Below are 56,846 nucleotides of genomic sequence, written 5' to 3' on the forward strand. Positions count from 1 at the left end.
CGTGCTGCACCTACATCGGCACCGACGGCGCCGGCCACTTCGTCAAGATGGTCCACAACGGCATCGAGTACTCCGACATGCAGGGCATCGGCGAGGCCTTCGCCCTGCTGCGCGCCGCCGGCCTGACCGTCCCGGAGATCTCCGACATCTTCCGCGAGTGGAACACCGGTGAACTGGACTCCTACCTGATCGAGATCACCTCCGAGGTGCTCGACCAGGTCGACGCCAAGACCGGCCAGCCGCTGATCGACGTCATCGTCGACGCCGCCGGCCAGAAGGGCACCGGCTCCTGGACCGCACAGATCGCCCTCGAGCTCGGCGTGGACCTGAACGCCATCGCCGAGTCCGTCTTCGCCCGCTCGGTCTCCTCCGCCCCCGAGCTGCGCAAGGCCCTCCAGCCGCTGCTGCAGGGTCCGGACCAGACCATCAAGGTCGAGGACCGGGACGCCTTCGTCGAGGACGTCCGCCAGGCGCTGTGGGCCTCGAAGGTCGTCGCCTACTCGCAGGGCCTGGACCTGATCCGGGTCGGCGCGCAGGAGTACGGCTGGGACATCGATGTCGCCGCGGTCGCCAAGATCTGGCGGGCCGGCTGCATCATCCGGGCCAAGCTGCTGGACCGCATCTCCAACGAGTACGCCGCCAACAGCCTGACCAACCTGCTGGAGGCCCCCTCGCTGGTGGAGGACATGGGCAACGTGCAGGCCGGGTGGCGCCGTACGCTCACCCGGGCGATCGAGGCCGGCGTCGCGGCGCCGGTGTTCTCCTCGGCCCTGGCCTACTACGACAGCGCCCGCTCGCCGCGCCTGCCCGCGTTCCTGATCCAGGGCCAGCGTGACTTCTTCGGCGCGCACACCTACAAGCGGATCGACGAGGACGGCACCTTCCACACCGAGTGGTCCGCCGACCGGTCCGAGACCAAGATCAGCTGATCCCGGTCACGACCCCGCAGCACTGACGCCGCACCACTGACCCCGCTGCACAGACAGGGGGCCGGCCCCTTCCGGGACCGGCCCCCTGTTCTCTGCTTTCGGGCCATCACGACCCGCGGTGGGCGGCTGGGGTCAGCCGACCTTCTCCGCAACGTTCTCCCCGTCGAGGCGGAGCACGCCGTAGCTGTATCCCTTTCGTCGGTAGACCACGCTCGCGACGCCGGCGTCGGCGTCCTGGAAGAGGAAGAAATCGTGGCCGACCAGTTCCATCTGGTCGAGTGCCTGTGCCAGGGTCATCGGGGTCGTCGGGTGCGACTTCTCGCGCACCACCAGGGGTCCGTCACCGGTGACCTCGATACCGGCCACGTTGTGCGTCTCGGACTCTCCGCCCTCGTCGGCCGGCGCCAGCGACAGCTCCGGCAGCTCCGCGGCGGCCTCGTGCAGGGCGGTGGGACGGTGGCGTCCGTGGTGCACCTTGCGACGGTCGGAGGCCCGGCGCAGCTGGGCGCGCAACCGGTCCATCGCCATCTCGAAGGACGCGAACCTGTCCGCGTCGGACGCCTCGGCGCGTACGACGGGCCCTCTCGAGAGGAGGGTGATCTCCGTTCGGTAGGTCTGGTTGGGCTGCTTCTCGGTTCCGTACGCCGAGAGCTGGACGTCCACCCGGATCACGCGATCCCGCAGGCGTTCGATCTTCCCGATCTTGTCCAGCACGTGCAGCCTGTAATCCTCGGGCACCTTGGTGTGCCGGCCAGTGACGTTCACGTCCATGGCAACCTCCAATTTCCACAACGGCCGACTGCCCGTCTGCTGACAGGCTCCGGATCGGCCCCTGACATGTGAAAGACACCGCGTATCCCCTCGCTGGTTGCCAGGACCCGTGGGTCCTGCCGTCCGGATGCTCGGGATACCGGTGCCATGCACCCACGCTACCCGTGACCCCGATCCCCCACCAGCGCGTTGCCCCAAGTCATATGTTTCGACAGCTTCCTGACATGATCACGACCATCCCGAAACCGAAACGCAACACATCGGTCCGACCGCTCACGGGGCTGTAACACGAGGACCGGTCCGCGGAAACAGACGCCGGATTGACTATCGGCATGACCAACGTGATCGATACCGGCGACACCGCCTGGGTGCTGATGAGCGCTGCGCTCGTGTTGCTGATGACCGTACCCGGACTGGCCCTGTTCTACGGCGGCATGACCCGTACGAAGAACACCCTGAACATGATGATGATGTCCTTCTCGGCGCTGGCGGTTGTAGCGGTGCTGTGGGTCCTCTTCGGCTACTCGATGAGCTTCGGCAACTCGATCGGGGGCGCCGGGCTCCTCGGCAATCCCCTCGAGTTCCTCGGCCTGCGCGGGCTGATGTCACAGTCGGCGGTCTCGGGCACGGTGCCCAGCCTCGCCTTCGTGGTCTTCCAGGCGGCGTTCGCCGTGATCGCGCCGGCACTGATCTCCGGTGCTGTCGCCGACCGGATGAAGTTCAGCGCCTGGCTGGTGTTCATGGTCGCGTGGGTGGTGCTGGTCTACTTCCCCGTGGCGCACTGGGTGTTCGCCTTCAGCTCCTCCGACGGCTCGGTGGTCGGCGGCTGGATCGCCAACCAGCTGAAGGCGATCGACTTCGCGGGTGGCACCGCCATCCACATCAATGCCGGCGCCGCGGGCCTGGCCCTCGCACTGGTGCTGGGACGCCGCCAGGGCTTCGGCAAGGTGCCGATGCGACCGAACAACCTGGTCTCGGTGATGACCGGCTCCGCCCTGCTCTTCTTCGGCTGGTTCGGCTTCAACGCCGGTTCGGCTCTGGGCGCCAACTGGATCGCCTCCACCGCCTTCGTCAACACCCTCGGCGCGGCTGCAGCAGCCGTGATCGGTTGGCTCATCGTGGAGCGTGTCCGCGACGGACACGCGACCACCCTGGGTGCCGCCTCGGGTCTGGTCGCCGGACTCGTCGGCATCACGCCGGCGGCCCACTCGGTCTCCCCGATCGGCGCGCTCGCCATCGGTGTGCTCGCGGGGGCCATCTGTGCCCTCGCCGTACCGCTGAAGTTCCGCTTCGGCTACGACGACTCGCTCGACGTCGTCGGTGTCCATCTCGTCGGTGGTCTGGTCGGCACCCTGCTGATCGGCCTGTTGGCGGCCCCGAGCTCGCCGGCCGGTGTCGCCGGTCTCTTCTACGGCGGCGGACTGGGCCAGCTCGGACGCCAGGCCGTCGGATCGTTCGCGGTGCTGGTCTACTCCTTCGTCGTCGCGCTCGTCATCGCCCTGGCCATCAAGGCCACCATGGGCCTGCGCGTCAGCGATGACATCGAACGGGCCGGCCTCGACATCGCCATCCACGCCGAGCAGGCGTACGATCTCACCGCCGCGACGAGCGGGACGACCCTCCCGCACGGCTCGAACCTCCCCAGCGCCGGCATCATCTCCAAGGAGCACAAGGCATGAAGCTCGTCACCGCCATCATCAAGCCCCACCGCCTCGACGACGTCAAGGAAGCCCTGCTCGCGATCGGGATCACCGGAATGACGGTCTCCGAGGTCGCCGGCTACGGTCGCCAGCGCGGCCACAGCGAGGTCTACCGCGGCGCCGAGTACGTCGTCGACTTCGTCCCGAAGATCCGCCTCGAGGTGCTCGTGGACGACGCCGATGTCGAGCGCGTCCTCGAGACCGTCACCACCCAGGCCAGCACCGGCAAGATCGGTGACGGCAAGGCCTGGATCACCCCGGTCGACGAGGTGGTCCGGGTCCGGACCGGCGAACGAGGCGTCGACGCCCTGTGACCATGGTCACCACCACCTCCTCCATCCGCGCCGACAGGCTCCGGATCGCCGGCGCCCCGCAGCCTTCGGGCCGGGGCGCCGGCGCCCTGTCCCGGGCCCACGTCACCGCGCTGACGGAGCACTGGCTGCACGACCTGTGGGTCGCGGCCACCACTGGGCATGCCGACCCGATCCAGACCGGACCGGGGATCGCGCTGGCCTGCGCTGGGAGCCTGGCCCGGCGCGAGTCCGGACCGCTCAGTGACCTCGACCTCGAGCTGCTGCTCGACGAGCGCTGCACCCTCGAGCCCGAGCAGGTGTCGCTGCTGGCCGAGCGCCTGTGGTACCCGCTGTGGGACAGCCGTCTCGGCCTGGACCACGCGGTGCGCACGGTCGAGGAGTCGAGGAGCACCGCCCGGGCCGACCTGGCCACCGCCGCGGCTGCGCTGGACGTCCGCTGCATCGCCGGCGACGACCGGGTGGTCAGCCGGTTGCGGTCGGTGCTGGCCGCCGACTGGCGTACGGATGCCCGGCGCCGGCTGCCGGAGCTCGAGGAGTCGATCCGGGAACGCCACGCCCGCAACGGTGACGTCGACCAGACCCTCGATCCCGACCTGAAGGAGGGCGAGGGCGGGCTGCGCGACATGACCCTGCTGCGTGCCCTCGCCGCCTCGTGGCTGGCCGACTACGCCCACGACCAGGCGGACCTCGCCCACCACGTCCTGCTCGACACCCGGGACGCCCTGCAGGTCGCCACCGGGCGGCCGCGCAACAAGCTGGTCCTGGAGGAGCACGACGCGGTCGCCGCCAGGCTCGGCGTCGACACCGAGGAGATGCTGCGGCGGGTCTCGCAGGCCGGCCGCACGGTGGCCCGGGAACTCCAGCAGACCATGCGACGGGCGCTGCGTGCCCGCGCGCCGAGGGTCGGACCCTCCGTCCGACGCCCCGACCTGCGCCCGCTGGGCGACGGTGCGTACGTACACGAGGGCGAGGTGGTGCTCGGCCGCGGGGCCGACCTCGACGATCCGCTGCTGCCGCTCGCGCTGGCCCGGCACGCGGCGACCCTCGACCTGCCGCTCTCCCCCGTCACCGCCCGCAACCTGGCCACCCAGGTGCCCGACCTGCCCCGTCCCTGGCCGGCGGAGGCACGGGCCGCCCTGGTCGCCCTGCTGGCCAGCGGACGGCCCCTGCTCGTCGTCTGGGACACCCTGGACGATGCCGGCCTGATCGGCCGCTGGATCCCGGCCTGGGAGGCCATCAGGTCGCGCCACCAGCGCAACTCGGTGCACCGCTGGACCGTCGACCGGCACTCGCTGGAGTGCGTCGCCATCGCCTCCGAGCTGGTCGACCGGGTCGCGCGCCCCGATCTGCTGCTGCTGGCCGCGCTGCTGCACGACGTCGGCAAGGTGGCAGGGGCCGGTGACCACAGCATCGTGGGGGCGGAGATCGCCGCGACGACACTGGCGGACCTCGGCGCCGATCCCGAGACGACCGCGACCGTGGTGCGGCTCGTCCGCGAGCACCTGGCCCTTTCCCTGCTCGCGGCCCGTGCCGACAGCAGCGACCCCGCGGCCGTGGCACAGTTGTGCGCCGCCGTCGACGAGGACCCGGACCAGCTCGACCTGCTCGCCGCCCTCACCGAAGCCGACTCCCGGGCCACCGGGGCCGGGGTCTGGAGTGTCTGGCGGGCCGAGCGTTCCCAGCTGTTCGTCACCGCTGCCCGTCGCCGGCTGGCGCGCTGAGGGTCCGGTCCGCCTGCCGCGGCGTCGCGGCGACCGTGGCGGCGCCCAGCACGCGTACGCCGCACTGCCGCAGCACCCGGGCCAGCTCGGCCATCGTCGCGCCCGTGGTGATCACGTCGTCCACCAGTACGGTGGCTGCGCCCAGGTCCGCGCGCCCGGGGCGTACGACCAGGTGTCCCCGCAGGTTGGCCAGGCGCGCCTCCGCCCCCAGGCCGGCCTGGTCCTCGGTGCGGCGGGCCATCGTGACCGTACGACGGCTGCTGACCTGCAGCCCGGTGGCAGCACCCACCCGGCAGGCTGCCAGCGCGGCGACCCTGGCCGTCACGTCACTGCCCCGCTTGAGCACGGCCGACCGTCGGGACGGGGCGGGCACCAGTACGACGGCGCCGGGCCGCCACAGCCCGTCCTCCAGGCAGCGGTGCAGCAGGGCCAGCACCGACAGTGCAAGGCGGTCGGCGAGCAGCCCGGCGAGCGCCCATGCCGAGGCCTCCTTGTAGCGGTGGACGATGCCGCGGACCGGTCCGGCGTAGGGAGCCGAGGCCACCGTCATGGGAAGCCCCTGCGGGGTGGGCCGGGGCCGTACGATCCTGGGGCCGTAGGCCTCGAACCAGACCCGGCAAGCGGGGCAGACCAGGGCCCCGGGCCGGCCGCACCCGGCGCAGGTGCGCCCGAGCAGCAGGTCCGCCGCCGCATCCGCGATCGATCCCCCCATGGGGCGAGGGTGGGCCGTGCCACCCCGATCGCGGCAGCCCGGCTGTCCAGGTGTGGAGAACCCCGGCGGTCCGGGCCGGTCGGTGGACGGAGAGGCGGACGGTCAGCCCGGATAGGCGGCAGCGGTGACGTTGCGGGAGACCTGCGGCCAGGTGAAGTCGTCCTCGTAGCGCCAGGCCCGGCCCTGGTCGCCGACGATGACCATCCGGGTCGTCCCGGGGTTGGCGAGCGTGGCGATCCCGGTCGCCTGCCAGCGGTCCGCCTGGCCGATCTGTGCCACGGTGATCGCGTTCGGGTCCAGCCGGTAGGGGCTCGGCTGGGTCGCCTCCTCCGTGGTCGCCAGCACCACGAGTTGTCCCGGACCGATCCAGCCGACGTCGCTGATCCCGGTCAGTTCGGTCTGGGCGGTGGTGACCAAGGGCACGACCCGGAGGCCGTCGACGTGGATCCTGCCGTCCTGGCGGCCGATCCGGGCCTGGGCGAGGTGACTGCGGCCCCCACTCTCGATCACCAGTGCCAGCCGGACACCGTCCGGGGAGAGCCGGAAGGCGGTGATCCGGTCGGCCGGCGGGATGTCGGCCGACACCTCGCGCACCTGGCCGTCGACGACGACCTGGATCCGCTGTTCCCCCGGCGCGCCGGAAACCAGCCACAGCTCCCCGGTACGGGCATACTGGGGACGCAGGAGCTGCCTGAAGCCGGAGAAGTCGAAGGTGCTGTCGCCGGTGGCCAGGTCGACCCCGGTGACCCTGGTCGCCCCAGCGGTGACCACCGCGACGGCGTCACCAGCCGCGGTGACGGCGAGTCCCTCGGGCCCCTGACCCGCCTGCCCGAAGATCCCGGCGATGGGGGCGGCGGGAGCTGTCGGATCGCCCTGGTCGATGCGCACCACGCGCCCCTCGGACACGGCGAACAAGTGGTTGTCCAGGACGGAGGGCACTGCGGACAGGGTGGGCAGCGCGCCGATCGGGACGACCCCGCCCTGGTCCGCCAGGTCGCCGACCGGGTAGTCCGTGCCGTCGTGCAGGAAACGTACGCCCTTCACGGTCGGTAGCTGTCCCAGGGTCCAGGTGACCTGGCCGACGAGCAGCCGACGCTGCTGCTGGTCCAGGGCGCCGATCTCCCCCGCGAGGTCCACCTTCGCCACGCCCGACCCGTCGACCGAGACGGGGGCATTGAGGCGGCCACCCCCGGGCAGTGCACTGTGCACCACCGGTGCGATCCAGTCACCGGGCCCGGCCATCAGGGCGTCCACCAGCGTGGTGGCGGACACCCGGCCCTGGGCCATGGAGACGGGGTCGGGGACGAGGAACTGGCCACCGGGCTCGGGCCAGTAGAGGTTGAGGTGCTGGAAGAAGTTCTCGAAGACGAACTGGGACACCAGCAGGCCCTGCGGCGGCCGGGCGATCCGCCACTGGCCGTCGGCCCCGCGTTGCAGGCCGAAGTCGGTACTGATCTTGTCGGTCACCGGCGTGTAGGCGTTGCGCGTGTCGATCCGCCCGACGACGGGGGCGTCGAGGACGACCGCGCCGTTGGACTCGGTCGGGGCGTGTCCGTCGGCATACACCGTTACGCCGGAGGCCGGCTGCCAGGTCTCCCGTACGGCGGGTGCCAGGTAGAGCCGGGCGGTGGAGTAGTCGGGCTCGTAGGCGGCCATCGCCTGCAGGAACCCCTCCACGACCTGGCGCGGGGAGGCATCGGTGACCGGGGGCTGGGGGGCGATCTCGACCTGGGAGCTGGGGCGCGTGGTGGTCTGGTCGGCCCGGATGACCGGACCGGTCCGCGGGATCGCGACACAGCCGGCCAGGGTGAGTGTGAGGGCCAGCGCGGCGACGACGCGCAGCAGCCGGACCCGGGTGGTCACGCCGCACCGTCGCCGGCAGGACCCTCGGACGGCAGGCGGCCGCCGCCCAGGGCCTGGGCCTCGAGGATGTCGCGTGGCACCACGGGCAGCGGCGGTACCTCGACCACCCCGCCGGGGGTCCGGGGGATGGTCAGGCGGAACTGCGCGCCCTGGCCGGGGCGCCCCCAGGCGTTCAGCGTGCCGCCGTGCAAGCGGGCGTCCTCCATCGAGATGGCCAGGCCGAGGCCCGTCCCGCCCACCGTGCGGGCCCGGGAGGGGTCGCCGCGCCAGAACCGGTGGAAGACCATCCGGGCCTGCTCGGCCTCGAAACCGACGCCGTGGTCGCGGACGGTGATGGCGGCCGCCCGCTCGTCGCCGAGCACGGTGATGTCGATCGGCCGGGACTCGCCGTGCTCGATGGCGTTCGTGATGAGGTTGCGCATGATCCGCTGGATCCGGCGCGAGTCCGCCTCCACGTACGTGGGGCCCTCGGCATGAACCAGGATCGGGGTGTCCTTGCTCTCGGCGAGCGCGTGCTGGGCCTCGACCTCGGCCTCGACCACCTCGACGAGGTCGATCGTGGCGGTGGTGAGCACCGCGGCCCCGGCGTCGAAGCGGCTGATCTCCAGCAGGTCGTCCAGCAGCGAGGCGAAGCGGTCGAGCTCGTTGTGCAGCAGCTCGGTCGAGCGCCGCGTCGCGGGGTCGAAGTCGTCGCGGGCCTCGTAGATGAAGTCGCCGGCCATCCGCACGGTGGTCAGGGGGGTACGCAACTCGTGGGAGACATCGGAGACGAACTGCTGCTGGACCTGGGAGAGGTTCTCCAGCTGGCTGATCCGGGTCTGCAGCTCGGAGGCCATATTGTTCATCGAGGCGGCCAGGCGGGCGACGTCGTCGCTGCCACGGACCACCATCCGGTCGGCCATGTTGCCGGAGGCCAATGCCTCGGCGGCCTCCCGGGCGGCCCGGACCGGTATGACGACCTGCCGGGCGATTGAGGCGGAGATCAGCCCCAGCGCGACGACCAGGATGGCCCAGGTGGTGATCACCGCGCCGCGGAGCACCTGCAGGGTCTCCTGCTCCTGGGACATCGGGAAGACCAGGTAGACGGGGAACCTGCCCGCGCCGGGGGCGTTGAGGGCGGAGCCGACCACCCAGCCGGCCTCGGTCCGTCCGTCGGTGTAGACGATCTGGGTGGAGGCGGCCCAGATGCCGGTTGCGCTGCCGACCTGCGTCGCCAGGGACGCCGGCACCGACTCCGGTTCCATCGAGCCGGAGCGGAAGCTGGAGACCGAGCCCTGGACCAGGACGTGGTACTGGCCACCGACCGCCCCGCGCTGGTCGAGGTCGATGGCGATCTTGCTGAGTATCTCGTTGACGTTTCCGGCGGCCAGGTCGCCGGTGTACATCTGGGCCTGGGCGCTGTCGAAGGCGATCTCGGCCTCGGCCATCGCGGCCCGTCGCTTGCCGCTCACCACGCCGTCGGCCGCCTGCTGCATGAGCAGGAACCCGGCCAGCACCAGCACGACGGTGGTTGCAAGCACGGTGGTGACGACCACCCGCAGTGGCAGCGAGCCGCGCCACACCGCCTGCGGGTGGCGGAAGAAGCGAGCAAGGGCGTCGCCCATCGGCCGCCACCAGTGGCGGCGCCGGCCGGCGACCACCCCGGCGACGCTCATCGGGTCAGCCCACCTGCTGGTCGACGGCGCCCGCCTTGTAGCCGACCCCTCGGACCGTCACCACGATCTGCGGGTGCTCCGGGTCCTTCTCGATCTTGGAGCGCAGGCGTTGGACGTGGACGTTGACCAGGCGGGTATCGGCCGCATGGCGGTAGCCCCAGACCTGCTCCAGCAGCACCTCGCGGCTGAACACCTGGCGGGGCTTGCGCGCCAGGGCGAGCAGCAAGTCAAACTCGAGCGGGGTCAGGGCGATCTCGGTGGTGCCCCGGCGGACCGAGTGCGCCTCGACGCTGATCACCAGGTCACCGATGGCCAGGGTCTCCTGGGCGGACTCGGCGGGCAGCCGGCGCAACCGGGTGCGCACCCGCGCGATCAACTCCTTGGCCTTGAACGGCTTGGCGATGTAGTCGTCGGCGCCGGCCTCGAGGCCCGCGACCACGTCGGTGGTGTCGCTCTTCGCGGTCAGCATCACCACCGGGACGTCCGACTCGGCACGGATCTCGCGGCAGATCTGGACGCCGTCCTTGCCGGGCAGCATCACGTCGAGCAGCACCAGGTCGGGCTGGACCTCCCGCAGCAGGTCCATCGCCGTGTCTCCACGGCCGCACCAAGCGGTCTCGAACCCCTCCTGCTGGAGCACGAGCTGCAGCATCTCCGCCAGCGCGGCGTCGTCGTCCACCACGAGGATCATGGCCCGCGAGGCGGGTCGGGCACCGTTCGGCACAGTGTTGTACTCCTTGTCTGGCTCGGCCTGCCCATCCTAGCCGTCCGTCCGGGCTCCGCCCCCTCCTGACCAACCGGGGCGGCGCCACGAGCTCAGTTCAGGTGGGGGGAGTCGGTCCAGGTCGCGTACAACGCGAGCTCACCGCCCTGGCGCCGCAGCACCTCGCGCCACAGGTTCCAGGGCGACTTGCCGAAGATGTCGGTGTACGTGGAGGGCAGGACGTACCACAGCCCCCGGCCGATCTCGGTCTCCAGCTGCCAGGGGGACCACCCTGCGTACCCGGCGAAGATCCGGATGTCGTCGTACGCCCCGCGGACCAGCTCGACGGGGGTGTCCAGGTGCAGCAGGCCGATCCGGTCCGAGACCTGCCGCCAGCCCGGAGGCTCCTCCTCGATGTCCGAGACACTTGCCAGGCAGACGGCCCCCTCGGGCAGTACCGGGCCGCCACGGTAGAGCACGCGGGGAACGCTGACGATGTCGGCCCAGTCGGGCAGGACGCGCTCCAGGGCCAGGTCGGCGCGCTTGTTCAGCACCACTCCCAGCGCACCGTCGTCATCGGCATCGATCAGGTAGATCACCGTCTGCTCGAAGAAGCCGCCGTCGCGCACATCGACGGAGGAGACCAGCAGGTCTCCTCGTTGCGGTCGCAGAACCTCCACGGACCCATTGTGGCCCCGCTCAGAAGGACTCGGCCGCACCTTCAAGCTGTTCGGCGATCTCCACGTAGAACTCGCGCACTGCCGGTGCCCCGAGCACCGGGCCACCGGCGAGGAGGCCATCGGCGCCCAGCAGGACCGCCCCCGGGGTTCCCCGGACCTCGAGCGCCGCCGCGGCCGCACCGTCCTGGTCGACCAGGGCGGTTTCCACCCAGACGGGAGTCCCCGGCGAGTCGATCCAGTTGCTGTGCACGACCGGGCGCACGGTGATCGGCAGGTCCCGCTCCCGCCAGCGGGGCAGGTCCCGGGCGATGCCGAGGCAGGAGCCGCAGCCCGGGGACAGGAAGACGAGCAGCTGCGCCCCGCCGGCGACGATGCCGCGGAGGTTGACGCTGTGGCCGTCCGGATCGAGCATCTCCACGTCCGGGATCTCGGACCGGACGTACTCCTCCAGGTCGTCCTCCCCCTCCGGCAGGGCTGGGAGCGGGGCCGGGCCGGCCTCGGCGCCGGCCGGGGCAGCCGTGGTGGACGAGGTCGCCAGGTAGGTCACCGCGACGGCGAGCAGGGCACCTGCGAGCCATCCCCAGACAGTCGCGTCGGCCAGCCGGCCCAGCACCGAGCCGCCGAGGGCAGCGTCGACGAGTGCCACTGCGGCGGCCAGGGCGAGGACGACGTTGCGGGCCAGGGTGCGGCCCGAGACCGGTGCGCTGTCATCGGCACCGAAGCACCCGCACGAGACGGGCTCCGGGGCCCGGAGCGCCACGACGACCAGGACGAGGTAGGCCGCGACCAGGGCCGCGCCACCGACGACGAACAGCAGGTTCCACGGAGCCGGGACCAGGATCATGCCCAGGCCCAGCACCAGCTCCGCCACGGGATGCCACCGACGGACGAAGGCGGAGTTGATCCACTCCGGCAGGCCGGCCCCGGCGAAGGCCGTGTCGTCGAGGTCGGGGTGGCGCCACTTGCCGACGGCGGCCACGACGAGCGTGACCGCGACCACCAGATGGGCGAGGACGAGGGAATCGAGCACGCAGTGATCCTACGGTGCGGGCCCGACGGAACGATCAGCGCGATGGAACGCCCACTACGTGGGAACGCTCGGCACCGGGGAGGCTTGGACCCGGCGAAACGCGAACAGGCGCCCCGCGGATGCGGGACGCCTGTTCGTCAACAAGGGGTGGAGATGCGGGGAATCGAACCCCGGTCCATGAAAGGCAGCTCAGACATTCTCCGGGCGCATCTGGCTAGGCGTTCTACTCGGCTCCCACCCTCACGCCAGCAAGTGGTGGACGAGCCCAGTCACAGTAAATGTCCCCATCACGCCCTGTGACGCAAGGCGATAGGTGAGTTTCCTTGATTAGGCCAGGCACCGGGTCGGAAACACTCCCGGGCTGACCCTTCGATCACTGCTCAGGCAGCGAGAGCGAAGTCAGTGCGCTTATTGTTGGCACTTATTGGTTTCCAGGGGGCATTAACGAGTTGACCCTGGATCCTCGGCCCGCTTCTCCTGGGACAACACTCCCATGTCGAAACCGATCATCCCCTGTTGAGTTGTGCGCGGTGCCGATACCCCTGAGGGACCGGTTGACCACGCCGACACCCAGTGTAACGCATCGGACCAGGCGTCCATTCCCGCTCGGCTCAGGCGTCAGCGGCCCAGCCGCTTGGGCTCCGGCTTGGACAGGATCCGGAACGGCACGAGCTTCAGCACCGGGTTCTCCCACGGCTCCCCGGTCGCGGCCTTGACGCCCCCGACGACGGTGAGCACGAACCAGGTCAGCGCCACGATCCCCGCCACGAAGCCCAACGGGTCCGCAATGGCGGCAAGGATGCCGCCGGCGATCATGCCGCCGGTGCTGATCAGGGTGAAGTCGAACGCGCTCGCGGCCTGGCGCTTGGCCTCCGATCCCTCGGGAGCGACGACGTAGCCGATCAGCGGACCGAAGATCCAGGTGAAGAGGGCCGAGAAGTGGCTGAACGCACCGATGCCACGCCCGGCGACGTCCTGGGTGCGAGCCCCGACCAGCGGGGCGTACGCCGGATGGATCCCGAGGGCCTGTGACGGCTGGGAGGGCTGTACCAGTCCGTAGAAGGCCAGGTTGAGGTCCTTGCGGGTGCGGGCCGTGAAGACCTGGTCGAGCCGCTGGTCCAGCTCGCTCTCGGTGAGCCGGCCGTCGGCGTAGGCACGCTGCAGCCAGTCCACGGCACGGTCCCGTTGCTCGTCCGAGACGAGGAGGTTGAGACTGGGGTGTTCGTACGCCGGGTTCATGCCTTCAACCATGCCACCAGCCACACAACGGACCAATCGGGCTCAGCCCTGACTCCGCCCCTGAAGAACACCCGGGAAACCGGATCACCAGGAGCCGCCGCCACCGCCGCCACCACCGCCGCCGGCGAAGCCACCGCCGCCGCCGAAGGCGCTTCCCCCGCTGCCGAAGCCGGTACCCGAGCCCGACAGGTCCACCGGCGGGGGTCCCACTGTCGTGCCGACCGCGTCGGCGAACCCGACCCAGGAGAACGTCTGCAGGTAGAACGGCCCGACGAACCAGTCAGGGTGGACCTCTGGCAGCCGGCCGGCTTCGACGAGCTGCTCACAGACCCTGGCCCACCGGTCCGCCAGCCCGAAGCTGATCGCCCACGGCAGGTACTTCGAGAAGATGTCCTCCCCCTCCTCGAAGCGGATCTGGTCGGCCTCGGCCGTCGCGAGGTATTCGCGGAACCCCTCGCCCTGGTCGGTGAGGGCGCGTCCCAGGGCCGTACGCTGCCCGCGCTGGAGCAGGCGCCGGACCACCAGTACCGCGATCACGATCGGGACCAGCGGCAGCAGCAGGACCATGTTGCCCAGGATGCCGGTGCTCATCAGGAACGAGCTCAGCACCACCAGGCCGAAGATGCCCCGGCTGAAGCCGGGGACATGGATCCGGCGACCACCCGCCGGGACGTGGGTGAACCAGCCGTAGGACTCCACCTCGCGTCGCAGCGAGGCGACCATGGAGTCGTGCGCGGCCGTCAGCTCCCCCGCGGTGCCGAGCTGGACGGACCGGCCGGGACGTCCACCCGGGAAGAGGGTGTCGACGAGCACCGCCTCGTGCTGGGACCGGACGGCGAGCGGATCGACCAGGGTGACCACGTACCCGCTCTCCGCATCCCCGGAGAGCTTCAGCACGCCGTGCACGGCCATGTCGACGAGGGTGGCCGCGGTCTCCCGCGGTTCCAGCTTGCCGTCCATCAGCAGTCCCGCCTCTGCCACCGAGATGGGCGGCGGGCTGAACGAGACCGGGACCTGGATGCCACGGGGCGACGGGCCGACCCGCCCCTCCTGGCCACGTGGGGGAACGACGCCCGGTGGGAGGTCGACGTAGCGCTTGTCCCGTCGCGAGCGAACCAGGAGGGCGCCGCCGACCGCGGCCACCAGCGCACTCGCCCCGGTCAGGCCGGCGGCGGTGGTGACCTGGCGCTGCTGCTGTGCCTGGGCGCTGGGAACGATGATCGGCTTGTTGTCACTGATCAGGCCGGACCTGATCTTCGCAGAGACGGTGAGCCCTTCACCCGGCTGGACGGTCCGCTGCCTGACCTGCACGACCCCATCGGTGAGGGTGGAGCTGTCGCAGCGGGTCGTGCTCTTCGGCGGGCCCACGTAGCAGGCCACGTCCGTGGCGCCCTGGGGGACCGTGACGCTGACGGCGACGTCATTGAGGGGCGCCTGCCACTCGAAGCCGGTGGCATCCCAGTAGAACTCGTCGTACGCACTCTGGCTGCGCAGTGCCCCGCGCATGGTGTAGTTGAGCACGTACGTCGCGGTGGGGGCACTGATCGTCCGGTTGGGGTCGCCGATGCGGATCCGCAGGTACTCGGTCCGTGGCTGGCTTGCCGTGACCGGGGAGGTGCTGTACTGGGCCGGCGCGTCCGGGCTCGAGACCCTGATGTTGCTGTACTCGTACGAGACGTCCTTGCTGGTGTCGTTGCTCTCCGGCTCGCGGGTGACGAGGTAGCGGTCGATGCCGTGCCGGCCCGAGGAGGTCCCGAAGCGGTAGACGAGGCGCTCGGTGACGTCGACGGTGCCGTCGGTGCGGACCACGTAGTCGATCGCGAAGGAGTCGACCTGGTCGCCGGCGGCATGTGCCGGCGTGGCGAGGCCGGGGGCAACCACGGCCAGCAGGACGAACAGGGCGGCGAGCACCCCGCCGAGGCGACCGGAGCAGCGGCGCTTCATCGACGGCCCTTGCGACGGGCGGACAGTACGCGTTCGGTCTCGCGGCGGGCATCGCGCTCGGCCAGGGACTGGCGCTTGTCCCATTCCTTCTTGCCGGTGGCCACACCGACCTCGACCTTGGCGTAGCCGTCCTTGAAGTAGATCTTCAGGGGGATCAGGGTGGTGCCCGAGCCGTTGAGGTCGCGTTCGAGCCGGTCGATCTCCTTGCGGTTCAGCAGCAACTTGCGGGTGCGCCGTGCCGAGTGGTTGGTCCAGGTGCCGTGGCTGTACTCGGGGATGTTGGCCTGGCGCAGCCAGACCTCGCCGTCGTCGACGGTCGCGAAGGAGTCGACGATCGACGCGCGGCCCTCCCGCAGCGACTTGACCTCGGTGCCCTGGAGCACGATGCCGGCCTCGTACGTCTGGTGGATCGTGTAGTCGTGCCGCGCCTTCTTGTTCTGCGCCACGAGTTTCGTGCCGGTCTCCTTCGCCATGGCGCCATCATCCCAGAGACCACAAACGGCGCGCCGGTCGGTCCGGCGCGCCGCTCGCTGTGCGGGGAATCTGCTCGTTCGGGGTTGTCTGTCGACGCCGGGTCAGAGGACCGTCTGCGGGTTCACCATCTGCCCGTTGCGCCAGACCATGAAGTGCAGGTGGCAGCCGGTCGAGTAGCCGGTGGTGCCTACGTACCCGATGACCTGGCCCTGCTTGACCGTCTGGCCGACCGAGACGTTGTAGCGGGACAGGTGGTTGTAGGCGGTGGTGGTGCGCTTGCCACCGAGGGTCCCGTGGTCGATGAACAGCCGGTTGCCGTAGCCGGCGTTGTAGTAGCGCTGGCTGACCCTGCCGTTCGCGACCGCACGGATCGGGGTGCCGCAGGCGGCACCGAAGTCGGTGCCGTCGTGCAGCTTGTAGATCTTGGTGATCGGGTGCACCCGCATGCCGTACACGGACGTGATCGGGGCGCCCGCGACGGGCATGATCAGCCCGGCCCAGGACTGCCTGTTGGTGACCTTGGCGGCCGACGAGCTGGTCTTCGTGCCCGCGGACACGTTGGATGAGGTGACTGCCGGCGCGGCCGGCTTCGCCGCACTGGCGGCCTTGGCCGCCTCGGCGGCGGCCTGGGCGGCAGCCGCCTCGCGAGCCTTTCGGTCCGCCTCCGCCTTGGCCTCGGCGGCCTTGGCTGCTGCCTCGTCACGGGCGACGATGTCGGCGTTGACCTTCTCGCGCTCCGTACTGAGCTGCTCGTACGCCTTCTTGTCCGCGTCCACCTGTTCCTGGGCGGCCTGCTGGGCGCTCTTGTTCGCCGCGACGGCCGCGGACACCGAGGCCTGCTGCTGGGCCTCGGCGGCCTCCAGCTCCTTCAGCGAGGCGAGCACCTGGGCCGCGGCATCCTTCTGCGCGGCGACCTTCTGCTGCGCCTCGACCTTGGCCGCCCGGGCCGTCTCGAGGGTGGTCTGCATCTCGTTCAACCGGTCCAGCTGGGCCTGGTTGGTGTCCATCATGGTCGTCGACAACTGGATGCGGGTCTGCAACCCCGCGGAGGAGCCCTGCCCGACGAGGAGAGCGACCCCCATCAGGTTGTGCTGGCGCTGGTACTGCTCGCGGGCGATCCCGCCGATCATGGCCCGCTGCCCGGCGATCGCCCGTTCTCCGGCGGCCACGGCCGCCTCGGCGGTGGCCAGTTCCGCCTCCGCGTCGACGAGCGAGGCGGCCAGTCGCGCATCCTCGGCCTTCGCCCCCGCGACCTCGTCGCGGGTCCGGGCCAGGGTCGCCTCGGCTGCGGACAGCTGGCCCTGGGACGTCTCCAGTCGCGCCACGGCATCCTGCAGGGCCTGGCTCGACTCCCCCATCGACGACGAGGCGGTGTCGATCTGGCTGGAGAGCTCCTGCTTGCGATCGTCCAGCTGGTCCGCCGAGGCCGGGATGGCGTACCCCAGACCCAGCGCAGCGACGATACTCACGGCGGCCATACGGATGGCCAATCGTCGTCGTGGTGTCGTGGTCATTGTCGTTCCCCTGTCCCTCAGCATGTGGGTCCCCCGATCACACGCGGAGGTGTTTGTTGGTGGCGATCAATGTCGGAATAATAGAAAGCACGACCGCCACCCCGGCAAGTCCGGCAATGGCGATACCCGCCTCCGTCCATCCGATCCAGGGCAAAGTCTGGATCGAGACTTCAGCATTACGGACGACCAGCGAGTACATTCCGGCGACCAGCGTGGCTGCCGCCAGGAGGGCACCGACCAGCCCTGCGAGCAGCGTCTCGAGGACGAACGGCATGGTGATGTAGGTGTTCGACGCGCCGACCAGCCGCATGATGCTGATCTCCCTGCGCCTGGCGAACACCGCCAGCCGGATGGTATTGCCGATCTGCAGCGCGGCCGCCAGGAGCAGCAGCGCACTGGTCCCGATGGCCACCCACTGGGCCGTACGCAACCACTGGAAGAGCGGGTCGAGCACCTCCCGCAGGTCCTGGACCGCCTGCACCCCGGGCATCCCCGCGACGTCGTTGACCACGCCCTGGTACTGCTGCGGGTCGACCAACTTGACCCGGAACGACTCCTGCATCTGGTCGACGGTCAGCGAGTCACGGATCGGGCTGTCCTTGTAGGAGGCCACGAAGTCGTCGTACGCCTGCTGCTTGGACTCGGCGAAGACCTGGCTGACCTGCGGGTTGGCGTGCAGGGCAGCCTCCACCGTGGCCCGCTGCTGGGGGGTGATCCCCTGGCCCGGCGTGCAGTTGTCCCCCGCCGTGTCAGGGGTGCACAGGAAGATCGAGATCTCGACCTTGTCGTACCAGCGCCCCTTCATCAGCTCGATCTGCTGGGCCGCGAGCAGGCCGCCCCCGAACAGGACGAGTGAGACCCACATGGTGACGATGATCGCGACCATCATCGAGGCGTTGCGATGGACCCCGGTCCAGGTCTCCGAAAGAATATGACGGAATCTCATTCCCACCCCTCCTCAGGCCTGGTAGCCGTACGTGCCCTTGCCCTGGTCGCGGACCAGGTCACCGTTGACGAGCTCCACCACGCGCTTGCGCATCTGGTCGACGATCGTCGAGTCGTGCGTGGCCATCACCACCGTCGTCCCCTGGCGGTTGATCCGGTCGAGGACCTTCATGATGCCCACGCTGGTGGCGGGGTCCAGGTTGCCGGTCGGCTCGTCCGCGATCAGGATCATCGGACGGTTGACCACCGCGCGGGCGATCGCCACGCGCTGCTGCTCGCCTCCGGAGAGCTCGTCGACCAGGCGGTCCCCCTTGTCCGCCAGCCCGACCAGTTCCAGCGTCTCCGGCACCATCGACCGGATGTCCCGCCGGGAGTAGCCGGTGACCTGCAGGGCGAAGGCGACGTTCCCCCACACGGTCTTGCCCGGTAGCAGCCGGAAGTCCTGGAACACGGTCCCGATCTGGCGACGCAACTTGGGCACCCGCCAGGACGGCAGGTTGGAGATGTCACCGCCATCGACGAAGACGCTCCCCCGGGTGGGCCGCAGCTCGCGCAGCACCAGTCGGATGAACGTGGACTTGCCCGAGCCGGAGCGACCGACCAGGAAGGCGAACTCGCCCCTGTCGATCTCGAGGGTGATGTTCCTCAGGGCTGCCCGGGGTTGTCCCGGGTACTTCTTGCTGACGTTGTCAAAGCGAATCATGGGAGGAGGGCCGACTGGAGGATGGGGAAGTGCCGGTTGGCATACCGGTGCTCACTGGGGGGACGTACACGGCCCACGGTGAGTCTAAGCACAGCGGGCCCCGCCACCCGGACATCACCCTCCCCCCGGCGCGTCACGCCGCAGGCGCCCCTAGCGCGCGGCGAGCTCCTGCTGCTTGCGCCAGCGGATGCCGGCGTCGACGAACTCGTCGATCGCGCCGTCGAAGACCGCCTCGGGGTTGCCGACCTCGCAGTCGGTGCGCAGGTCCTTGACCATCTGGTAGGGGTGCAGGACGTAGGAGCGCATCTGCGAGCCCCAGGAGTTGCCGCCGTCGCTCTTCAGGGCGTTCATCTCGGCCTCACGGTCCTTGCGGGCCTTCTCCAGCAGGCGGGCCTGGAGCACGCGCAGGGCGGCGGCCTTGTTCTGGATCTGCGACTTCTCGTTCTGGCAGGACACCACCAGGCCGGTCGGCAGGTGCGTGATGCGGACGGCGGAGTCGGTGGTGTTCACCGACTGGCCACCCGGGCCCGAGGAGCGGAAGACGTCCACCCGGATGTCCTGCTCGGGGATGTCGATGTGGTCGGTCTCCTCCACCACGGGCAGCACCTCGACGCCGGCGAACGACGTCTGGCGGCGTCCCTGGTTGTCGAACGGGGAGATCCGGACCAGCCGGTGGGTGCCCTGCTCGACCGAGAGGGTGCCGTAGGCGTACGGCGCCTTGACCTGGAACGTGGCCGACTTGATGCCCGCCTCCTCGGCGTACGAGATGTCGTAGACCTCGGTCGGGTAGCCGTGGCGCTCCGACCAGCGCAGGTACATGCGCATCAGCATCTCGGCGAAGTCGGCGGCATCGACGCCACCGGCCTCGGAGCGGATGGTGACGACCGCGTCGCGCTCGTCGTACTCCCCCGACAGCAGGGTGCGGACCTCGAGGGCGTCCAGCGTGGTCCGCAGGGAGGCGGCTTCCTGGACCGCGTCCTCGAGGACGGAGGCGTCGTTCTCCTCCTCGGCCAACTGGACCATGACCTGCAGGTCCTCGAGGCGCTGGCGCAGGCCGGTGAGCCGCTTCAGCTCCGCCTGCAGGAAGGACAGCCGGGAGGTGACGCGCTGGGCGTTCTCCTGGTCGTCCCACAGGTCGGGGGCCGACACCTGCTGCTCGAGGTCGGCGATCTCCGTCGCCATGGCGGCCGGGTCGGAAACGGACTCGATCTGCCCGAGGGCGCGATCGAGGGCCGTGATGGTCTCACTGATGTCTTCGGCTGCCACGAAGCAGGAGTCTATAACGTCCCGCCCCGCCCGCCGAGTGGAACGCCTGCGTGAGAAGCTGAGGCCATGACGACTCACATCGTGACCCTGGGTGGCGGGGGCTTCTCCGCGTCAGCCACGGGGGCAGCAACGAAGCTCGACAAGTACGTTGTCGACCTCGCCGGCAAGCCCAATCCCGTGGTGGCCTTCCTGCCGACCGCCTCCGCCGACGACCCGCGCTACGTCAACCGGTTCCTGACCGCGTACGGCGCCCTGGGGATCCGGCCGATCGTGGTGACCCTCTGGCAGGACGCGGCCCGGTCGGTCTCCCGGCTCGACGAGGCCGACGTCCTCGTCGTCGGTGGCGGCCTGACGGTGAACCTGCTGGCGCTGTGGGAGGCGCATGGGGTGTCGGCCAAGATCCGCCAACTGGTCGAGTCGGGCAAGGACCTCGTCATCGCCGGGTACGCGGCCGGCGGCGGTGCCTTCTTCGAGGGCTGCACCACCGACTCGTTCGGGCCGGTGATGGCCTGGCGGGGCGGCCTGGGGATCCTGCCCGGTTCCTTCTGCTCCCACTACCACTCCGAGGGCGACCGCGCCCCGATCTTCGCCGAGGCTGTCGGCGAGGGCTCCCTGCCCAGCGGCTACGGCGTCGACGACGGTGCGGCGATCGTCTGGGTGGACGCGAAGCCCAAGCACTTCCTGGCCGAGGACACCGAGGCCAAGGTGTACCGGGTCGAGGGCACCGAGGAGCCCACCTCGTCGGGTGTCTACATCACTGCCGAGCGGATGCGGGTGCTCTGAGCATCCGTCGGACAACCGGTGCGGGCCGGGTCGGGGCCAAGGGGCTGCGACCCGGCCCGCTTGTATTGCCCGAAGTGCTTCCCATCCAGTGGCGTATGGGCGGATGATCAGTCGAAGGGCCCATCGGGAGAACCCTGGGCCGTCGCACGATTGAGGAGTTCTCGTGAACACTCGATTCACCCGATTCGCGGCCGTCGCCGCTGCTGGTCTCTCCCTCGCCGTGATGGCAGGGTGCAGCGGGAACAAGACAACACCGACGCCCGCAGGCTCCACAGCGGCGAGTAGTGACGTCTCGGCCACCATCGCCCTCCTGCTCCCCGAGACGAAGACCACCCGGTACGAGACCTTCGACAAGCCGTACTTCGAGGCGGCCCTGAAGACCGAATGCCCGAAGTGCACCCTGATCTACAACAACGCCAACCAGGATGCGGCCAAGCAACAGCAGCAGGCAGAGTCGGCCATGACCCAGGGGGCGAAGGTCCTCGTGCTCGACGCGGTCGACGGCAAGTCGGCCCAGACGATCGTCAACGAGGCCAAGGCCAAGGGTGTCAAGGTCGTCGCGTACGACCGCTTCGTGGCCGGGTCCGACTACTACGTCTCCTTCGACAACCTGAAGGTCGGCGAACTGCAGGCCCAGACCCTGGTGGACATCCTGAAGAAGTCCGGGAAGACCAGCGGCGACCTGGTCATGATCAACGGCTCGCCGACGGACGCCAATGCCGCCGACTTCAAGAAGGGCGCACACAGCGTCCTCGACACGTCCGGCTTCACCATCAAGGCCGAGTACGACACCCCCGACTGGAGCCCTGACAAGGCCCAGGCCTGGATGGAGGGCGAACTCACCTCCGTCAGGTCCGGTCTCGTCGGTGTCTATGCGGCCAACGACGGCGTCGCCGGCGGTGCCATCACTGCCCTCAAGGCCGGCGGCGTGAACCCGATGGTCCCGGTCACCGGACAGGACGCGGAGATCACCGGCGTCCAGCGCGTGGTCGCCGGTGACCAGGCGATGACGGTCTACAAGGCGATCAAGCCCGAGGCCTCGGACGCGGCCAAGAACGCCGTGGCCCTGGCGAAGGGCACGGCCCCGACGTCCTCCACGACGAAGGACGGCGTGCCCGCCACCCTGCTGACCCCGGTCGCCGTGACCAAGGACAACATCAAGGACACGGTCGTCAAGGACGGCTTCTACACGATCGACCAGATCTGCACGTCGCAGTTCGCCTCCGCCTGCAGTGCGGCCGGCCTGAAGTAGGAATCGGAAGAGACACAGGAAAGCCCAGCGAGATGACTGCCACCTCCCCTCCCCCCGTCCTGTCGATGACCGGCGTATCGAAGCGATTCGGAGCCGTCCAGGCGCTCAGCAACGTCGACTTCCAGGTCAGGGCAGGGGAGGTGGTGGCCCTGGTCGGGGACAACGGTGCCGGCAAGTCGACGCTGATCAAGGCCATCGCGGGCGTCAACCTGCCCGATGCTGGCCAGATCTACTTCAACGGCGAGCAGGTCCACATCGGCTCGCCGGCCCAGGCGCAGCGGCTCGGCATCGCCACCGTCCACCAGGACCTGGCCCTCTGCGACAACCTGGACGTGGTGATGAACCTGTTCCTCGGCAGCGAGATCACCCGCGGTCCGCTCCTGGACGAGGTCTCGATGGAGAAGGAGTCCTGGCGGCTGCTGCGTGAGCTCAGCGCCAAGATCCCCTCCGTACGGATCGCCGTCGCGAGCCTGTCCGGAGGGCAGCGCCAGACCGTCGCCATCGCGCGCGCCCTGCTGGGAGAACCCCAGGTCGTGATGCTCGACGAGCCGACCGCGGCGCTCGGCGTGGCCCAGACCGAGGAGGTCCTGGGCCTGATCGGCCGACTCCGCGAACGCAACCTCGCCGTGGTCGTCATCAGCCACAACATGGCGAACGTGATGGCCGTGGCTGACCGGGTCGTCGTCCTGCGGCTGGGCCGCAACAACGGCGAGTACCTAGTGGCCGACACCAGCGTCGAGGAGATCGTCGGGGCGATCACCGGCGCCGTCGTCCACGCCGCACCAGACGTCCCCCCTGCGGAAGCGAGCCACTGATGAGCACCACCAAGCCGGCCCGTACGGCCCCCGGCGAACTCCCACCCGCCGGTCCCCCGGCCGACCTCCTCGACGAACGCCTGATCGCCCAGCAGGGCCTCTCCGGGTGGCTCCGTTCCGAGGGCCTGCGCCTGCGGACCGGCGACATCGGGTCGTTGCCGGTCATCATCGGCCTGGTCATCATCTGGGTCATCTTCGCCGTGCTCAACCCGGCCTTCGTCTCTGCGCAGAACCTCGTGAACCTGGCCATCCAGCTGGTCCCGATCGGCACGCTGGCGTTGGGCATCGTCTTCGTCCTGCTGCTGGGCCAGATCGACCTGTCGGCCGGCTCGGTCGCCGGCGTGGCAGCGGCGGTGGTCGCGGTCACTTTCGTGAACATGGGTTTCCCGCTGGTCCTGGCGATCCTGGCGGCGATCCTCTCCGGGTCGCTCATCGGCCTGGTGTACGGCCTGGTCTTCAACCGCTTCGGGGTGCCGAGCTTCATCATCACGCTGGCCGGCCTGCTGGCCTTCCTCGGCGTGCAGTTGCTGGTCCTGGGCAACGAGGGCACGGTGAACGTGCCGTTCAACTCTCCCCTGGTGCAGTTCGCCAACGGCACGTTCCTCCCGCCGGTGGTCAGCTACGTCCTGGTCGTGCTCGCGGCGGTCGCCGTCCTCCTGTCGGGGATGCAGCTCAACCGCCGGCGCGCCTCCGCGGACCTGTCGACCGTCCCGCTCGCCGTCGTCGTCGTACGCGCCTTGTTCCTGGCTGCCATCCTGGCCGCGGCGACCTTCGTGCTCAGCCAGGACCGAGGCGTACCGCTGATGTTCGTCCTGTTCGTCGTGGTGATCGCGATCATGGACCTGACGATCAAGCGCACCCGCTGGGGTCGCGACATCATGGCCGTCGGCGGCAACGTCGAGGCCGCGCGCCGAGCGGGCATCAACGTGAAGGCGGTCTACCTGTCAGTGTTCGTCACGTGCTCGACCTTCGCGGCCCTCGGTGGCGTCCTGCTCGCGGCACGGCTCGCCGCCGCCAACCAGAGCACGGGCACCGGCGACGTCAACCTGAACGCCATCGCCGCCGCGGTGATCGGCGGCACGAGCCTGTTCGGCGGCCGCGGTTCGGCCTACTCCGCCCTGCTGGGCATCGTCGTGATCCAGTCCATCAGCAACGGGCTGGACCTGCTCAACCTCGACTCCAGCATCCGTTTCATCATCACCGGCCTCGTCACGCTGCTGGCCGTGATCATCGACTCGACGACACGCCGTCGGCGCGCGCAGGCCGGTCGGGCCTGAGGCCCTGGGGAGTCGAGCGCCGCCAGGCCGGGTGCCTGGCGGCGCTCGACCGTCTCCCGGGCCCAAGGGAGGCCCGCCGATCAGGCCTCGGGGATGAGGGCCTTGGTGTAGACGGTGTCACCGTTGGCGTTGACCAGGCTCACGACGAACTCGGCTCCGTCGCCGGCCACTGCGACGTGCCCGAAGTACTGGTGCTCCCCCGAGCGCGGCGACTGGTTGGTGAATCCGTGCCGCTCGAAGACCTGTTCCGGACCGAAGGTGGCGTCGAGCTTGTTCGGACCGAACGAGCCGGCGTTGATCGGCCCGGCGACGAACTCCCAGAACGGCTTGAAGTCCTTGAAGACGGCCCGCTCCGGCGAGTAGTGGTGGGCCGCGCAGTAGTGCACGTCACCGGTGAGGAAGACGACGTTCTTGATGTCGTGGTCCTTGATCGCCTTCAGCAGGCGGGCGATCTCCAGCTCCCGGCCGAGGGGGGCGCCGGGGTCGTTGTTGGCGACGGCCTCCATGCCGGCGCCGTCCGGGACGACCAGGCCGATCGGCAGGTCGTTGGCGATGACCTTCCAGGTCGCGGTGGAGGTTCGCAGGCCCTCGATCAGCCACTGCAGCTGCTCCTCACCGAGGATGCGGGTGGCGGTGGACTCCAGGCCGGCCGTGTTGGGGGACTTGTACGTACGCATGTCGAGGCAGAACACGTCCAGCTGCGGCCCACGGGCGATCCGGCGGTGGATCGTCGGGCTGGTGCGGGGGTAGTACTCGTCGAAGGCCTGGCGCCCCCAGCGGGCCAGGGTGTCGACGTCGCGGACCTTGTCGTAGCGGGGATCGTCGCGGACCTTGTCGTAGCGGGGATCGTCGAGGACCTCGCCGGGGTACCAGTTGTTGGTCACCTCGTGGTCGTCCCAGGTGGCGACAATGGGCACTTCGCGGGCCAGGGCGCGTACGTTCGCGTCCAGGTAGTTGTAGCGGTGCCGGCCGCGGAAGTCGGCCAGGCTCTGGGCGATCTGGGTGACCTCGTCGATCAGCAGGTTCTTCCAGACGTTGCCGTCTGGCTCGGTGACGGCGGAGGCCATCGGGCCGTCGGCGTAGACCGTGTCGCCCGAGTGCAGGAAGAAGTCGGGGGCGGTGGCAAGCATCGCCCGGTACCCGAACATGCCGCCGATCTCCTCGTTGATGCCCCAGCCCTGGCCGGCGGTATCCGCCGTCCACACGAAGGTCTGGTCCAGGTCCTCCGCCTTGCGGCCGTAGCGCGAGCCGGGGGCCGTGGTGAAGGTACCGGTCTCCTCCTGGCCGGTGTGCCCGGCGGCGTCCACGAAGCCGAGCCGGTACTCGAACCGGGTGGCGGGGGCCAGCTTGTCGAGTCGCAGGCGGGCGGTGAAGTCGGTCCCGGTGGTGGCGGCCGGTCCGGTGAGCACGCGCTCCTGGTGGTACTTGCCCTTCAGCGGGTTGCCGTCGACGTCGACCGCCCGGACGACGGCGCGCAGCGTGCCGGCGCCGGACGAGCGGGCCCAGAGCACGGCCGAATCGGAGGTGACGTCGCCGGAGGCGATGCCGGAGGTCAGGGTCAACCGGTGGGACACCAGCGGTGCCGCGGCGGCACGGGTGCCGCCGGTACCGAGCAGGCCGGCGGCTGAGGCGGCCACGAACCCCTGCATCAGGGCGCGACGGCGCACGGGGACGGTGCGGAAGGACGAAGTGTCGGTCATGGAACCGATCGCACTCCTGCCCGGTGAAACGGGGCGGGCAGGCAGGAGGACGCGACGTGAACATCAGGACAACGGTCGACGTCGCCGACCCTGCCGGAACGTGCCCGGAGGCGGCGAAGGCCGCCAGCCTTCATCAACACGGGCGCAGCCCAGCTCAACGACGACCGGATCAAGCGCACTGACCTCGGCGTGGACGAGACCGCACCCGGGTGAGAGACCCGAAGACACGAAGGGCGTCCCTCGGTGGAGGGACGCCCTTCGGCTGCGTACGGATCCGGCCCTGGTGGGCGCAAAGGGACTCGAACCCCCGACATCCTGCTTGTAAGGCAGGCGCTCTAACCAACTGAGCTATGCGCCCGAGCAGAGGCCAACTATAGCGGCACCCGCGCCGCCGTGGCACTCAGACCGGGAAGTGGTAGTGCACCGCCGCCAGGTGCTCGTGCATGTCCCGGGTCTGCGGCAGGTCGGCCTGCTTCGACCAGGCCAGTGTCCCGTCCGGACCGATCAGGAACGAGTGCCGGCGGTCGCAGCCCAACTTGTCGTCGAAGGCGCCGTACGCTGCGCCGATCGCCCCGTGCGGCCAGTGGTCACTGACCAGGGTGAAGTCGAGGCCCAGCTGGCGATCCACCTCCCGCAGGACGAAGGACGTGTCGGTGGAGACGGCGACGATCCGGCAACCGGCGGCGTCGAACAGGTAGTTCGCGTCCCGCAACTGCTCCAGTTCGTCGCCGCAGACCGAGCTGAACGAGAAGGCGAAGAACACCAGCAGCACCGGGGTCCCCCGCCAGGAGGACAACTCGAAGTCACGACCGTGCTGGTCATGGCCATGGAAGTCGGCCACAGGCTGGCCGATGGGGGGCGCGACCGGCCGCATCAGCGCCGGGCACCCCGCGGGCGCACCAGCTTGGAGCCGGTCCAGTCGCCGGAGAGGTTCGCCGTCGAGGTCTGGGCGAGGCCGGCGGTGATCGCGGCCTCGGAGATGTCGGCCGGGTCCACGTGACCGCCACGCCCCACCTTCGGGGTCATCAACCAGACGACACCGTCCTCCTTGAGGTCGGTCAGTGCATCGACCAGACCATCACCGATGTCCCCGTCGTCCTCCCGCCACCACAGCAGGACCACGTCGACGGCCTCCAACGCCTCCTCGATGAGTTCACCGTCGACGGCGTCCTCGATCGCGATGCGCAAGTCATCGTCCACGTCCTCATCCCAACCCAGCTCCTGGACGAGCTGGCCGGCGGCAAGACCCATTCGGCTTGCGTCTTCCCTGGCCACGGAGGCGACCCCTTTCAACGGTTCACGTCCACATACCCACGGCATGTGTGGACACCACATTGCCAGACCCGCGCGCCCACGTCACGTCCCGCGGGCCGACGTGGACCATCCCACGGGCTGTCGTGGACCAGTAGTCTTTGCACGTTGACCAAAACTACGCTGACAGACGTTCACACACGATGACGACCACGGTCGGCACGAACGGATAGGACGATGCATGGCTACTCGCGGTGACCGCCCCGCACTCGGTGCGCAGGGCCTCCCGAGCCAGTTACCCGACCTGGACCCCGAAGAGACGCAGGAATGGATCTCCTCCTTCGACGGGCTCCTGGAGGAGAAGGGGCCCCACCGGGCCCGGTACATCATGTTGGAACTCCTCGCCCGCGCGCGGCAGCGCCAGGTGGGACTGCCGTCGCTGCGGTCCACGGACTACATCAACACGATCAGCACGGCGGACGAGCCGCTCTTCCCCGGTGACGAGGACACGGAGCGCCTGATCCGCCGCGCGCTGCGCTGGAACGCCGCGGTGATGGTCTCGAAGGCCAACCGCAAGGGCCTGGAGGTCGGCGGCCACATCGCCACCTACCAGAGCGCCGCGAGCCTGTACGAGGTCGGCTTCAACCACTTCTTCCGGGGCAAGGACCATCCCGGCGGCGGTGACCACATCTACTTCCAGGGCCACGCCTCCCCCGGCATGTACGCCCGCGCCTTCCTCGAGGGCCGCCTCTCCGAGTGGGACCTGGACGGCTTCCGCCAGGAGGTCTCCCGCGGCCCGCACAACGGCCTGTCGTCCTACCCGCACCCGCGCCTGATGCCGGAGTTCTGGGAGTTCCCGACCGTGTCGATGGGCATCGGCCCGTTGAACGCGATCTACCAGGCCCGGATGAACCGCTACCTGCAGAACCGCGGCATCAAGGACACCTCCCAGCAGCACGTCTGGGCCTTCCTCGGTGACGGCGAGATGGGCGAGCCCGAGTCCCTCGGCGCGATCGGCCGGGCCGCTCGCGAAGAGCTCGACAACCTCACCTTCGTGATCAACTGCAACCTGCAGCAGCTCGACGGGCCCGTCGACGGCAACGGCAAGGTTGTCCAGGACCTGGAGTCCTTCTTCCGTGGTGCCGGCTGGAACGTCATCAAGGTCCTCTGGTCGCGCGACTGGGACCCGCTCCTGGCGGCCGACGACGACGGCTCGCTGCTGCACAAGATGAACAGCACGCCCGATGGCCAGTTCCAGACCTACTCGATCTCGGCCGGCTCGTACATCCGCGAGAAGTTCTTCGACACCCCGCGGCTGAAGCGGATGGTCGAGGGCTACTCCGACCAGCAGCTGCAGCGGCTGGGCCGCGGTGGCCACGACTACCGCAAGGTCTACGCGGCCTACAAGGCGGCGATGGAGCACGTCGGCCAGCCGACCGTGATCCTGGCCCAGACCGTCAAGGGCTGGACGATCGACGCCCTGGAGGCGAAGAACGCCACGCACCAGATGAAGAAGCTCACGTCGGCCGACCTGAAGGCCTTCCGCGACCGGCTGCACCTGCCGATCCCCGACTCCGCCCTCGAGGACGCCTACAACCCGCCGTACTTCCGCCCCGCCGAGGACTCCCCGGAGATGAAGTACATGCGCGAGCGCCGTCTGGCCCTGGGCGGACCGGTCCCGCAGCGTCGGGTCAAGCCGCGTCACCTGGCCCTGCCCGGCGACGACATCTACAAGGAGCTGATGGCCCCGGGCAACCCGAAGGCCAAGGTCGCCACCACCCAGGCGTTCGTCCGGCTGCTCCGCGACCTGATGCGGGACAAGGGGATCGGCCAGCGGATCGTCCCGATCGCTCCGGACGAGTTCCGTACGTTCGGCATGGACTCGATGTTCCCCACGGCCAAGTTGTACGACCCGGCCGGCCAGACGTACGAGTCGGTCGACCGCAAGCTGCTGCTCGCCTGGAAGTCGGCCACGAACGGCCAGCTGCTGCACGAGGGCATCTCCGAGGCCGGTGGCCTGGGCTCCTTCACCGCGGCGGGCACGGCGTACGCCACGCACGGCGAGCCGATGATCCCGGTCTTCATCTTCTACTCGATGTTCGGCTTCCAGCGCGTGGGTGACTTCATCTGGGCGGCCGCCGACCAGATGACCCGCGGCTTCCTGATCGGTGCCACCGCGGGTCGTACGACCCTGACCGGTGAGGGCCTGCAGCACGCCGACGGGCACTCCCCGCTGATCGCCGCGACCAACCCGGCAGTGGTGCACTACGACCCGGCCTTCGCGTTCGAGGTCGCGCTGATCGTCAAGGACGGCCTGCGCCGGATGTACGGGCACGACGATCCCGAGTACCCCGAGGGCGAGAACGTCATGTACTACCTCACGGTGTACAACGAGCCCGTCTCCCAGCCCGGCCCGCCGGCCGACCTGGATGTCGAGGGCGTGCTCAAGGGCATGCACCTGTTCCGCCGCGCCGAGGACAACGACTTCGCCCGGGTCCGCCTGATGGCCTCCGGCGTCGCCGTGCCGCAGGCCCTCGAGGCCCAGCGGATCCTCGCCGAGGAGTGGTCGGTCGGTGCCGACGTGTGGTCGGTGACCTCGTGGAACGAGCTGAACCGCGAGGCGATCGAGTGCGCCCGGTGGAACCTCGGCCACCCGGCCGACGACCGCAAGGTGCCGTACCTGACCAAGAAGCTCAGCGAGACGACCGGCCCGGTCGTGGCGGTGAGCGACTACATGCGTGCGGTCCAGGAGCAGATCCGGCCGTACGTGCCGGGGTCCTTCACCTCGCTGGGTGCCGACGGGTTCGGCTTCGCCGACACCCGCGCGGCCGCCCGTCGCTACTTCCAGATCGACGCCCAGTCGATGGTCGTGGCGGCACTGGAGGCGCTGGAGACCGAGGGTGGCTACCGTCGCGGCGCGGCCGCCGAGGCGTACGCCAAGTACAACCTCGGGGACCCGACCGCGGTGGCACACGTCGCCCAGGAAGGCGCCGGCGCCTGACCATGGCACTGACGTGGATCCAGCTCCCCTCGACCCGGAATCGCGCGTCGATCGCCCGCCGCCTGCGGCAGGCGGCGGCCCGGATCACCACGGCCGCCATCACGGCGGTCGACGCGCGGTACGAGTGGTTCGGACGCCTCAGTCCGGAGCACCGGGCCTCGGTGACCCTCGTCGCCCGTGCGGGCGTCGACGGCTTCATCAACTGGTTCGGCGAGGGGGGCTCGGACCGCCCGGTCCAGATCTTCGAGCGGGCGCCCCGGGAACTGTCCCGGCACCTCAGCCTCAAGCAGACGGTCGACCTCACCCGTACGATCATCGACACGGTCGACGCCGAGATCGACGAGCAACTCCCGCGGGCGGACCGCCCGTACCTCCATGCTGCCCTCAACGAGTACAGCCGTGACGTCGCCTTCGCCGCCGCCGAGGTCTACGCGGCGGCGGCCGAGGTCCGGGGCGCCTGGGACCTGCGCCAGGAGGCCACCGTCGTCGACGCGGTGATGCGCGGCGAGGTGGACGACGCGATCATGTCGCGGGTCGCCACCCTCGGCTGGCGCTCCACCAGCGGCGCGGCCGTGGTCCTCGGCACCTGCCCCGCGGACGGGGCCGAGACCGCCCTCGAGGCCACCCACCGCACGGCCCGCTCGCTCGGGCTGGACTGCCTCACCGCCGTCCACACCGACCGACTGGTCGTGGTCGTCGGCGGAGCGCCGCTGGGTCCCGACGCGGACCTGGTGGCCGTGTTGGCACCCCTCGCCGAACGCTTCGCCGAGGGACCGGTCGTGGTCGGCCCCCGGGTGGAACAGCTGGCCGCCGCCGGTGGCAGTGCCCGCGCTGCCCTGTCCGGCCTCCGCGCCGCCCCCGGCTGGCCCCAGGCCCCCCGCCCCGTGCACGCCGACGACCTGCTGCCCGAGCGGGCCCTCTCCGGTGACGGCCACGCCCGACGTGCCCTTGCCCGGGACGTGTACGGCCCGCTCGCCGAGGCGGGCGGCGGCCTGTTGGAGACCCTGACCTGCTTCCTGGACGAGGGCCTGTCCATCGAGGCCTCCGCCCGCGCCCTCTTCGTGCACGCCAACACCGTGCGCTACCGCCTCAAGCGGATCCACGAGGTGACCGGGTACTCCCCCACCGATCCGCGAGACTCGTACACCCTGCGGCTGGCCCTGACCCTGGGCCGCCTGCTCGGACCGGGGACCGCATAACCGCACCGGCAGGGTCTTGTGGGGTTCCGACAACAATGACTCACGACATTTCGTGTGCGTCGCGGCCCCTTCGGGCGACGGAAAGCGGGAGAGTGGAAGCGTGCTCGCAGTCGTCGCGCCGGGTCAAGGCGCTCAGAAACCAGGATTCCTCGAACCATGGCTGGCTGATCCCGTCTTCGCTGACCGGCTGAACTGGCTCTCCGCCGTCTCGGGGCTCGACCTCGAGTACTACGGCACCCAGGCGGACGAGGCCACCATCCGTGACACCGCGATCGCCCAGCCGCTGCTGGTCGCGGCCGGCCTGGTGTCCGCGCTGGCCCTCTTCCGCTCCCCGGCCGACGCCTTCCGCCAGGTCGGCGTGGTGGCCGGCCACTCCGTCGGCGAACTCACCGCGGCCGCCGCGGTAGGCGTGCTCTCCGCCGAGCAGGCGATGGTCCTCGTCCGCGAGCGCGGCAAGGCGATGGCCGAGGCGTCCGCGCTCCGCCCCACCTCGATGGCCGCGGTCATCGGTGGCAAGGAGGACGAGGTCCTCGCCGCCATCGAGGCCGCCGGACTCACCCCCGCCAACCACAACGGCTCGGGCCAGATCGTCGCGGCGGGCACCGTGGAGCAGATCGAGGTGCTCAAGGAGAACGCCCCGGCCCGTACGCGGGTGATCCCGCTCAGCGTCGCCGGCGCCTTCCACACCCACCACATGGCCCCCGCCACCGCCCGCCTGGAGCGTCTCGCCCGGGCGATCACCACCCATGATCCGCGGATCCGCCTGCTGCAGAACCGTGACGGCCACGTGGTGCAGTCCGGGCAGGACATGCTGCAGCGCCTGGTCGCCCAGGTCGAGGCCCCGGTCCGCTGGGACCTGTGCATGGACTCCATGCGCGACCTCGGCGTCACCGGGATGATCGAGATGCCGCCGGCGGGCACCCTGACCGGCATCGCCAAGCGCAACCTCAAGGGCGTCGAGGTCTTCGCCCTGAACACCCCCGACGAGCTGCCCGCCGCAAGGGAATTCGTCGCCCGGCACGCCGACCCCGGCACCACCGTGGCACAGGCCTCCACGCCGACCTGGCGCCTGGTCGTCTCGCCGACCAAGGGCGAGTTCCGCGCCACCGAGGGGCTTCGGGTCGGCGATGCGCTGGCCCGTGGTACCGAGATCGGCACCGTCTCCAACCTGCGCGAATCCGTGCCGGTGCTGGCCGTCGAGGGTGGCAGCATCGTCGAGTGGGCCGTCGAGGACCACGACCCGGTCTCCCCCGGCCAGCCGCTGCTGCGGCTCCACCCCACCACAGAGAACACCGACGCTACCGAGGTGACCCGATGACCTTCTCCCCCCGTACTCCGATCCAGTCCTCGCAAGGTTCGCCCTTCGCAAGGATCTACGGCATGTCCGGCTACTCCCCCTCGCGGATCGTCACCAACGAGGAGGTCTGCACCTGGATCGAGTCCTCCGACGAGTGGATCCGCACCCGCTCCGGGATCACCGAGCGCCACTGGGCGACCGGGGAGGAGACCGTGGAGTACATGGCTGCCGAAGCGGCCAAGAAGGCCATCGAGCGCTCCGGCGTCCCGGTCGAGGAGATCGGCGCGATCATCGTCGCCACCGTCGGCTGGTTCACCCAGACCCCCAGCCTGGCCTGCGTGATCGCCGGCGACCTGGGCAGCAAGGCCGCCGCGTACGACATCTCCGCCGCCTGCGCCGGCTACTCGTACGCCATCGCCCAGGGTGATGCGCTGGTCCGCTCCGGAGCGGCCAAGTACGTGCTGGCCATCGGGGTGGAGCGCCTCTCGGACCTGACCAACAAGGAGGACCGCTCGACGGCCTTCATCTTCGGCGACGGCGCCGGCGCTGCCGTGATCGGCCCCTCCGACGAGCCGGGAATCGGCCCGGTCGTGTGGGGATCGGACGCCGACCAGGGCCACCTGATCCAGCAGGTGCCGCACTGGCCGCAGGCCGTCGAGGACGGCAAGCAGCCCGTCCTGGTGATGGACGGCAACCCGGTCTTCAAGTGGGCCGCCTTCACCGTGTGCCACTACGCCGCGAAGGCCCTCGAACTGGCCGGGCTCAAGCCCGAGGAGCTGGACGTCTTCGTGCCGCACCAGGCCAACGACCGGATCACCCAGGCGATGGTCCGGACCCTCAAGCTGCCGGAGTCGGTGCTGGTCTCGCACAACATCGCCCACACCGGCAACTCGTCGGCCGCCTCGATCCCGATGGCGATCGAGGCCCTGTACCAGGACGGCAAGGTGCACTCGGGTGAGACTTGTCTCATCATCGGCTTCGGCGCCGGCCTGGTGTACTCGGGCCAGGTCATCGTCCTGCCCTGATACCTTCCAACCTGACCAGCCACCAACACAAGGAGAAAAGTATGGCTACCACCGAACAGATCCTGGCCGCCATGGGCGAGATCGTGAACGAGGTCGCGGGCATTCCCGTCGAGGACGTCAAGCTCGACAAGTCGTTCACCGACGACCTCGACGTCGACTCCCTCTCGATGGTCGAGATCATCTACGCCGCCGAGGAGCAGTTCGGCGTGTCGATCCCCGACGAGGAGTCCAAGAACCTCAAGACCGTGGGCGACGCCGTGGCCTACATCGAGCGCGCCACCAACTGACGCCGCACCTGGCCGTGGGGCCGGCCCCGCGCCGGCCCCACGCCGACCTCCCACACGCGATCCCTAGGAGACCCGTAATCATGTCCTCCACCGTTGTCGTCACCGGATTCGGTGCCACGACTCCCCTGGGCGGTGACGCCGCCACCACATGGGCCAACGTCGTCAAGGGCACCCCGGGCGTACACGCCCTGGCCTACGACTGGGCCGCGGATCTCCCGACCCGGATCGCCGCCGAGGCTGTCGTCGACCCCGCCACCCTGATCGACCGGGTCGAGGCCCGCAAGATGGACCGCTCCACCCAGCTCGGCCTCGTCGCCGCACTCGAGGCCTGGCGGCTCGCCGGCTTCGGCCTGGACGAGGAGAACCCGGTCGACCCCACCCGCCTCGCCGTGTCCATCGGCACCGGCATCGGCGGCCTGCACACGCTGATCGGCCAGTGGGACACCCAGCGGGAGAAGGGCCACCGCCGCGTCAGCCCCTTCACCATCCCCAAGCTGATGGCGAACGCCCCGGCCGCCACCGTCGGCCTGAAGCTGCGCGCCCGCGCCGGCATCCACACCCCTGTCTCTGCCTGCGCCTCCGGCAACGAGGCGATTGCCCAGGCCCTGGACATCATCCGGGCCGGACGCGCCGACGTCGTCGTCGCCGGTGGCGCCGAGGGTGTCATCCACCCGCTGCCGGTCGCCGCCTTCGGCCAGATGCAGGCGCTCTCGCGCCGCAACGACGAGCCCGAGCGCGCCTCCCGCCCCTGGGACAAGAACCGTGACGGCTTCGTCCTCGGCGAGGGCGCGGCCGTACTGGTGCTCGAGTCGCTGGAGCACGCCTTGGGCCGCGGCGCCACGATCTACGGCACCCTCGCCGGCGCCGGCATCACCTCGGACGCGTACGACATGGTCGCACCCGACCCCGAGGGCCGCGGCCAGTCCGAGGCCGTCCGCCTCGCCGTCCGCGACGCCGGCCTGCAGCCCTCCGACATCAAGCATGTCAACGCCCACGCCACCTCCACCCCGGCCGGCGACGTCACCGAGGCCCAGTCGGTACGCGCGGCCCTGGGCGACGCGACCGACGGGGTGATCTTCACCGGTACCAAGTCCCAGACCGGCCACCTGCTCGGTGCCGCCGGCGCGATGGAGTCGGTGTTCACCCTGCTGGCGCTGCGCAACCGCGTGGTCCCGCCGACCATCAACCTCGAGGACCCCGAGGACGGCCTGGGCATCGACATCGCCACCACCGCCCGCGAGCTGCCGGCCGGCGACCTCGCCGGCATCAACAACTCGTTCGGGTTCGGCGGCCACAACGTCGCGTTGGCCTTCACCAACGCCAACGTCACCGAGGCCTGATCGTGACCGACCTGGTCACCGCCCCGGGGACCGACGCGCCCCCGGTGGTCCCCACTGCCCGGAAGGCCCGGCCGTCGCGGGAGGAGGATCCGCGCAACCCGCGGTTCCGGCTCGCCGCCCTCCTCGATGAGGGCACCGTCGAGTACCTCCCTGGCGCCGAGGACACCGGCATGCTGACGGCCACCGGCTCCATCGATGGCATCCGCGTGGTGGCCTTCTGCTCCGACGCCACGCTGATGGGCGGGGCGATGGGGCTGCACGGCTGTGACGAGGTCGTCCGCGCCTACAACCGCGCCCTGATCGACCGGGTGCCGATCGTCGGCATCTGGCACTCCGGCGGCGCCCGCCTGGCCGAGGGCGTCGGCTCGCTGGACGCGGTCGGCAAGATCTTCCGCGCCATGACGAATGCCTCGGGCCGGATCCCGCAGATCTCCATCGTGCTCGGCCCGGCCGCCGGTGGCGCGGCGTACGGCCCCGCGCTGACCGACGTCGTGGTGCTCGCGCCCGAGGGCCGGATCTTCGTCACCGGTCCGGACGTGGTCCGCTCGGTCACCGGCGAGAACGTCGACATGGCCATCCTCGGCGGCCCGGACACCCACGGCCGGCGCTCGGGCGTCGTCCACGTGGTGGCCCGGGACGAGGACGACGCGATGGCCCGCGGCCGCCAGCTGGTCACGCTGATGGCCGACCAGGGCCAGCTGCACGGCGAGATCGACGACGTCGACCTCGCCGGCATCCTCCCGGAGAACCGCCGGCGCGCCTACGACGTCCACCCGCTGGTGGAGAAGCTGCTCGATCCGGGGAGCACCCTGGAGCTGCACCCCAAGTGGGCGCCCAACATCGCCACGGTCCTGGGTCGCCTCGGCGGTCGTACGGTCGGGGTGATCGCCAGCAACCCGCTGCGTCTGGGCGGCTGCCTGGACTCGCTCTCCGCGGAAAAGGCCGCCCGCTTCGTCCGGCTCTGCGACGCCTTCGGCATCCCGCTGGTCGTCCTGGTCGACGTGCCCGGCTACCTGCCCGGTGTCGGCCAGGAGTGGGACGGCGTGGTGCGCCGCGGCGCCAAGCTGCTGCACGCCTTCGCCGAGGCCTCGGTCCCCCGGGTCACCCTGGTGACCCGCAAGGCGTACGGCGGCGCGTACATCGCGATGAACTCACGCTCGCTGGGTGCCACCAAGGTCTACGCCTGGCCCGGTGCCGAGGTCGCCGTGATGGGTGCCGTCGCGGCCGTCCGGATCCTGCACCGGCGCAAGCTGGCGGAGGTGCCCGAGGACCTGCGTGCCCAGGTCGAGGAGGAGCTGGCGGTCGAGCACGAGCGGATCGCCGGTGGCGTGGAGAAGGCCCGCGAGATGGGCGTGATCGACGACGTGCTCGATCCGGGCACCACCCGGTCGACCATCGCGGCGGCGATCAGGGCCGCCGACCACGGCCAGCGCGGACAGCACACCAACATCCCGCTCTGACGACGGACCCGTGCGGCCGCGGCCTCGGACCGCTGCGGCCGCACGGGTACCGATTCCGTCCCTCCGGGATCCAAGCCCTGGCGGGGCTCCGGCTCGGGGGCTCAGGCCCCCGGGGATCCCGGGTTCGGCGGAGCTCAGACCGCCCGGTGCAGCCAACGCACCGGAGCACCCTCACCTGCCCAGCGGAACACCTCGAGCTCGGCGTCCCACGGATCCCCCATCAGGTCCAGGAGCGCCGCGCCCGGGTCGTCCTCGGCCATCGCCCAGCGCAGGCGCTCCTCCGGCACCACGATGTCGCCGCTGTGACCCACCTGGCCGCAGAACACCCCCAGGCTCGGGGTCGACATCCAGCGGTGGCCGTCCGTGGTGGCGGTCGGTTCCTCGGTCAGCTCGAACCGGAGATGGTCCCAGCCGCGCAGCGCGGACACCACGGCAGCACCGACGCCCACCGCACCCTCCCAGGCATGCTCGCAGCGGTGCATGCCAGGCTCGGCCGGCTGGGCCTGCCACTCGAGCCGTACGGGCTCGGCAAAGACGCCACCGACCGCCCACTCGATGTGCGGGCGCAGTGCCGACGGCGCGGAATGGACGTACAGGACGCCCCTGGTATTCGACATGTGCATTCCTCCCGAGGCTGAGATCTGCCTTCCCCAGCAACCTCACACACCCGGTGGAACTGCTCCTCATTGTGGTGCACCGGAGGGTCGAGCGCCAGCCGTGGCGCGACTCCTTGGCTACTCCACAGTCTTCCAGTACGCGTTCCGGTCGGTGCGCTCGCCGAAGATCGCCCGGCCGACCCGTACGCAGGTCGAGCCGTGCGCCACGGCCAGGTCCAGGTCCCCCGACATTCCCATCGAGAGCTCGTCGTAGCTCCCGGCGGCCCGGTCGTCCTGCCGCAGCACCTCCTGCAGGTCACGCATCCGCTCGAAGCAGGCGGCGACCTGCGTACGGTCGGCGGAGCGTACGGCGAGGGTCATCAGCCCGCGCACCCGCAGCGAGTCGAACGGGCGCAGCTGTTCGGCGAAGGCCGGCACGTCCGCGGGGTCGAGGCCGGACTTCTGCGGTTCGGCCGAGGAGTTGACCTGGACCAGGACGTCGAGGGCGCGGCCCTCGGCCTGCAGCCGCTTCTCCAGCTCGCGGGCCACCTTGAGGGAGTCCAGGGCCTGGAACTCGACAGCGAAGCGGGCCACCTCCCGTGCCTTGTTGGTCTGCAGGTGGCCGATCACCGCCCATTCGATCCCCGGCCAGTCACGGGTCCGCTCCCACTTGTCGAGGGCCTCCTGCACCCGGTTCTCCCCCATCCGGTGGTAGCCGGCGTCGTACGCCTCCCGGATCGGCCCCAGGCCGTGGGTCTTGCTCACCGGCAGCAACCGCACCTGCGCCGGATCACGCCCGGCAAGTCGGCAGGCCTCGTCGATCCTGTCCCGGACCGCCTGCAGGTTGCTGTGTACGTCTCCCATGACACGCCAATCTACCCACGTCCGGCCGACCTGGCTCAGGGCCAGCGCGACGCCAGCGAGACCACCCCGAGCGAGGCGAGGGCGGCGAGGATCACCGCGACCCCGATGTAGCGGTTGGAGACGTCGACCGCGACCGGCTCCTTGCCGATCGAGGAGCCGATGTCGCGGTACACGTCCTTGAGCTGCCCGGCGCTCTCGGCCCGGTAGGCGGTGCCATCGGTGATCCGCGCGACATTGGCCAGTTCGTTGTAGTCGACCGGGACCGGCTGGCGGGTGCCCTCGATCAGGATCGTGCCGTGGGTGGTGCCGTAGGCGATGGTGTAGATCGGCACCTTCAGGTCGGCCGCCCGCTGCGCCGCCCGCGCCGCGGGGATACCGACGGTGGTGTAGCCGTCGGACAGCAGCACGATCCGCGCCGGTGGGGGGTCGTTGGGATGCTGGGGGTCGGGAGGCACCTGGTTGAGGGTGGCCAGGGAGGTGGCGATGCCCTCGCCGATGGCGGTGGAGGGCTGCAGGGTCAGTCCGTCGATGGCGTTCGTGACCACTCCGCGGTCCTGGGTCGGCGGCACGACGACCGTGGCGGTACCGGCGAACGAGACGAGCGCGACGTTGTACTTGGGCGGCAGCGAGCGGGTGAACTCGATCGCCGCCTCCTTGGCGGCGCCGAGCCTGCTCGGGGTGACGTCGTCGGCCGCCATCGACAGGGAGACGTCGATCGCGACGACGATGGTGGCCCGCTCGCGCGGCACCATCACGTCCTGCTTGGGCCGGGCGAAGGCGATGGTCAGGGCGACCAGGCTGAGGATGGCCAGCCCGACGGCGACGTGGCGCAGCCACGGTCGGTCCAGCGGCAGCTTCAGCTGCAGGGCGTCGCGGTGTCCGCGCCCGCGTGCCTCGCGGACCGCCAGCACCGCGTACAGGCCGACCAGGACCGGGACCAGGGCCATCAGCCACAGCCGGTTCGGGGACAGGAACTCGATCATCGGAATCATGGCCAGCGTGCCCCCAGTGAGATGGCGGCCAGCGCGGCGAGCATCGCCGCCACGATGGCGTACCCGGCGAAGGTGGAGCTGACGTCGGTCGACTTCTTCTCCACCCCGACCTCCGAGCGGATGTCCTTGTAGACGCGGTCGAGCTGGCCGGCGGTATCGGCGGTGAAGGCCCGCGCGCCGGTGAGCTCGGCGACCTGGCGCAGCGTGGCGGTGTCGGGCGGCACCAGCTCCCGCTTCCCGTCGACGTCGACGTACCCGTTCTCGGTGCCGTACGCGATGGTGTACACCGGGACCTTGGCGTCGGCGGCCCGCCGCGCCCCCTGCTGGGCGGTGCTGCCGACGGTGTTCTCCCCGTCCGAGAGCAGCACGATCGCGCCGGGGGCGAGCTGGTCGGGCCGTTGGGGGTCGCGCGGGGCCTGCTCCAGGGCCCGCAACGCGGCGACGATGGAGTCACCGATGGCCGTGGACTCCTGGGGCTTGAGGCCGCTGAGCGCCCGGACCACCGCCCCGTGGTCGAGGGTCGGCGGCACGACGATGGCCGGGCTGCCGGACAGCGTGACCAGGGAGACGTTGTACCGGTCGGGCACCGAGTCGACGAACTGGGTCGCCGCCGCCACCGCCGCCTGCAGGCGAGACGGGCGTACGTCGACGGCCTCCATCGACAGCGACACGTCCATCACCAGGACGACGGTGGCCCGTTCCCGCGGGACGTCGGTGATGGTGGTGGGACGGGCCCAGCCGACCACCGCGGCGGTGAGCGAGAGCAGCGAGAACGCGACGGCCAGGTGCCGTCTCCACTGCGGCCGGCTGCCGCCGACCAGTTGGAGCAGCGCTGTGGTGGTGAACCGCAGGCCCCGCCGGCCGCGGTGGTGCGAGGCCCACACGTACAGCCCGACGATGGCCGGCACCAGCAGCAACAGCACCAGGCGCCAGGGGTCCCCGAAGGTCAGGTTCCGCCAGAACTCCATCAGCGGGCCACCCCCCTGGGCGGACGGTGCAGCAGGGCGGCGGTCCGCCGGTAGGCCAGCGCGAAGCGCGCGATCTCGGCGACCCAGTCGCCGTCGGTCCGCAGCTGGATGTGGCCGACGCCGCAGCGGCGCAGGGCCACCCGGATGCGTTCGCGCTGCAGGGTGGCCGCCCGGCTCATCGCCTGGCGCAGCCGCGGGTCGCCGGTGTTGACGTAGCCCTCGAAGCCGGTGTCCGTGGAGCGCAGCAGCATGTCGCCCACGTCGGGGAACTCGATCTCGTGCCGGTCCAGTACCTCGATCGCGATCACCTGGTTGCGGACCGAGAGCCTGCGCATCGCCCGCTCCCACTCGGTCGGGACGGTGGCGTCCAGTTCGGCGTCACCGGGGGTGATGAAGTCCGAGACCACGACCCGCAGGCCGCGGCGGCGCTGGGCCCGGCCCAGGTCGTCCAGCGCCCGGGAGAGCGGGATGCCCGGGTCGGTGCTGTCGGGCACGATGGGCTCCTCCAGCAGGCGGCGCAACAGGGCGTAGAGCGCCGTACGCCCCGACCGGGCCGGGAGCCGGCGGACCCCGTCGGGGCGCATCACCATGCCCCCGAAGCGGTCCCCCATCCGCTGGGACAGGAAGCCGAAGGTGGCCAGGGCCGCGATGCCGAGGTCGCGCTTGGTGATGCCGGCCGTCCCCCAGTTCATCGAGGGGGTGACGTCGAGCAACCCCCACACCTCCAGCTCGCGGTCCGCGATGGTGTCGCGGACGTGCGTCACCCGGGTCCGGGCCGTCACCGGCCAGTCGATCTTGCGGACGTCGTCCTCGCCCGGCTGGTAGGGCCGGGCATCGTTCGCGTCCGTGCCGGGGCCGGTCAGCAGGCCGAGGTGGTCGCCCTGCAGGAAGCCCTCCAGCCGGCGTACGACCGTCAGCTCCAACCGCCGCAGCGCCGCCTCGGGGGCCAGCCGGTCCAGCGGCAGGGTCGGATGCTCCGGCGGCCGGAGCAGGGAGGAGGCGGCGGTCTCAGCCATGGAACTCCGGACGGTACGCATGCTGTTGCTGGGCCGCCTCCCGCTGCTGCTGGTTCCAGACCGGCGTGGGGGCCGGGACGACGGCGAGGACCCGGTCGACGACCTGGATCGGGTCGATGTCGTCGGCGACCGCGTCGAAGCTGAGCTGGAGGCGGTGGGCCATCACGTCGCGGGCGACGGCCTGGACGTCGGTAGGCAGCACGTAGTCGCGGCCGTGGATCAGCGCCAGGGCCCGGGCCGCCGCGACCAGTCCCAGGGTCGCGCGGGAGGAGCAGCCGATCGCGATCACGTCGGCCAGGTCGGGCATGCCGAAGTCGGCCGGGCTGCGGGTGGCCAGCACCAGGCGCACCACGTACTCCGCGACCAGGTTGTGCACGTACACCTCGTCGGTGCGGCGTTGCAGTTCCAGCACCATCGCATTGTCGAGCACCGGCAGCGCCGTCGGCGCGGAGACGCTCATCCGCCGCAGGATCTCGAACTCCTCGTTCCCGTGCGGGTAGGGGACGTCGACCTTGAGCAGGAAGCGGTCGCGCTGGGCCTCGGGCAGCGGGTAGACGCCCTCGGACTCGATCGGGTTCTGGGTCGCGATCACGATGTACGGGTCCGGGGCGGGGTAGGTGGTGCCACCGATCGAGACCTGCTTCTCGGCCATCACCTCGAGCATGGCCGACTGGACCTTCGCGGGGGCGCGGTTGATCTCGTCGGCGAGCAGGAAGTTGACGAAGATCGGCCCCAGCTCGACGTCGAAGCCCTCCTGGGAGGCCTTGTAGATCCGGGTGCCGACGATGTCGGAGGGGACCAGGTCGGGGGTGAACTGGACCCGGGCGAAGTGGCCGCCGACCACGGTGGCGAACGTACGCACCGCCAGCGTCTTGGCCGTGCCCGGCACGCCCTCCAGCAGGCAGTGCCCGCGGGCCAGCAGCGCAACCATCAGGCGCTCCACCATGTGCTCCTGCCCGACGATGACCCGCCGCACCTGCGCAAGGGCCTCACCTGCCAGCTGAGCCGCCTCCTGGTTGTCCACGCTCTCTCCCTCGTCCGCGATCACCGCCATCCTCGCAGACGGCACTCCCATCATCCGGCACCGGACAACCCCGGCCGACCGGCACGGTTGCGTCGATGTGGTGAGATGGTCGGTGATGACCACGCCAGCCTCCCCCGAGCCGATCCCCCGGCCGCTCCTTCCCGAGGACCCGCCCCGGGTAGGCGGCTTCTGGCTCGACGCCCGGCTGGAGGCGCAGACGGCCGGTGTCGTGTACGACGCCCACGAGACCGCGCCGGACGGCTCGGTCCGCGAGGTCGTGCTCGTGCTGCTGTCCAGGGGAGCGGCGGCGGACCGGGTGGCGCGGGACCGCTTCAGCGGCGAGGTCGACCCGCTGCACGTCGACCTGGTGGTGGCCCGCGGCGGCCAGGGCCAGCAGGCCGGCCGGCTGGGGCGGCGCTTCCGCCCCTCGTCGGCGCCGGTCACGACCGACGTGCCGGAGGCGCCCTGGGTGGCGCTGGCCGCAGACCAGGCGGCGCTGGCGGTCGGGATCCTGGATCGTGTCGGCCTGGAGATGCTGGGCCCGATCGGCCGGCCGGCCGGACCGGACTACGAGCTGCACTGGGCCGACGAGCGCTCCCCCGGTCGTACGGCCCAGTGGCCGCTGCCGTGGCCCGGGCGCCATGACCGGGCCGGCTGGGTGACCCTGTTCGTGTCCTGGCTGCTGATGGTCGTGGTCGCCGCGATCGCGGTACTGGTCGCGATCCTGTTGTTCCGCAACGAGCCGCCGCAGAGCCCCCCGCCCCCGCAGCCGTCCACGGCCAGCCCGTCGCCCCAGTCGGCGTCCCCCTCGCCGCAGTCGGCCTCGCCCTCGCCCTCGTCGGCCTCACCGTCACCGACGGCCTCGCCCTCGCCGACGGCCTCGCCCAGCCCGTCGTCCGCCTCGCCGTCGCCCGGCCCGAGCCCGAGCGGCAGCGGTAACCCGGAGAGGTCCAAGCTGTGATCCCCCGGCTGGTCGCCACCGACCTGGACGGCACCTTCCTGCACCCGGACGGGGCCGTCTCACAGCGCAATGCCCACGCCGTCCGGACGGCGCTGGACGCCGGCGTGCACGTGGTCTTCGCCACCGGGCGTCCACCGACCTGGATGCAGCCGATCGTCGACCTCGGGCTGGACCATGCCCCCGTGATCGGGTGCAACGGTGCGATCCGCTACGACGCCGCGACCGGTGAGGTGTTCGAGGTCGTCGGCATCGAACCCGAACTGATCGCCGCCCTCGGCGGGTACGTCCACGAGCGGCTGCCGGCCGCCCGTCTCGGCCTGCAGCGCCAGGACTGGTTCGGCTACGAGCCGGGCTACCTGGAATCGGCACCGACCGTCCCCGGCTACCGGTGCGCCGACCTGCCCGACCTGCTCGACGGCGGCCCGGTGCTGAAGGTGCTGCTCCAGACCTACGGGTCCTCACTGGAGGACGTGGTGGCGACCCTCACCGAGTTCGCCCGGGACGACCTGACGCTGACCTGGTCCACCCACGGCGTGGCCGTCGGCGACCGCATCCTGGTCGAGATCGGCGGCCGCGGGGTCGACAAGGCCGCGATGCTGGCCCGCCACTGCGCCGAACTGGGACTGCAGGCCCGCGACGTCGCAGCCTTCGGGGACATGCCGAACGACCGCGGGATGCTGGAGTGGGCCGGCAGCGCCTTCGTGATGCCGCCGCGGCATCCACTGCTGGCCGGGATCGGCGAGGCCGCGGCCTCCGGGTGTGCCGACGACGGGGTGGGACGTACGATCCTGGGCTGGTTCGGCGAGACGGAGCGTTCCCGGGCGGACCGGCGGGGCTGGTCCCCGGAGTCCTAGACTGACCGCCATGGAATCACCGAAGATGCGCTACCACTCCCGGATGTGGGTGCGGCCCGAGAACCTGAACGCCAACGGGACCCTCTTCGGTGGTCACCTGCTGTCGTGGATCGACGAGCAGGTCGCCCTGTACTCCATCGTCCAGCTCGGCAACGAGCGCGTGGTGACCAAGTACATGTCGGAGATCAACTTCGTCTCCTCGGCCTGGCAGGGCGACATCATCGAGCTGGGGATCTTCCCGGTGAAGTTCGGGCGTACGTCACTGACCCTGCACTGCAACGTGCGCAACATGGTCACCCGCGAGTCGATCATCACCGTGGACCGGATCGTGATGGTCTCCCTGGACGAGAGCGGCCGCCCGATGGAGCACGGCTACAAGGAGATCACCTACGCCCGCGACCGGATCCCGCACCGGATGAAGCCGATCCCGCGCCCCGAGCCGGTGGTTCCCGACGACCTGTCGAACGAGCCGCTCTACGACATCGACGGCTAGGACCCGTCCGTCGCCGGCAGGATCGGGTGGCACCGCACGACCATCTGTACTACGGGTACCGTAGTGGCATGTCGATGCATCCTGCCGGTCACTCCGGTGTCGTTCGTACGCTCCGCCACGACGCGGGGGAACGTCCGCACGTGCTGGTCTGGGAGGTCACCCGGGCCTGCCAGCTGGCCTGCCGGCACTGTCGCGCCGACGCCTTCACCAAGGCAGACCCCCGCCAGCTGACGACGGCGGAGGGCAAGGCGCTGCTGGACGACTTCGCCGGCTACGGCACGCCGCACCCGATCGTCATCCTCTCCGGTGGCGACGCGTTCGAGCGCGACGACCTGGAGGAGCTGATCGCGTACGGCACCTCCATCGGCCTGCCGATCGCCCTGTCCCCCTCGGTCACGCCGCTGCTGACCGACGAGCGGCTCGGCTCGGTGCGCGAGGCAGGCGTCAAGGCCTTCTCCCTCTCCCTGGACGGGGCGACGGCCGCGACGCACGACTCCTTCCGCGGCATCGAGGGGACGTTCGAGGCCACCCTCGAGGCCGCCAAGCTGGTGGTGGAGCACGGCTTCCGCTTCCAGGTGAACACCACCATCTGCAAGAACAACCTGGACGAGCTCCCCGAGATCCTCGCCACCGTGATGGGGATGGGCGCACACCTGTGGTACACGATCTTCCTGGTCCCGATGGGTCGCGGTTCGGACCTGCAGGGCCTGGAGCCCGAGGAGATGGAGGACGTCATGCACTGGCTGCACGACGTCTCCGACCGGATCGCCGTCAAGACCACGGAGGGCCAGAGCTACCGGCGCGTCGCCATCCAGCGCGACGACGCCCTCGCCGCCGGTGCGCCGCTGCCGCCGACCGGCCCGCTGCACGCCCGGTTGATGGCCCGTACGGTCGAGTTGCTCGGCGAGGGTGGCAATCGTCGCCCGCCGCGGCCGGCGATCGGGGTGAATGCGGGCAACGGCTTCGCGTTCATCGACCACGTCGGCGACGTCTACCCGAGCGGCTTCCTGCCGTTCAACTGCGGCAACGTGCGCGAGCGCCCCTTCCACGAGATCTACGCGGAGGCGCCGATGATGCAGGCCCTGCGCCAGCCATCGGGCTACTCCGGCAAGTGCGGGGTCTGTGACTTCAACTGGATCTGCGGGGGTTCGCGGGCGCGTACGTACGCGATGAGCGGGGATCCGCTCGCCTCCGACCCGAGCTGCGTGTACGTGCCCCCGGCCTGGGTCGCGGCGCACGGGACCGAGGCAGTCGGAGCCGAGGCCACGTCGAGCGCCAGCACCAGCGCCCACTGAAGCTGCCGGTCGCTGTTCGACCCCGACGCCGCCGGTCCGGCGGCCGTGTCGTTCACAGCGCGGCGCGCACCTGGGCCAGCGCGGTCGTGATCTGCCTGCTCCCCTGCGTGCTCAACTCACCCTTCGAGGTGAGCTCGCCCAGGTACTTCTGCATCTCCTTGACCTGCTTGTCCGCGTCCTTCCCGCCGTCCGCGCTCAGCTGCTTGTCCAGCTGGTCCACCCGCTTGGTCAGCTCCTCCGCCTTCTTCGGGTCCAGAACCCCCCGGACGACCTCGGCGTTGACCGCATCGTGCAGCCCCGCCAGCGCCTGCGGCAGACTCGGCGTACTGGGCGCCGTCGCGCTCCGCCGGGTCGTGGGCGTGCCTGCCCCAGTGCTCGGCGCCGGGCTCGGCGTGCTGTTCGTCCGCACGCCGGCCACGGTCGCGGAGGAGGTGGCGGAAGTGGCCGACTGCGGGCCCTGGGACCGGCCCCCCTGCCGACCGAGCAGCACCGCCGCGACGACGACCGCCACCAGCAGGACCGCTCCGGCAGCGACGACCGCTGCTCGGATCGGACTCTTCCTGCCCGGGGCGGAGCCGGCCGATCCGGCGACCCCGCTTCCGGCAGCGAGCGGAAGGGTGGGTGGGGACATCATCCGGGTACCACCCGCGGCGGATGGGGGCATCACACGGGTCGCGGCCACGGTGTCCCCTGCAGCACTCGCGCCGACGGTCCCGACTTCCTGCAGCCGGGCGATCACCTGCTGACAGGTAGCCGGACGCTCGTCGGGCGACTTCTGCAACATCTCGCCCACCAACTGGTCGAGGGAGACGCTCACGCCCGGATTCCGCGCCCTGATGGGGGGCGCCACGCTGCTCATGTGCTGGTGCAGGACCGCGAGCGGATGGTCCCCCTGGAACGGCGGCCGGCCCGTCAGCATCGTCGTCAGCACGCACCCCAGGGCATAGATGTCGCTGCGTTCATCCCCCGGCCGCCCCTCGACCTGTTCCGGGGAAAGGTACGGGGCACTGCCGACCAGGGTGTTCGTCGCCGTCAACCGGGCAGCGGAGGACTGGGCCAGCCTCGCGATGCCGAAGTCGACGATCTTCACCGTGCCCGGCCCCTGGAACACCACGTTCGCCGGCTTGATGTCGCGGTGCACCACACCGGCCGCATGCGCGGCAGCGAGACCGGCAGCGATCTGCTCGGCCAAGGCGACGGCCTCGGACTCCGGCAGGACGCCCCGGGCAGCCACGTATGCCTCGAGGTTGGGGCCCGGCAACAGCTCCATCACCAAGTAGGCGGTTCCGCCGTCGATGCCGGCGTCGTAGATCGTGACCAGGTTCGGATGACCTAGGCCGGCCGCCGTTCGTGCCTCTCGACGGAAGCGCTCCAGGTCATCGCCCACGCCCCCGTCCACGACCTTGACCGCGACCTCGCGGCCCAGGACCTCATCGCGGGCGGCCCAGACCTGCCCCATTCCCCCGGCCCCGATGGCTCGCTCCAGCCGATAACGAGCCGCCAGCACAGTCCCGGGTTGCATGGGGATATCTTGCTGTATGCGCCGAAGCTCCCTCTGAACTGTCCCAGGGATGCCCCTGGGAGGCAGAGACCGCGCGCTCCTGCTGGAATCGGTGCGCCAGGTGGGGCTTGAACCCACGACCGACGGATTATGAGTCCGCTGCTCTGACCGGCTGAGCTACTGGCACGTGGTCACGATTCTAGGGCGTCGGCCAGCCCCGTCAGCCACTCGGCCATCCCGTCGGTGCCCTCGAGCACCACATCGGCACGGGCCGCCAGCGGGCTGTCCTCCCCCGGCGCCGCCGGGAACACCAGGACGCCCGTACGTCCCTGGCCCCGCAGCGCCTCGACCGCATCGTACGCCGCGATGTCGCCCAGGTCATCGCCGGCATAGACGAACGTCGCCGGGTCCAGGCGCTCCACCAGGTCGCGCACCGCGTCGCCCTTGTCAAAGCCGCCGGCGCGGACCTCCAGCACGTTCTTGCCCGGCTCCAGGTGCAGGCCGTGCGTGGCGGCCAGCTCGGCCACCGGACCCTCCAGGTCGGCCAAGGCCCCAGCGGGGTCGGCCAGCCGGCGGGTGTGCACCGCAACGGCGCGACCCTTGTCCTCGATCCAGGCCTCCGGGTGCCCGGCGGCCGCCAGGAGTGCCGGCAGCGCCTGTTTCACCTCGATGATCGCCTCGGGCAGCGGCGGGCTGACCACCTCCCCGGTGGAGGCGTCCCAGCGCTCGATCCCGTACTGGCCCAGCACGACCAGGTGCCCCAGGCCCTCCCCCGCGTCCAGCCCACCCAGCTCGACGGCCTTCAGCGCGGGACGGCCGGTGATGATCGCGACCTGCAGCAGGTGCGGCGCGATCCGGCGCAACGCGGCGACCGAGTCGGGGTGCACGTACGCACGATCAGGGTCCGCAACAATGGGCGACAGCGTCCCGTCGAAGTCGAGACCGAGGATCGTACGGGCGGGATCACCGAGGACGGTGGCGAGGGCATCCATGCTGCCCATGCTTGCACGGGATAGATTTGTCCACATACCTAGGGAGGTTGATCTCGCATGGCTGAGCAAACCGCGCTCGAACCTGTCGACTTCGTCGTCGTCGCCAACAGGCTTCCGGTGGACCGCAAGTCGGACGCCGACGGCAACTCCGTCTGGCGGACATCACCCGGTGGCCTGGTGACCGCGCTCGAGCCCGTGATGCAGGAGCACCACGGCGCCTGGGTGGGCTGGCACGGCGCGACCGACGAGCCGCTGGACCCGTTCGAGTACAGCGGCTACCAGCTGGTCCCCGTCCCGCTCAGTGCGCAGGAGGTGGAGGAGTACTACGAGGGCTTCTCCAACGGCACGCTCTGGCCGCTGTACCACGACGTGGTCGCGAAGCCGGAGTACCACCGCGAGTGGTGGGACAGCTACGTCGAGGTGAACCAGCGCTTCGCCGAAGCCGCCGCTGCGGTCGCCGCCCACGGCGCCACGGTGTGGGTCCAGGACTACCAGCTGCAGCTCGTACCGCAGATGCTGCGGGCCCTGCGCGAGGACCTGCGGATCGGGTTCTTCCTGCACATACCCTTCCCCCCGGTCGAACTGTTCCAGCAGCTGCCGTGGCGACGCCAGATCATCGAGGGCCTGCTGGGAGCCGACCTGATCGGCTTCCAGACCGCCGGTGGTGCGCAGAACTTCACCCGGATCGCCCGCCAGCGCCTGCGCCTGGACACGCACCGCGAGTCGATCACCCTCCCCAGCGGCCGTACCTGCCGGGCGGCGGCGTACCCGATCTCGATCGACGCCCGCGGCTTCGAGACGCTGGCCCAGTCCCAGCCGATCCAGCAGCGGGCCCGGGAGCTGCGGCACGAGTTGGGCGACCCGGAGGTCATCTTCCTCGGCGTCGACCGGCTGGACTACACCAAGGGCATCTACCACCGCCTCCGCGCGTACGGCGAGCTCGTCGCCGAGGGCGTGGTCGATCCGGCCAAGTGCGCGTTCCTGCAGGTCGCCACGCCCTCCCGCGAGCGGGTGGACGAGTACAAGCGGCTGCGCGACGAGATCGACATGCTCGTCGGCCGGATCAACGGCGACTTCGGCGGCATCGGCCGGCCGCCGATCACGTACATGCACATGTCGTTCCCCCGCGAGGAGATGGCGGCCATGTACACCGCCGCCGACGTCTGCGTGGTCACCCCGCTGCGCGACGGCATGAACCTGGTCTGCAAGGAGTACATCGCCTGCCGCAGCAACAACGACGGCGCGCTGATCCTCAGTGAGTTCGCCGGGGCCGCCGGCGAACTGCGCCAGGCCTACATGATCAACCCGTACGACGTGAACGGGATGAAGCAGGGCATGGTGCTGGCCATGAACGACACCGTCCAGAACAAGCGTCGCCGGATGCGGGCCCTGCGCCGCCAGGTGTTCACGCACGACATCGACACCTGGGCGGACTCCTTCCTGAAGGACCTCGCCAACGTGCCGAGCAACGAGTGAGGTGGCGTCGGGCCGGCCTGCCGGCAGAGGTCCGGGAGGCCGCCGCCAGCGCGCTCTCCGAGGTGGCCACGGAACCACGGGTGCTGGCCTGGGGCCGGGACGGCGAGCACTACGCGGTCGGCTTCCCCAGCCACCTGGCGTACCAGGACGACTCCGGCTGGCAACTACTGGCCTGGCACCGCGTGCTGCGCGGCGGCTGGGACCAGGAGACCCAGCACCTGACCTGGGTCGACTATGACGGAGGCCGGGGTGACATCGCCCTGGCCGAGCCCGGATCACTGCCCGAACTGTTCAAGGAACGGGTCGAGGCGAGCATCCTGGTCAGCCGACAGGTGCCGGTCGAGGGGACCAAGCACGGCGTCGTCGTGGTCGGTCGCCGGATACTGGGCGCCGAGCCGCCGGTGCTGGAGTGGCACGCCTCGCTGAACAAGGGCACGAGCTGGAGCGACCCCGGTGCCCGCGCCGCGGCCGAGTCGGCACTGGCCACGCTGAAGTCCGAGTACGACCCGTACGCAGGCGCCTGACGTCCCCGGCCGATTTTGCGGAAGCCGAACCCCGGTGCTAATGTTCTTTCTCGGCGCCGGTGGCGCCTGATCCTCCGTAGCTCAATTGGCAGAGCATTCGACTGTTAATCGAAGGGTTACTGGTTCGAGTCCAGTCGGGGGAGCGAGTAAACGCTCTGACAAGGGTAGACACCTTGTCAGAGCGTTTCTGCATCCCCTCTCACCGCTGCGCGCCGCACACCTCGCGCAGGTGACGGATCGCCGCCTCCTCGGTCGCCCGGACCCGCTTGACCGGGAGCGCGAGCTCGCGGGCGGTATCGCTGCGCGTCAGCGCACCCTGGCCGGCCAGTCCGAACCGGTGCGCCAGCACCGCCCGCTCCTCCACCGACAGGTCCCTCATCGCGGCAGCCAGGTCGGCCGGACCCGGTCCGTCGTCGTCCTCGGGCGCCGGGTCCTGCCACCAGGTCGCCTCGAGCTCCTCGATGCCGTGGATCGACCTGACGCTCAGCACCTGCTCCCCCGCCGCCGCGGCAGCGCGGAGCCGGCGAGCCGGGATCCTGATTCCACCGTGCCCCACCCGCCGCGCGGTAGCGATCCGGCTCCGGACGTACGGCACGGCCCAGGTGGAGAACCTGGTCCCCCGGGCCCAGTCGAAGGTCTCCAGCGCTTCGGCCAGACCAAGGCACCCCTCCTGGAACAGGTCGTCGCGGTCCTGGGGTGCGCCCTTGGCGTCCCGCCGGACGAGGTAGCCGACCAGCCCCATGTTGGCCGCCAGGAACCGCTCCCGGGCCTGGCGTCCCAGCACGGCGACTGCGGCGAGCTCCTCGGGACTGCCGAGGGGGCAGGTACCTGCGGTGTCCAGGAAGTGCTGGGCGATCACTCCGGCCTCCACGGCACGGGCGAGCTCGCGTTCTTCGTCTCGGGTCAGCAGGTCACGGGTATTGGGCGTCGTCTCCATGCCTCCAGCGTCGGCCCGGCACCGGCGTGTCATCCCCGGTCACCTGCGTCCTGTGGACGGCCGGCGCGGCCCTCCCACCGCCTGTGGACGCAGGAGGCCGGATCAGTCCGCGACCGCCACCGAACGGGCCTGCAGGTCCTTGCGCGCCGTCTCCCAGGCCAGCAGGTCGGTGAACATCTGGCGATGCTCCTCGGCGTGCTCGATCGGATTGGTCCGCTGCAGCCGACCCTTCAATGTGGCGATCGCCTCGTTGACCCGCTGCAGCTGCAGCCGGGCCGCGTACGCATCGGCGTAGAGCGGGTCGGGCTCGCGCAGCAGCGGCTCCACCGACAGGGCGATCAGCACCTGCTCGGCATGCGCGTCGTCGCAGCCCTCGCGCAGCAGCTGCATCCATCCGGTCGGGTCGAAGCCCTCCGGCTGGGCACCGTCCGGGTCCCCGTACATGGCGAAGACCAGCCGGGCGGTCTGGGCCAGCCGGCGGTAGGTCGGGTGGACGAAGTCGTCCGCCTCCAGGCCACCCCAGTCGGGCGAGAACAGCCACGGCACCTGGACCAGCAACTGGACCGTACCGCGCTCGATCAGGAGTCGCGGGTCGCGGGGATCGGGCAGCGGCAGCAGTTCGGGGCCCGGGTCGGTCCTGGGCTGCTCCGGGGCGGGCGAGGGTGCCGGAACCGGAGCCGACTGGTACTCCCGTCCGCGGACGTCGGGACCCTGCCGGCGGGGGCCGGACTTCTCGCCCCGGGCGACCTCGCGTCGGACCTCGTCGGCATCCATCCCCAGCATCCGGCCCAGCTCGTGGGCGTACGCCGCGACCAGCGAACGGTCCCGGATCGATGCGACCAGCGGGGCCGCGGCGCGCAGGGCGGCGACCCTTCCGTCGGCCCGGTCCAGGTCGTACTCGGCGATCACGTTCTCCATCACGAACCGGTACAGCGGCACGCGGCGGCCGACCAGCTCCCGCACCGCCGCATCGCCCTCGTTGATCCGCAGGTCGCAGGGGTCCCAGCCGTGCGGTTCGACCGCGACGTAGGTCTGCGTGGTGAAGTGCTGGTCGCCCTTGAACACCTTCAGCGCGGCGGCCTGCCCGGCGGCGTCGCCGTCGAAGGTGAAGACCACCTCGCCCTGGGTGGCGGAGGTCTGGCCGATCAACCGCTGCAGGATCCGGGCGTGGTCCTCCCCGAACGCGGTGCCGCAGGAGGCGACCGCGGTGTCGACCCCGGACAGGTGGGCCGCCATCACGTCGGTGTACCCCTCGACCACGACGGCCTGGGACTTCTTCGCGATCGGCTGGCGGGCCAGGTCCAGGCCGTACAGCACGTGCGACTTCTTGTAGACCACCGTCTCGGGTGTGTTGATGTACTTGGCGGGCATCCGGTCGTCGTCGAACAGCCGGCGGGCACCGAAACCGAGCACCACCCCGCCGGCGTCGCGGATCGGCCAGACGAGCCGGCCCTGGAAGAAGTCCCAGCCGCCGTTCTCGCGGACGAGGCCGGCCCGGACCAGTTCATCGTCGCGGAACCCGCGGGTGCGCAGGAAGTTGTGCAGGTCGCGGCCGCCCCGCGGGGCGAAGCCGATCCCGAAGTGCTCGGCGGCCTGCCGGTCGAAGCCCCGCCCGTCCAGGAACCGGCGGCCGACGATCGCGTCCGGGCCGGTCAGCTGGTCGGCGTAGAACTCGGCCGCCAGGCGGTTGGCCTCGGTGACCCGACGGCGGTTGCCCGACTCGGCCGTACGCCCCCCGTCGTCGACGTAGCGCAGCTGGATGCCGGATTGGTCGGCCAGCCGCTCGACCGCCTCGACGAAGGACAGGTTCTCCTTCTTCTGCAGGAAGCTGATCGCGTCGCCGCCCTCGCCGCAGCCGAAGCAGTAGTACAGGCCGCGCGAGGGTGTCACCTGGAAGCTGGGGGTCTTCTCGTCATGGAACGGGCACAGGCCCTTCAACGAACCGCCGCCGGATCGGCGCAGGGTCACGTAGGGGCTGACGACGTCGTCGATCCGGACGCGCTCCCGCACCAGCGCGATGTCCTCCTCGTTTATTCGTCCTGCCACAAGGAGTCAGTGTACGTGGCGCCGGCGGGTCGACGCTCTCAAGCACGGCACAGGAAAACGCTAGGGTTGTTGAACCTGCAGGGACCATTGTGGTGGAAGAAGCACACCACCAAACCGAGATGTTGGAGATAGCCATGTCGGACCGCCCGGGTCACCCCTCCTTCGAACCGCCGGCCGAATCGCCGTCCCCCCAGCCGCACCCCTACGGCCAGCAGGCCCCCTACGGACAGCAACAGCCTCCGTACGGACAGCGGCCTTTCGGGCAGCAGTCGTACGGGCAGCAGGCCCCTGGCCAGCAGCCCTATGTCCAGGCCGAGGGCCAGCAGCCGTACGGCCAGCAGCACCCGTACGAGCAGCCGTGGCAGGGCGTGGCAGGCCAGCAGTCGGCGCCGGTGGCGACCAAGGAGCCGAAGCGGCGCGGCGGGAGCGGCAAGCTGGTGGCCCTGGTCCTGGCCGCCTCGCTGGTCGGTGGCGGCGTCGGTTCGGTGGCCACCCTCAGTGCCACGAACCAGTCCCAGGTGATCCAGGGCACGACGACGACCACCCCCGTGGTCGAGACCAAGGGCGGCACGGTCAACTGGGCCACCGTCGCCTCCTCGGTCGAGCCGGCAGTGGTCTCCATCAGTGTCGTCACCGGGCAGAGCGGCGCCGAGGGTTCGGGGGTGGTCCTTGACGCCCAGGGCCACATCGCCACCAACAACCACGTCATCAGCGGCGGCCAGAACGGCGAGATCAACGTCACGCTGAACGACAACACGATCCACAAGGCCACCATCGTGGGGACCGATCCGAGCACCGACCTGGCCGTGATCAAGTTGGACAACCCGCCGGCCAACCTCACGCCGATCGCCTTCGGGGACGTCACCAAGCTCGCCGTGGGTGACCCGGTGATGGCCATCGGCAACCCGCTGGGGCTCTCCGGCAGCGTGACCACCGGCATCGTCTCGGCCCTGCACCGACCGGTCCGCTCCTCGGCCAGCGAGCAACAACAGCAGCAGCAGTCGCCGTTCTCGCCGGGCCAGAACCAGTCCAGCGCGGACACCACCGTCGTCACCGACGCGATCCAGACCTCGGCCGCGATCAACCCGGGCAACTCCGGCGGCGCCCTGGTCAACGCCCAGGGCCAGCTGGTCGGCCTCACCTCGTCGATCGCCACGCTCTCGGGGTCCTCGGGCAGCCAGTCCGGCAACATCGGCATCGGCTTCGCCATTCCGGCCGACCAGGTGCAGGCCGTGACGAAGTCGCTTATCGAGACCGGTACCTCCAAGACCGCCTTCCTGGGCGTGTCCACCACCGACGGGATCGGCAACGTGAACGGCCAGTCCGTGGTCGGCGCCAAGGTGGGTGACGTCACTGCGGGCTCCCCCGCCGACAAGGCCGGGCTCAAGGTCGACGACGTGATCACCGCCATGGACGACGTCCCGATCACCGGCTCGGTCAGCCTCGCCGCCCGGGTCCGCGGACACCAGTCCGGTGACCAGGTAGTCCTCCAGGTCAGCCGGGGCACCTCCACCCAGAAGATCACCGTCACCCTGGCCAACCGCTGACCGATATGCTCCACCCGTGACAGTCGTTCTCGGGTGGGGCCTCGGCGTCGCGCTGGTGACCCTGGTCCTGCTCGCCGTCCTCTACTCCCGGCTCGGCGACCTGGGCCTGGCCCGACAGCAGGTGGTCGCGGCCGTGCGCGCCGTGCTGCAGCTGACCGTCGTCTCGCTGGTCATCGTCGGGGCCGTCCGCTGGGTCTGGACCGCGCTGCTCTTCGTGTTCCTGATGTTCTGCATCGCCGTATGGACCGCGGCAGGCCGCGCCGGCGTCCGCAACAGCCTGCCGTGGGTGGCCCTGGCCATCGCGGGCGGCGTCATCCCGGTGGCGGCGGTGGTCTTCCTCAGCGGCGCCTCCCCGTTCGTCGGGGTGGCGATCATCCCGGTCGTCAGCATCATCATCGGCAACGCGATGACCGCCCACACCCTGGTCACCCGGCGCGCCTTCCCCGCCCTGCGCGAGCAGAGGGGACAGTACGAGGCAGCGCTCGCCCTCGGCTTCGAGCGGCCCTGGGCGGTCCGCGAGATCATCCACCGGGGCACCGCCGAGGCGCTGGTGCCCACCATCGACACCACCCGTACGGTCGGGCTGGTGACCCTGCCCGGCGCCTTCATCGGCGTGCTGCTGGGTGGCGGCACACCGCTCCAGGCCGGCGCCTCGCAGGTGCTGGTGCTGGTCGGCATCATGGCGGCCAACGCCGGTGTCGCCATCCTGGTCGAACGGCTGATCAGCACCGGCCGGCTGCTGCCCCCGGACCTCAAGGGCGCACTCCGTCCCTGACCCGGCGCGCCCTCGGGCCGCAGCACACCTCAGATCGCGCTCCAGCCGCCGTCACTGGCCAGGATCGCCCCGTTCACATTGGCCGAGTCGTCGCTCAGCAGCCAGGTGATCGAGGCGGCCAACTGCTCCGCCGTGGCGGTTGCCAGCGCGAACGCGCCGAGCAGGGGGGCGACTACTTCGGTGAAGCTCGCCGTGTCCATCCGGGTCTGGATGTTGGTGGCGACGGCACCAGGGGCCACAGCATTGCAGCGGATCCCCTTGCTGCGGTAGAAGACCGCGGTCGACTTGGTCAGCCCGACCACCGCGTGCTTGGAGGCGGTGTACGCCACACCCGCGGCCGAACCGCGCAGGCCCGCCTCGGACGCCGTGTTGACGATCGATCCCGCACCGGCCGCCAGCATGAGCGGGAGGGCGGCTCGAATCAGTCGCATCATCGAAGTCACGTTCACCGCGAAGACCCGCTCCCAGGTGGCGTCGTCGACCTCCCCCGCGGAGAGGAAGTCATCCATGATGCCAGCGTTGTTGACCAGTCCCCACAGGTCCGGGCCGGCGGCCTCGATCACCCGGTCGACGACCTCCTGCTCGGTGACGCTGCCGGCGACGTACGTGAAGGCGTCGCCCAACTCCTCGGCGACCGTACGCAGGCGCTCCTCGGACAGGTCGGCACCGACGACCCGGCCTCCCTCCTGGACGATGCGGGAGGCAACGGCTCGGCCGATGCCGGAGCCGGCACCGGTGACGACGACCACCCGGCCAGCGAAGCGGCCGGGGACTGTAGTGGACATGATCTGTCTCCTTCGACGGACGTGGACACGCTGCCCGTACGCCGCCAAGGTCGACCACCACAGATACCCCCGAGGGTTTCTTTGAGCCTACTCCGGCCGCTCCCCGGCGTCAGGGCGTCGGAGGGACGCGCCGAGGGCGGCACCGCATGTGCGGTACCGCCCTCGACAGGATCCGGTCGGTGACTAGATCTTGATGCAGACGTTGGAGATCTCGGTGTAGAACTCCAGGCCGTGCACGCCACCCTCACGGCCGATGCCGGAATGCTTCATGCCGCCGAACGAGGTGCGCAGGTCGCGGAGGAACCAGGAGTTCACCCACACGATGCCGGCCTCGAGCTGCGGGGCGACCC

At 70.4% G+C, this 56,846-nt stretch carries 52 protein-coding genes, 3 tRNA genes and 1 other RNA gene (2 of these 56 only partly in view); 24 read left to right on the forward strand and 32 right to left on the reverse strand.

Features of this window, described 5'->3' with window-relative positions:
- A protein-coding gene (gene gndA / locus GA0111570_RS09245; protein ID WP_092609708.1) for an NADP-dependent phosphogluconate dehydrogenase crosses the window boundary here: on the forward strand, window positions 1-929 show its 3' portion. The gene continues 505 nt to the left of window position 1, outside the view; 929 of the gene's 1,434 nt are visible here — the last part of the coding sequence; its start codon lies beyond the left edge, outside the window; its stop codon occupies window positions 927-929.
- Between the two features lie 132 nt (window positions 930-1,061).
- Here gndA and hpf read toward each other — a convergent pair whose 3' ends face one another.
- Entirely contained in the window at window positions 1,062-1,700 is a 639-nt protein-coding gene (hpf, locus tag GA0111570_RS09250) for a ribosome hibernation-promoting factor, HPF/YfiA family (protein WP_092609711.1), read from the reverse strand.
- 332 nt (window positions 1,701-2,032) lie between these two features.
- Between hpf and GA0111570_RS09255 the strand changes: the two genes are divergently transcribed.
- From GA0111570_RS09255 to GA0111570_RS09265, 3 genes are read left to right on the forward strand one after another with little or no spacing between them, the layout of a single operon-like run.
- Window positions 2,033-3,379, forward strand: a complete 1,347-nt coding sequence (locus GA0111570_RS09255; RefSeq protein ID WP_092609714.1) for an ammonium transporter — start codon at window positions 2,033-2,035, stop codon at window positions 3,377-3,379.
- On the forward strand, window positions 3,376-3,714 hold the full coding sequence (locus tag GA0111570_RS09260; protein ID WP_092609717.1) for a P-II family nitrogen regulator: 339 nt from the start codon (window positions 3,376-3,378) through the stop codon (window positions 3,712-3,714). Before GA0111570_RS09255 ends, GA0111570_RS09260 begins: the two co-directional genes overlap by 4 nt.
- A gap of 2 nt (window positions 3,715-3,716) precedes the next feature.
- Complete coding sequence (locus tag GA0111570_RS09265) at window positions 3,717-5,435, forward strand: HD domain-containing protein (protein ID WP_092609720.1); 1,719 nt, start codon at window positions 3,717-3,719, stop codon at window positions 5,433-5,435.
- Here GA0111570_RS09265 and GA0111570_RS09270 read toward each other — a convergent pair.
- The 14 genes from GA0111570_RS09270 to prfB all read right to left on the reverse strand — a co-directional run bounded on the left by GA0111570_RS09270 (window position 5,404) and on the right by prfB (window position 20,163).
- Window positions 5,404-6,147, reverse strand: a complete 744-nt coding sequence (locus tag GA0111570_RS09270; protein WP_092609723.1) for a ComF family protein — start codon at window positions 6,145-6,147, stop codon at window positions 5,404-5,406. The genes GA0111570_RS09265 and GA0111570_RS09270 overlap by 32 nt on opposite strands.
- A 102-nt stretch (window positions 6,148-6,249) precedes the next feature.
- Entirely contained in the window at window positions 6,250-8,010 is a 1,761-nt protein-coding gene (locus GA0111570_RS09275) for an LpqB family beta-propeller domain-containing protein (protein ID WP_092609726.1), read from the reverse strand.
- Window positions 8,007-9,665: an MtrAB system histidine kinase MtrB gene (gene mtrB, locus GA0111570_RS09280; protein ID WP_175557421.1), complete on the reverse strand. Its 1,659-nt coding sequence runs from the start codon at window positions 9,663-9,665 to the stop codon at window positions 8,007-8,009. The genes GA0111570_RS09275 and mtrB overlap by 4 nt, the downstream gene beginning before the upstream one ends.
- 4 nt (window positions 9,666-9,669) lie before the next feature.
- Window positions 9,670-10,356, reverse strand: coding sequence for an MtrAB system response regulator MtrA (gene mtrA, locus GA0111570_RS09285; RefSeq protein ID WP_092610220.1), 687 nt, complete (start codon window positions 10,354-10,356; stop codon window positions 9,670-9,672).
- 125 nt (window positions 10,357-10,481) lie between these two features.
- Entirely contained in the window at window positions 10,482-11,048 is a 567-nt protein-coding gene (locus GA0111570_RS09290; RefSeq protein WP_245703103.1) for a YqgE/AlgH family protein, read from the reverse strand.
- Window positions 11,049-11,067: 19 nt separating this feature from the next.
- Complete coding sequence (locus GA0111570_RS09295; RefSeq protein WP_092609732.1) at window positions 11,068-12,078, reverse strand: TlpA family protein disulfide reductase; 1,011 nt, start codon at window positions 12,076-12,078, stop codon at window positions 11,068-11,070.
- 145 nt (window positions 12,079-12,223) lie between these two features.
- Window positions 12,224-12,592, reverse strand: a transfer-messenger RNA (tmRNA) gene (gene ssrA, locus GA0111570_RS09300).
- Window positions 12,593-12,696: 104 nt separating this feature from the next.
- On the reverse strand, window positions 12,697-13,329 hold the full coding sequence (locus GA0111570_RS09305; RefSeq protein ID WP_092609735.1) for a DUF1707 and DUF4870 domain-containing protein: 633 nt from the start codon (window positions 13,327-13,329) through the stop codon (window positions 12,697-12,699).
- Window positions 13,330-13,401: 72 nt separating this feature from the next.
- The gene (locus GA0111570_RS17325; RefSeq protein WP_175557422.1) at window positions 13,402-15,261 is read right to left on the reverse strand and encodes a DUF2207 domain-containing protein; all 1,860 of its coding nucleotides are present in this window, start codon (window positions 15,259-15,261) and stop codon (window positions 13,402-13,404) included.
- On the reverse strand, window positions 15,258-15,734 hold the full coding sequence (gene smpB, locus GA0111570_RS09315; protein ID WP_092609738.1) for an SsrA-binding protein SmpB: 477 nt from the start codon (window positions 15,732-15,734) through the stop codon (window positions 15,258-15,260). The genes GA0111570_RS17325 and smpB overlap by 4 nt, the downstream gene beginning before the upstream one ends.
- A 102-nt stretch (window positions 15,735-15,836) precedes the next feature.
- Window positions 15,837-17,204 (reverse strand): M23 family metallopeptidase, encoded by a 1,368-nt coding sequence (locus tag GA0111570_RS09320; RefSeq protein WP_139283201.1) that lies wholly within the window; start codon window positions 17,202-17,204, stop codon window positions 15,837-15,839.
- Between the two features lie 82 nt (window positions 17,205-17,286).
- Window positions 17,287-18,195, reverse strand: coding sequence for a permease-like cell division protein FtsX (ftsX, locus tag GA0111570_RS09325; RefSeq protein ID WP_217634095.1), 909 nt, complete (start codon window positions 18,193-18,195; stop codon window positions 17,287-17,289).
- 12 nt (window positions 18,196-18,207) lie between these two features.
- The gene (gene ftsE, locus GA0111570_RS09330; RefSeq protein ID WP_092609747.1) at window positions 18,208-18,897 is read right to left on the reverse strand and encodes a cell division ATP-binding protein FtsE; all 690 of its coding nucleotides are present in this window, start codon (window positions 18,895-18,897) and stop codon (window positions 18,208-18,210) included.
- A gap of 150 nt (window positions 18,898-19,047) precedes the next feature.
- Window positions 19,048-20,163, reverse strand: a complete 1,116-nt coding sequence (prfB, locus tag GA0111570_RS09335) for a peptide chain release factor 2 (protein WP_092609750.1) — start codon at window positions 20,161-20,163, stop codon at window positions 19,048-19,050.
- Window positions 20,164-20,229: 66 nt separating this feature from the next.
- On the opposite strand from prfB, the gene GA0111570_RS09340 reads away from it, so the two are divergent.
- The 4 genes from GA0111570_RS09340 (at window position 20,230) to GA0111570_RS09355 (ending at window position 24,290) form a co-directional block, all read left to right on the forward strand.
- Window positions 20,230-20,946, forward strand: coding sequence for a Type 1 glutamine amidotransferase-like domain-containing protein (locus GA0111570_RS09340; protein WP_092609752.1), 717 nt, complete (start codon window positions 20,230-20,232; stop codon window positions 20,944-20,946).
- Between the two features lie 163 nt (window positions 20,947-21,109).
- A complete protein-coding gene (locus GA0111570_RS09345; RefSeq protein ID WP_245703105.1) occupies window positions 21,110-22,198 on the forward strand; it encodes a sugar ABC transporter substrate-binding protein in 1,089 nt (362 codons plus the stop codon).
- 32 nt (window positions 22,199-22,230) lie between these two features.
- Window positions 22,231-23,013 (forward strand): ATP-binding cassette domain-containing protein, encoded by a 783-nt coding sequence (locus GA0111570_RS09350; protein WP_092609755.1) that lies wholly within the window; start codon window positions 22,231-22,233, stop codon window positions 23,011-23,013.
- Complete coding sequence (locus GA0111570_RS09355) at window positions 23,013-24,290, forward strand: sugar ABC transporter permease (RefSeq protein ID WP_092609758.1); 1,278 nt, start codon at window positions 23,013-23,015, stop codon at window positions 24,288-24,290. Before GA0111570_RS09350 ends, GA0111570_RS09355 begins: the two co-directional genes overlap by 1 nt.
- A gap of 80 nt (window positions 24,291-24,370) precedes the next feature.
- Here the strand turns inward: GA0111570_RS09355 and GA0111570_RS09360 are convergent, their stop codons facing one another.
- From GA0111570_RS09360 to GA0111570_RS09375, 4 genes are all read right to left on the reverse strand, one after another.
- Window positions 24,371-25,990 (reverse strand): alkaline phosphatase D family protein, encoded by a 1,620-nt coding sequence (locus tag GA0111570_RS09360; protein WP_092609761.1) that lies wholly within the window; start codon window positions 25,988-25,990, stop codon window positions 24,371-24,373.
- A gap of 281 nt (window positions 25,991-26,271) precedes the next feature.
- Window positions 26,272-26,348, reverse strand: a tRNA-Val gene (locus GA0111570_RS09365).
- 42 nt (window positions 26,349-26,390) lie between these two features.
- Window positions 26,391-26,831 (reverse strand): redoxin domain-containing protein, encoded by a 441-nt coding sequence (locus tag GA0111570_RS09370; protein ID WP_175557423.1) that lies wholly within the window; start codon window positions 26,829-26,831, stop codon window positions 26,391-26,393.
- A 32-nt stretch (window positions 26,832-26,863) separates the two neighbouring features.
- Window positions 26,864-27,241 (reverse strand): DUF3052 domain-containing protein, encoded by a 378-nt coding sequence (locus tag GA0111570_RS09375; RefSeq protein WP_245703106.1) that lies wholly within the window; start codon window positions 27,239-27,241, stop codon window positions 26,864-26,866.
- Window positions 27,242-27,482: 241 nt separating this feature from the next.
- Here GA0111570_RS09375 and aceE point away from each other — a divergent pair, with 241 nt between their 5' ends.
- The 7 genes from aceE (at window position 27,483) to GA0111570_RS09410 (ending at window position 36,850) form a co-directional block, all read left to right on the forward strand.
- Entirely contained in the window at window positions 27,483-30,242 is a 2,760-nt protein-coding gene (aceE, locus tag GA0111570_RS09380) for a pyruvate dehydrogenase (acetyl-transferring), homodimeric type (protein WP_092609770.1), read from the forward strand.
- Between the two features lie 2 nt (window positions 30,243-30,244).
- Window positions 30,245-31,441, forward strand: coding sequence for a PucR family transcriptional regulator (locus GA0111570_RS09385; RefSeq protein WP_092609773.1), 1,197 nt, complete (start codon window positions 30,245-30,247; stop codon window positions 31,439-31,441).
- 100 nt (window positions 31,442-31,541) lie between these two features.
- The gene (locus GA0111570_RS09390) at window positions 31,542-32,759 is read left to right on the forward strand and encodes an acyltransferase domain-containing protein (RefSeq protein WP_092609775.1); all 1,218 of its coding nucleotides are present in this window, start codon (window positions 31,542-31,544) and stop codon (window positions 32,757-32,759) included.
- On the forward strand, window positions 32,756-33,763 hold the full coding sequence (locus tag GA0111570_RS09395; protein WP_092609778.1) for a beta-ketoacyl-ACP synthase III: 1,008 nt from the start codon (window positions 32,756-32,758) through the stop codon (window positions 33,761-33,763). The genes GA0111570_RS09390 and GA0111570_RS09395 overlap by 4 nt, the downstream gene beginning before the upstream one ends.
- Window positions 33,764-33,804: 41 nt before the next feature.
- Window positions 33,805-34,050 (forward strand): acyl carrier protein, encoded by a 246-nt coding sequence (locus GA0111570_RS09400; protein WP_092609781.1) that lies wholly within the window; start codon window positions 33,805-33,807, stop codon window positions 34,048-34,050.
- 80 nt (window positions 34,051-34,130) lie between these two features.
- Complete coding sequence (locus GA0111570_RS09405) at window positions 34,131-35,390, forward strand: beta-ketoacyl-[acyl-carrier-protein] synthase family protein (RefSeq protein WP_092609784.1); 1,260 nt, start codon at window positions 34,131-34,133, stop codon at window positions 35,388-35,390.
- Window positions 35,391-35,392: 2 nt separating this feature from the next.
- Entirely contained in the window at window positions 35,393-36,850 is a 1,458-nt protein-coding gene (locus GA0111570_RS09410; RefSeq protein WP_245703108.1) for an acyl-CoA carboxylase subunit beta, read from the forward strand.
- Window positions 36,851-36,984: 134 nt separating this feature from the next.
- Here GA0111570_RS09410 and GA0111570_RS09415 read toward each other — a convergent pair whose 3' ends face one another.
- From GA0111570_RS09415 to GA0111570_RS09440, 6 genes are all read right to left on the reverse strand, one after another.
- Window positions 36,985-37,467: a DUF3145 family protein gene (locus tag GA0111570_RS09415; protein ID WP_092609787.1), complete on the reverse strand. Its 483-nt coding sequence runs from the start codon at window positions 37,465-37,467 to the stop codon at window positions 36,985-36,987.
- Window positions 37,468-37,584: 117 nt separating this feature from the next.
- The gene (locus tag GA0111570_RS09420) at window positions 37,585-38,310 is read right to left on the reverse strand and encodes a YggS family pyridoxal phosphate-dependent enzyme (protein WP_092609790.1); all 726 of its coding nucleotides are present in this window, start codon (window positions 38,308-38,310) and stop codon (window positions 37,585-37,587) included.
- 35 nt (window positions 38,311-38,345) lie between these two features.
- A complete protein-coding gene (locus GA0111570_RS09425) occupies window positions 38,346-39,308 on the reverse strand; it encodes a VWA domain-containing protein (protein WP_092609793.1) in 963 nt (320 codons plus the stop codon).
- Entirely contained in the window at window positions 39,299-40,270 is a 972-nt protein-coding gene (locus tag GA0111570_RS09430; protein ID WP_092609796.1) for a VWA domain-containing protein, read from the reverse strand. The genes GA0111570_RS09425 and GA0111570_RS09430 overlap by 10 nt, the downstream gene beginning before the upstream one ends.
- On the reverse strand, window positions 40,270-41,286 hold the full coding sequence (locus GA0111570_RS09435; RefSeq protein WP_175557424.1) for a DUF58 domain-containing protein: 1,017 nt from the start codon (window positions 41,284-41,286) through the stop codon (window positions 40,270-40,272). Before GA0111570_RS09435 ends, GA0111570_RS09430 begins: the two co-directional genes overlap by 1 nt.
- Window positions 41,279-42,364 (reverse strand): AAA family ATPase, encoded by a 1,086-nt coding sequence (locus GA0111570_RS09440; RefSeq protein ID WP_092609802.1) that lies wholly within the window; start codon window positions 42,362-42,364, stop codon window positions 41,279-41,281. The genes GA0111570_RS09435 and GA0111570_RS09440 overlap by 8 nt, the downstream gene beginning before the upstream one ends.
- A 61-nt stretch (window positions 42,365-42,425) precedes the next feature.
- Here GA0111570_RS09440 and GA0111570_RS09445 point away from each other — a divergent pair, with 61 nt between their 5' ends.
- From GA0111570_RS09445 to GA0111570_RS09460, 4 genes are all read left to right on the forward strand, one after another.
- Complete coding sequence (locus tag GA0111570_RS09445) at window positions 42,426-43,271, forward strand: hypothetical protein (protein WP_092609805.1); 846 nt, start codon at window positions 42,426-42,428, stop codon at window positions 43,269-43,271.
- A complete protein-coding gene (locus GA0111570_RS09450; protein WP_092609808.1) occupies window positions 43,268-44,125 on the forward strand; it encodes an HAD hydrolase family protein in 858 nt (285 codons plus the stop codon). Before GA0111570_RS09445 ends, GA0111570_RS09450 begins: the two co-directional genes overlap by 4 nt.
- 10 nt (window positions 44,126-44,135) lie before the next feature.
- Window positions 44,136-44,618: an acyl-CoA thioesterase gene (locus GA0111570_RS09455; protein ID WP_092609811.1), complete on the forward strand. Its 483-nt coding sequence runs from the start codon at window positions 44,136-44,138 to the stop codon at window positions 44,616-44,618.
- 68 nt (window positions 44,619-44,686) lie between these two features.
- The gene (locus GA0111570_RS09460; RefSeq protein WP_092610229.1) at window positions 44,687-45,913 is read left to right on the forward strand and encodes a TIGR04053 family radical SAM/SPASM domain-containing protein; all 1,227 of its coding nucleotides are present in this window, start codon (window positions 44,687-44,689) and stop codon (window positions 45,911-45,913) included.
- A gap of 52 nt (window positions 45,914-45,965) precedes the next feature.
- Here the strand turns inward: GA0111570_RS09460 and GA0111570_RS09465 are convergent, their stop codons facing one another.
- The 3 genes from GA0111570_RS09465 to otsB form a co-directional block, all read right to left on the reverse strand.
- Entirely contained in the window at window positions 45,966-47,435 is a 1,470-nt protein-coding gene (locus GA0111570_RS09465) for a serine/threonine-protein kinase (protein ID WP_092609814.1), read from the reverse strand.
- Between the two features lie 92 nt (window positions 47,436-47,527).
- Window positions 47,528-47,601, reverse strand: a tRNA-Ile gene (locus GA0111570_RS09470).
- Window positions 47,602-47,605: 4 nt separating this feature from the next.
- A complete protein-coding gene (otsB, locus tag GA0111570_RS09475; protein WP_245703109.1) occupies window positions 47,606-48,415 on the reverse strand; it encodes a trehalose-phosphatase in 810 nt (269 codons plus the stop codon).
- A gap of 48 nt (window positions 48,416-48,463) precedes the next feature.
- On the opposite strand from otsB, the gene GA0111570_RS09480 reads away from it, so the two are divergent.
- The 3 genes from GA0111570_RS09480 to GA0111570_RS09490 all read left to right on the forward strand — a co-directional run bounded on the left by GA0111570_RS09480 (window position 48,464) and on the right by GA0111570_RS09490 (window position 50,549).
- A complete protein-coding gene (locus GA0111570_RS09480) occupies window positions 48,464-49,882 on the forward strand; it encodes an alpha,alpha-trehalose-phosphate synthase (UDP-forming) (RefSeq protein ID WP_092609817.1) in 1,419 nt (472 codons plus the stop codon).
- Complete coding sequence (locus tag GA0111570_RS09485) at window positions 49,879-50,406, forward strand: hypothetical protein (RefSeq protein ID WP_092609820.1); 528 nt, start codon at window positions 49,879-49,881, stop codon at window positions 50,404-50,406. Before GA0111570_RS09480 ends, GA0111570_RS09485 begins: the two co-directional genes overlap by 4 nt.
- Before the next feature lie 70 nt (window positions 50,407-50,476).
- Window positions 50,477-50,549: transfer RNA gene (locus GA0111570_RS09490), tRNA-Asn, on the forward strand.
- 56 nt (window positions 50,550-50,605) lie between these two features.
- On the opposite strand, the gene GA0111570_RS09495 is transcribed toward GA0111570_RS09490, so the two are convergent.
- Together GA0111570_RS09495 and dnaG are read right to left on the reverse strand one after the other, a co-directional pair.
- The gene (locus tag GA0111570_RS09495) at window positions 50,606-51,343 is read right to left on the reverse strand and encodes a sigma-70 family RNA polymerase sigma factor (protein WP_175557425.1); all 738 of its coding nucleotides are present in this window, start codon (window positions 51,341-51,343) and stop codon (window positions 50,606-50,608) included.
- A gap of 102 nt (window positions 51,344-51,445) precedes the next feature.
- The gene (gene dnaG / locus GA0111570_RS09500; RefSeq protein WP_092609825.1) at window positions 51,446-53,389 is read right to left on the reverse strand and encodes a DNA primase; all 1,944 of its coding nucleotides are present in this window, start codon (window positions 53,387-53,389) and stop codon (window positions 51,446-51,448) included.
- Between the two features lie 134 nt (window positions 53,390-53,523).
- Between dnaG and GA0111570_RS09505 the strand changes: the two genes are divergently transcribed.
- Both GA0111570_RS09505 and GA0111570_RS09510 read left to right on the forward strand, forming a co-directional pair.
- Entirely contained in the window at window positions 53,524-54,936 is a 1,413-nt protein-coding gene (locus tag GA0111570_RS09505; RefSeq protein ID WP_175557426.1) for a S1C family serine protease, read from the forward strand.
- 52 nt (window positions 54,937-54,988) lie between these two features.
- Window positions 54,989-55,711 carry an ABC transporter permease gene (locus GA0111570_RS09510; protein ID WP_425438622.1) on the forward strand — a complete coding sequence of 241 codons (723 nt, stop codon included), beginning with the start codon at window positions 54,989-54,991 and terminating at the stop codon, window positions 55,709-55,711.
- A gap of 29 nt (window positions 55,712-55,740) precedes the next feature.
- Here GA0111570_RS09510 and GA0111570_RS09515 read toward each other — a convergent pair whose 3' ends face one another.
- Entirely contained in the window at window positions 55,741-56,496 is a 756-nt protein-coding gene (locus GA0111570_RS09515) for an SDR family NAD(P)-dependent oxidoreductase (RefSeq protein ID WP_092609834.1), read from the reverse strand.
- A 183-nt stretch (window positions 56,497-56,679) separates the two neighbouring features.
- A protein-coding gene (locus tag GA0111570_RS09520) for a 2-hydroxymuconic semialdehyde dehydrogenase (protein ID WP_092609837.1) crosses the window boundary here: on the reverse strand, window positions 56,680-56,846 show its 3' end. 1,303 nt of this gene lie beyond the right edge of the window; 167 of the gene's 1,470 nt are visible here — the last part of the coding sequence; its start codon lies beyond the right edge, outside the window — the gene reads right to left on this strand; the stop codon is at window positions 56,680-56,682.

Origin of the sequence: Raineyella antarctica, assembly GCF_900092135.1 — a bacterium.
Classification (GTDB): Bacteria; Actinomycetota; Actinomycetes; order Propionibacteriales; family Propionibacteriaceae; genus Raineyella; species Raineyella antarctica.

Coding starts and splice junctions, on each gene's coding strand:
- GA0111570_RS09405 (WP_092609784.1), top strand. CDS start 34,131: ATGTCCTCCACCGTTGTCGTCACCGGATTCGGTGCCACGACTCCCCTG.
- GA0111570_RS17325 (WP_175557422.1), bottom strand. CDS start 15,261: ATGAAGCGCCGCTGCTCCGGTCGCCTCGGCGGGGTGCTCGCCGCCCTG.
- GA0111570_RS09395 (WP_092609778.1), top strand. CDS start 32,756: ATGACCTTCTCCCCCCGTACTCCGATCCAGTCCTCGCAAGGTTCGCCC.
- GA0111570_RS09260 (WP_092609717.1), top strand. CDS start 3,376: ATGAAGCTCGTCACCGCCATCATCAAGCCCCACCGCCTCGACGACGTC.
- GA0111570_RS09255 (WP_092609714.1), top strand. CDS start 2,033: ATGACCAACGTGATCGATACCGGCGACACCGCCTGGGTGCTGATGAGC.
- GA0111570_RS09435 (WP_175557424.1), bottom strand. CDS start 41,286: ATGGCTGAGACCGCCGCCTCCTCCCTGCTCCGGCCGCCGGAGCATCCG.
- mtrA (WP_092610220.1), bottom strand. CDS start 10,356: ATGATCCTCGTGGTGGACGACGACGCCGCGCTGGCGGAGATGCTGCAG.
- ftsX (WP_217634095.1), bottom strand. CDS start 18,195: ATGAGATTCCGTCATATTCTTTCGGAGACCTGGACCGGGGTCCATCGC.
- GA0111570_RS09430 (WP_092609796.1), bottom strand. CDS start 40,270: ATGGAGTTCTGGCGGAACCTGACCTTCGGGGACCCCTGGCGCCTGGTG.
- GA0111570_RS09385 (WP_092609773.1), top strand. CDS start 30,245: ATGGCACTGACGTGGATCCAGCTCCCCTCGACCCGGAATCGCGCGTCG.
- otsB (WP_245703109.1), bottom strand. CDS start 48,415: ATGGGCAGCATGGATGCCCTCGCCACCGTCCTCGGTGATCCCGCCCGT.
- GA0111570_RS09440 (WP_092609802.1), bottom strand. CDS start 42,364: ATGATGGGAGTGCCGTCTGCGAGGATGGCGGTGATCGCGGACGAGGGA.
- aceE (WP_092609770.1), top strand. CDS start 27,483: ATGGCTACTCGCGGTGACCGCCCCGCACTCGGTGCGCAGGGCCTCCCG.
- GA0111570_RS09495 (WP_175557425.1), bottom strand. CDS start 51,343: ATGGAGACGACGCCCAATACCCGTGACCTGCTGACCCGAGACGAAGAA.
- GA0111570_RS09265 (WP_092609720.1), top strand. CDS start 3,717: ATGGTCACCACCACCTCCTCCATCCGCGCCGACAGGCTCCGGATCGCC.
- ftsE (WP_092609747.1), bottom strand. CDS start 18,897: ATGATTCGCTTTGACAACGTCAGCAAGAAGTACCCGGGACAACCCCGG.
- GA0111570_RS09480 (WP_092609817.1), top strand. CDS start 48,464: ATGGCTGAGCAAACCGCGCTCGAACCTGTCGACTTCGTCGTCGTCGCC.
- GA0111570_RS09460 (WP_092610229.1), top strand. CDS start 44,687: ATGTCGATGCATCCTGCCGGTCACTCCGGTGTCGTTCGTACGCTCCGC.
- GA0111570_RS09445 (WP_092609805.1), top strand. CDS start 42,426: ATGACCACGCCAGCCTCCCCCGAGCCGATCCCCCGGCCGCTCCTTCCC.
- GA0111570_RS09270 (WP_092609723.1), bottom strand. CDS start 6,147: ATGGGGGGATCGATCGCGGATGCGGCGGCGGACCTGCTGCTCGGGCGC.
- GA0111570_RS09305 (WP_092609735.1), bottom strand. CDS start 13,329: ATGGTTGAAGGCATGAACCCGGCGTACGAACACCCCAGTCTCAACCTC.
- GA0111570_RS09505 (WP_175557426.1), top strand. CDS start 53,524: ATGTCGGACCGCCCGGGTCACCCCTCCTTCGAACCGCCGGCCGAATCG.
- smpB (WP_092609738.1), bottom strand. CDS start 15,734: ATGGCGAAGGAGACCGGCACGAAACTCGTGGCGCAGAACAAGAAGGCG.
- hpf (WP_092609711.1), bottom strand. CDS start 1,700: ATGGACGTGAACGTCACTGGCCGGCACACCAAGGTGCCCGAGGATTAC.
- GA0111570_RS09360 (WP_092609761.1), bottom strand. CDS start 25,990: ATGACCGACACTTCGTCCTTCCGCACCGTCCCCGTGCGCCGTCGCGCC.
- GA0111570_RS09415 (WP_092609787.1), bottom strand. CDS start 37,467: ATGTCGAATACCAGGGGCGTCCTGTACGTCCATTCCGCGCCGTCGGCA.
- GA0111570_RS09465 (WP_092609814.1), bottom strand. CDS start 47,435: ATGCAACCCGGGACTGTGCTGGCGGCTCGTTATCGGCTGGAGCGAGCC.
- GA0111570_RS09375 (WP_245703106.1), bottom strand. CDS start 27,241: ATGGGTCTTGCCGCCGGCCAGCTCGTCCAGGAGCTGGGTTGGGATGAG.
- GA0111570_RS09515 (WP_092609834.1), bottom strand. CDS start 56,496: ATGTCCACTACAGTCCCCGGCCGCTTCGCTGGCCGGGTGGTCGTCGTC.
- GA0111570_RS09340 (WP_092609752.1), top strand. CDS start 20,230: ATGACGACTCACATCGTGACCCTGGGTGGCGGGGGCTTCTCCGCGTCA.
- mtrB (WP_175557421.1), bottom strand. CDS start 9,665: ATGAGCGTCGCCGGGGTGGTCGCCGGCCGGCGCCGCCACTGGTGGCGG.
- GA0111570_RS09355 (WP_092609758.1), top strand. CDS start 23,013: ATGAGCACCACCAAGCCGGCCCGTACGGCCCCCGGCGAACTCCCACCC.
- GA0111570_RS09350 (WP_092609755.1), top strand. CDS start 22,231: ATGACTGCCACCTCCCCTCCCCCCGTCCTGTCGATGACCGGCGTATCG.
- GA0111570_RS09420 (WP_092609790.1), bottom strand. CDS start 38,310: ATGGGAGACGTACACAGCAACCTGCAGGCGGTCCGGGACAGGATCGAC.
- GA0111570_RS09400 (WP_092609781.1), top strand. CDS start 33,805: ATGGCTACCACCGAACAGATCCTGGCCGCCATGGGCGAGATCGTGAAC.
- GA0111570_RS09455 (WP_092609811.1), top strand. CDS start 44,136: ATGGAATCACCGAAGATGCGCTACCACTCCCGGATGTGGGTGCGGCCC.